General features: G+C 67.2%; 50 protein-coding genes, 2 tRNA genes, 1 pseudogene and 2 riboswitches (2 of these 55 cut by a window edge). Of the genes and pseudogenes, 16 read left to right on the top strand and 37 right to left on the bottom strand.

Going from position 1 to position 56380, the window contains the following annotated elements; genetic code table 11:
• The 3 genes from BACI348_RS07715 to BACI348_RS07705 all read right to left on the bottom strand — a co-directional run.
• Window positions 1–754, bottom strand: partial view of a DMT family transporter gene (locus tag BACI348_RS07715; RefSeq protein ID WP_159824682.1) — the 5' portion only. 155 nt of this gene lie to the left of the window's left edge; 754 of the gene's 909 nt are visible here — the first part of the coding sequence; it begins with the start codon at window positions 752–754; its stop codon lies off the left edge, out of view.
• The gene (locus BACI348_RS07710; RefSeq protein WP_159824681.1) at window positions 754–1374 is read right to left on the bottom strand and encodes a CDP-alcohol phosphatidyltransferase family protein; all 621 of its coding nucleotides are present in this window, start codon (window positions 1372–1374) and stop codon (window positions 754–756) included. The genes BACI348_RS07715 and BACI348_RS07710 overlap by 1 nt, the downstream gene beginning before the upstream one ends.
• Window positions 1375–1474: 100 nt before the next feature.
• Complete coding sequence (locus tag BACI348_RS07705) at window positions 1475–2323, bottom strand: phage holin family protein (protein WP_159824680.1); 849 nt, start codon at window positions 2321–2323, stop codon at window positions 1475–1477.
• Between the two features lie 177 nt (window positions 2324–2500).
• On the opposite strand from BACI348_RS07705, the gene BACI348_RS07700 reads away from it, so the two are divergent.
• The 3 genes from BACI348_RS07700 (at window position 2501) to BACI348_RS07690 (ending at window position 4413) form a co-directional block, all read left to right on the top strand.
• Window positions 2501–3724 (top strand): multidrug effflux MFS transporter, encoded by a 1224-nt coding sequence (locus BACI348_RS07700; protein ID WP_159824679.1) that lies wholly within the window; start codon window positions 2501–2503, stop codon window positions 3722–3724.
• Between the two features lie 19 nt (window positions 3725–3743).
• Window positions 3744–3935: a hypothetical protein gene (locus BACI348_RS07695; protein ID WP_159824678.1), complete on the top strand. Its 192-nt coding sequence runs from the start codon at window positions 3744–3746 to the stop codon at window positions 3933–3935.
• Between the two features lie 70 nt (window positions 3936–4005).
• Complete coding sequence (locus BACI348_RS07690) at window positions 4006–4413, top strand: hypothetical protein (protein WP_159824677.1); 408 nt, start codon at window positions 4006–4008, stop codon at window positions 4411–4413.
• Window positions 4414–4466: 53 nt separating this feature from the next.
• Here the strand turns inward: BACI348_RS07690 and BACI348_RS07685 are convergent.
• From BACI348_RS07685 to BACI348_RS07660, 6 genes are all read right to left on the bottom strand, one after another.
• Window positions 4467–4539: transfer RNA gene (locus BACI348_RS07685), tRNA-Asn, on the bottom strand.
• Between the two features lie 124 nt (window positions 4540–4663).
• Window positions 4664–4736: transfer RNA gene (locus BACI348_RS07680), tRNA-Asn, on the bottom strand.
• 66 nt (window positions 4737–4802) lie between these two features.
• Window positions 4803–6731 (bottom strand): DNA primase, encoded by a 1929-nt coding sequence (gene dnaG, locus BACI348_RS07675; RefSeq protein ID WP_159824676.1) that lies wholly within the window; start codon window positions 6729–6731, stop codon window positions 4803–4805.
• Between the two features lie 52 nt (window positions 6732–6783).
• A complete protein-coding gene (locus BACI348_RS07670; protein ID WP_159824675.1) occupies window positions 6784–8082 on the bottom strand; it encodes a deoxyguanosinetriphosphate triphosphohydrolase in 1299 nt (432 codons plus the stop codon).
• Complete coding sequence (gene dusB / locus BACI348_RS21195; RefSeq protein WP_503487632.1) at window positions 8066–9226, bottom strand: tRNA dihydrouridine synthase DusB; 1161 nt, start codon at window positions 9224–9226, stop codon at window positions 8066–8068. Before dusB ends, BACI348_RS07670 begins: the two co-directional genes overlap by 17 nt.
• Window positions 9227–9388: 162 nt before the next feature.
• Complete coding sequence (locus tag BACI348_RS07660) at window positions 9389–10843, bottom strand: YibE/F family protein (protein WP_236557489.1); 1455 nt, start codon at window positions 10841–10843, stop codon at window positions 9389–9391.
• A gap of 83 nt (window positions 10844–10926) precedes the next feature.
• Between BACI348_RS07660 and BACI348_RS07655 the strand changes: the two genes are divergently transcribed.
• Both BACI348_RS07655 and BACI348_RS07650 read left to right on the top strand, forming a co-directional pair.
• Window positions 10927–11685: an alpha/beta hydrolase gene (locus BACI348_RS07655; protein ID WP_159824674.1), complete on the top strand. Its 759-nt coding sequence runs from the start codon at window positions 10927–10929 to the stop codon at window positions 11683–11685.
• Between the two features lie 61 nt (window positions 11686–11746).
• A complete protein-coding gene (locus BACI348_RS07650; RefSeq protein WP_159824673.1) occupies window positions 11747–12571 on the top strand; it encodes a lysophospholipid acyltransferase family protein in 825 nt (274 codons plus the stop codon).
• A 23-nt stretch (window positions 12572–12594) separates the two neighbouring features.
• Here BACI348_RS07650 and BACI348_RS07645 read toward each other — a convergent pair whose 3' ends face one another.
• From BACI348_RS07645 to BACI348_RS07635, 3 genes are all read right to left on the bottom strand, one after another.
• Entirely contained in the window at window positions 12595–13626 is a 1032-nt protein-coding gene (locus tag BACI348_RS07645) for a GNAT family N-acetyltransferase (protein ID WP_159824672.1), read from the bottom strand.
• 2 nt (window positions 13627–13628) lie between these two features.
• Complete coding sequence (locus BACI348_RS07640) at window positions 13629–15014, bottom strand: glycine--tRNA ligase (protein WP_159824671.1); 1386 nt, start codon at window positions 15012–15014, stop codon at window positions 13629–13631.
• Between the two features lie 145 nt (window positions 15015–15159).
• Window positions 15160–16146: a DMT family transporter gene (locus BACI348_RS07635; protein ID WP_159824670.1), complete on the bottom strand. Its 987-nt coding sequence runs from the start codon at window positions 16144–16146 to the stop codon at window positions 15160–15162.
• Window positions 16147–16178: 32 nt separating this feature from the next.
• Here BACI348_RS07635 and BACI348_RS07630 point away from each other — a divergent pair, with 32 nt between their 5' ends.
• Window positions 16179–16406 (top strand): RNA-binding S4 domain-containing protein, encoded by a 228-nt coding sequence (locus BACI348_RS07630; protein WP_159824669.1) that lies wholly within the window; start codon window positions 16179–16181, stop codon window positions 16404–16406.
• Window positions 16407–16476: 70 nt separating this feature from the next.
• Here the strand turns inward: BACI348_RS07630 and BACI348_RS07625 are convergent, their stop codons facing one another.
• Window positions 16477–17127, bottom strand: a complete 651-nt coding sequence (locus BACI348_RS07625; RefSeq protein WP_159824668.1) for an alpha/beta hydrolase — start codon at window positions 17125–17127, stop codon at window positions 16477–16479.
• 149 nt (window positions 17128–17276) lie between these two features.
• Here BACI348_RS07625 and BACI348_RS07620 point away from each other — a divergent pair, with 149 nt between their 5' ends.
• From BACI348_RS07620 to BACI348_RS07610, 3 genes are all read left to right on the top strand, one after another.
• Window positions 17277–18074 carry an SGNH/GDSL hydrolase family protein gene (locus BACI348_RS07620; RefSeq protein ID WP_442858523.1) on the top strand — a complete coding sequence of 266 codons (798 nt, stop codon included), beginning with the start codon at window positions 17277–17279 and terminating at the stop codon, window positions 18072–18074.
• An 82-nt stretch (window positions 18075–18156) separates the two neighbouring features.
• Window positions 18157–19290, top strand: coding sequence for a winged helix DNA-binding domain-containing protein (locus BACI348_RS07615; protein ID WP_159829907.1), 1134 nt, complete (start codon window positions 18157–18159; stop codon window positions 19288–19290).
• 32 nt (window positions 19291–19322) lie between these two features.
• Complete coding sequence (locus tag BACI348_RS07610; protein WP_159824666.1) at window positions 19323–19838, top strand: hypothetical protein; 516 nt, start codon at window positions 19323–19325, stop codon at window positions 19836–19838.
• Window positions 19839–19844: 6 nt separating this feature from the next.
• On the opposite strand, the gene BACI348_RS07605 is transcribed toward BACI348_RS07610, so the two are convergent.
• The gene (locus tag BACI348_RS07605) at window positions 19845–21329 is read right to left on the bottom strand and encodes a CoA-acylating methylmalonate-semialdehyde dehydrogenase (protein WP_159824665.1); all 1485 of its coding nucleotides are present in this window, start codon (window positions 21327–21329) and stop codon (window positions 19845–19847) included.
• A gap of 43 nt (window positions 21330–21372) precedes the next feature.
• On the bottom strand, window positions 21373–22275 hold the full coding sequence (gene mmsB, locus BACI348_RS07600) for a 3-hydroxyisobutyrate dehydrogenase (RefSeq protein ID WP_159824664.1): 903 nt from the start codon (window positions 22273–22275) through the stop codon (window positions 21373–21375).
• A gap of 139 nt (window positions 22276–22414) precedes the next feature.
• Between mmsB and BACI348_RS07595 the strand changes: the two genes are divergently transcribed.
• Window positions 22415–23314, top strand: coding sequence for a LysR family transcriptional regulator (locus BACI348_RS07595; protein ID WP_159824663.1), 900 nt, complete (start codon window positions 22415–22417; stop codon window positions 23312–23314).
• 21 nt (window positions 23315–23335) lie between these two features.
• Here BACI348_RS07595 and BACI348_RS07590 read toward each other — a convergent pair whose 3' ends face one another.
• The 4 genes from BACI348_RS07590 to BACI348_RS07575 all read right to left on the bottom strand — a co-directional run bounded on the left by BACI348_RS07590 (window position 23336) and on the right by BACI348_RS07575 (window position 28806).
• The gene (locus BACI348_RS07590; RefSeq protein ID WP_159824662.1) at window positions 23336–24454 is read right to left on the bottom strand and encodes a zinc-dependent alcohol dehydrogenase family protein; all 1119 of its coding nucleotides are present in this window, start codon (window positions 24452–24454) and stop codon (window positions 23336–23338) included.
• 104 nt (window positions 24455–24558) lie between these two features.
• Window positions 24559–25938 carry an MFS transporter gene (locus BACI348_RS07585; protein ID WP_159824661.1) on the bottom strand — a complete coding sequence of 460 codons (1380 nt, stop codon included), beginning with the start codon at window positions 25936–25938 and terminating at the stop codon, window positions 24559–24561.
• 178 nt (window positions 25939–26116) lie between these two features.
• Entirely contained in the window at window positions 26117–27232 is a 1116-nt protein-coding gene (gene metX, locus BACI348_RS07580; RefSeq protein WP_201298399.1) for a homoserine O-acetyltransferase MetX, read from the bottom strand.
• A gap of 13 nt (window positions 27233–27245) precedes the next feature.
• A riboswitch (SAM riboswitch) is annotated at window positions 27246–27361 on the bottom strand.
• Between the two features lie 122 nt (window positions 27362–27483).
• Window positions 27484–28806 carry a bifunctional o-acetylhomoserine/o-acetylserine sulfhydrylase gene (locus BACI348_RS07575; RefSeq protein WP_159824660.1) on the bottom strand — a complete coding sequence of 441 codons (1323 nt, stop codon included), beginning with the start codon at window positions 28804–28806 and terminating at the stop codon, window positions 27484–27486.
• A gap of 44 nt (window positions 28807–28850) precedes the next feature.
• A riboswitch (SAM riboswitch) is annotated at window positions 28851–28966 on the bottom strand.
• A gap of 165 nt (window positions 28967–29131) precedes the next feature.
• Between BACI348_RS07575 and BACI348_RS07570 the strand changes: the two genes are divergently transcribed.
• Window positions 29132–29770: a VOC family protein gene (locus BACI348_RS07570; protein ID WP_159824659.1), complete on the top strand. Its 639-nt coding sequence runs from the start codon at window positions 29132–29134 to the stop codon at window positions 29768–29770.
• Between the two features lie 326 nt (window positions 29771–30096).
• Here BACI348_RS07570 and BACI348_RS07565 read toward each other — a convergent pair whose 3' ends face one another.
• Window positions 30097–30492, bottom strand: coding sequence for a hypothetical protein (locus BACI348_RS07565; protein WP_159824658.1), 396 nt, complete (start codon window positions 30490–30492; stop codon window positions 30097–30099).
• Here BACI348_RS07565 and BACI348_RS20645 point away from each other — a divergent pair.
• Window positions 30395–31211, top strand: a pseudogene (locus BACI348_RS20645) (DUF222 domain-containing protein); the annotation flags it as partial. The gene BACI348_RS07565 and the pseudogene BACI348_RS20645 overlap by 98 nt on opposite strands.
• A gap of 1 nt (window position 31212) precedes the next feature.
• The coding region (locus tag BACI348_RS20640) for an HNH endonuclease signature motif containing protein (RefSeq protein ID WP_442858494.1) at window positions 31213–32365 on the top strand (1153 nt) is incomplete at its 5' end.
• Window positions 32366–32734: 369 nt separating this feature from the next.
• Here BACI348_RS20640 and BACI348_RS07555 read toward each other — a convergent pair.
• From BACI348_RS07555 to tdh, 6 genes are all read right to left on the bottom strand, one after another.
• Window positions 32735–33514, bottom strand: coding sequence for a CPBP family intramembrane glutamic endopeptidase (locus BACI348_RS07555; protein WP_159824656.1), 780 nt, complete (start codon window positions 33512–33514; stop codon window positions 32735–32737).
• A gap of 96 nt (window positions 33515–33610) precedes the next feature.
• Window positions 33611–34399: a DeoR/GlpR family DNA-binding transcription regulator gene (locus BACI348_RS07550; protein ID WP_159824655.1), complete on the bottom strand. Its 789-nt coding sequence runs from the start codon at window positions 34397–34399 to the stop codon at window positions 33611–33613.
• 96 nt (window positions 34400–34495) lie between these two features.
• Window positions 34496–35707, bottom strand: coding sequence for an imidazolonepropionase (gene hutI / locus BACI348_RS07545; RefSeq protein ID WP_159824654.1), 1212 nt, complete (start codon window positions 35705–35707; stop codon window positions 34496–34498).
• A gap of 12 nt (window positions 35708–35719) precedes the next feature.
• A complete protein-coding gene (locus BACI348_RS07540) occupies window positions 35720–36835 on the bottom strand; it encodes an NAD(P)/FAD-dependent oxidoreductase (RefSeq protein WP_159824653.1) in 1116 nt (371 codons plus the stop codon).
• Between the two features lie 40 nt (window positions 36836–36875).
• Window positions 36876–38072, bottom strand: coding sequence for a glycine C-acetyltransferase (locus tag BACI348_RS07535; protein ID WP_159824652.1), 1197 nt, complete (start codon window positions 38070–38072; stop codon window positions 36876–36878).
• Between the two features lie 8 nt (window positions 38073–38080).
• Entirely contained in the window at window positions 38081–39127 is a 1047-nt protein-coding gene (gene tdh / locus BACI348_RS07530; protein ID WP_159824651.1) for an L-threonine 3-dehydrogenase, read from the bottom strand.
• A 132-nt stretch (window positions 39128–39259) separates the two neighbouring features.
• Between tdh and BACI348_RS07525 the strand changes: the two genes are divergently transcribed.
• Window positions 39260–40171 (top strand): LysR family transcriptional regulator, encoded by a 912-nt coding sequence (locus tag BACI348_RS07525; RefSeq protein ID WP_159824650.1) that lies wholly within the window; start codon window positions 39260–39262, stop codon window positions 40169–40171.
• 57 nt (window positions 40172–40228) lie between these two features.
• Here the strand turns inward: BACI348_RS07525 and BACI348_RS07520 are convergent, their stop codons facing one another.
• The 5 genes from BACI348_RS07520 to BACI348_RS07500 form a co-directional block, all read right to left on the bottom strand.
• Window positions 40229–40765, bottom strand: a complete 537-nt coding sequence (locus BACI348_RS07520) for a DUF5666 domain-containing protein (RefSeq protein WP_159824649.1) — start codon at window positions 40763–40765, stop codon at window positions 40229–40231.
• 209 nt (window positions 40766–40974) lie between these two features.
• Window positions 40975–42483 (bottom strand): Asp-tRNA(Asn)/Glu-tRNA(Gln) amidotransferase subunit GatB, encoded by a 1509-nt coding sequence (gatB, locus tag BACI348_RS07515; protein WP_159824648.1) that lies wholly within the window; start codon window positions 42481–42483, stop codon window positions 40975–40977.
• Window positions 42483–44039, bottom strand: a complete 1557-nt coding sequence (gatA, locus tag BACI348_RS07510) for an Asp-tRNA(Asn)/Glu-tRNA(Gln) amidotransferase subunit GatA (protein ID WP_159824647.1) — start codon at window positions 44037–44039, stop codon at window positions 42483–42485. The genes gatB and gatA overlap by 1 nt, the downstream gene beginning before the upstream one ends.
• A 2-nt stretch (window positions 44040–44041) precedes the next feature.
• Complete coding sequence (gene gatC, locus BACI348_RS07505; RefSeq protein ID WP_159824646.1) at window positions 44042–44338, bottom strand: Asp-tRNA(Asn)/Glu-tRNA(Gln) amidotransferase subunit GatC; 297 nt, start codon at window positions 44336–44338, stop codon at window positions 44042–44044.
• A 146-nt stretch (window positions 44339–44484) separates the two neighbouring features.
• Window positions 44485–45951: a CitMHS family transporter gene (locus BACI348_RS07500; protein ID WP_159824645.1), complete on the bottom strand. Its 1467-nt coding sequence runs from the start codon at window positions 45949–45951 to the stop codon at window positions 44485–44487.
• Window positions 45952–46133: 182 nt separating this feature from the next.
• On the opposite strand from BACI348_RS07500, the gene BACI348_RS07495 reads away from it, so the two are divergent.
• On the top strand, window positions 46134–47912 hold the full coding sequence (locus BACI348_RS07495) for a sensor histidine kinase (protein WP_201298398.1): 1779 nt from the start codon (window positions 46134–46136) through the stop codon (window positions 47910–47912).
• A complete protein-coding gene (locus BACI348_RS07490) occupies window positions 47905–48567 on the top strand; it encodes a response regulator (protein WP_159824644.1) in 663 nt (220 codons plus the stop codon). The genes BACI348_RS07495 and BACI348_RS07490 overlap by 8 nt, the downstream gene beginning before the upstream one ends.
• 12 nt (window positions 48568–48579) lie before the next feature.
• Here BACI348_RS07490 and BACI348_RS07485 read toward each other — a convergent pair whose 3' ends face one another.
• From BACI348_RS07485 to BACI348_RS07460, 6 genes are all read right to left on the bottom strand, one after another.
• Window positions 48580–48963, bottom strand: a complete 384-nt coding sequence (locus BACI348_RS07485; protein ID WP_159824643.1) for a RidA family protein — start codon at window positions 48961–48963, stop codon at window positions 48580–48582.
• Between the two features lie 46 nt (window positions 48964–49009).
• Window positions 49010–49513, bottom strand: a complete 504-nt coding sequence (locus BACI348_RS07480; RefSeq protein ID WP_159824642.1) for a GNAT family N-acetyltransferase — start codon at window positions 49511–49513, stop codon at window positions 49010–49012.
• Between the two features lie 151 nt (window positions 49514–49664).
• Entirely contained in the window at window positions 49665–50504 is an 840-nt protein-coding gene (locus tag BACI348_RS07475) for an inositol monophosphatase family protein (RefSeq protein ID WP_201298397.1), read from the bottom strand.
• Window positions 50501–52735, bottom strand: coding sequence for an NAD-dependent DNA ligase LigA (ligA, locus tag BACI348_RS07470; RefSeq protein ID WP_159824641.1), 2235 nt, complete (start codon window positions 52733–52735; stop codon window positions 50501–50503). Before ligA ends, BACI348_RS07475 begins: the two co-directional genes overlap by 4 nt.
• 73 nt (window positions 52736–52808) lie before the next feature.
• Complete coding sequence (locus tag BACI348_RS07465) at window positions 52809–53423, bottom strand: hypothetical protein (protein ID WP_159824640.1); 615 nt, start codon at window positions 53421–53423, stop codon at window positions 52809–52811.
• Between the two features lie 120 nt (window positions 53424–53543).
• On the bottom strand, window positions 53544–56380 hold the 3' portion of the coding sequence (locus BACI348_RS07460) for a type VII secretion EssC family protein (protein ID WP_159824639.1). It continues 1606 nt past the right edge of the window; 2837 of the gene's 4443 nt are visible here — the last part of the coding sequence; its start codon lies off the right edge, out of view; its stop codon occupies window positions 53544–53546.

The raw sequence follows: 56380 nt of genomic DNA, 5'->3' as shown, positions 1-56380 counted from the left end.
CGCCCAGGATGACGATCCCGATGGCGATGCCCACGATGGGATCAATCACCGTCAGTCCGGCGATCACCAGGTCCGGCGGGCCGGTGGAGTAGGCGCTTTGGACAAACCAGGAACCCAGGCCGCCGGCAGCGATGATGGCCACTACCGAGTACCACTGGACGTTCAGCAGGAACAGTCCGTTGGGGTCCAGGAGGTGCTTTCCGATGATGCGGGTCAGCACGGCCACGAAGCCAAAGAGGACGCCGGCGCCCAGGATGTAGACAAATGCGTTCATCCGGTGCTTGAACATCACCGCAAGGGTGCCGAAGAGTCCGACGGCGAGGGCCAGCAGCAGCACGATGGTGAGCTCATCGTCGAGGCTCACATGGTGGTTCTCCTGGGTGACGTTGACCGCCAGAAGCACAAAAAGGGCCGAGCCCGTGACACAGGCCGCGATGGCCACAACTGTTGCCCGGTTGATGGTGAGGTCCTGGTCCCGGGCGTTGACGATGGTGGTGATCACCAGCGCGATGGCTCCGATGGGCTGGACAACGGTAAGGGGCGCCGACACGAGGGCCACCGCGTTCATGGCCATGCCGGCGCCCAGCAGCAGGAGGCCGAAAACCCACCGCGGATTCCGCAGCAGGCGGAGGAGCCCGTTCGAACTCAAAGCCAGGCCGCCGGTGTCGGCCTTCACGGCACTTCCCTGGCGCTGCGCACCTAACGCCAGGCAGAACGCACCCAGCACCGCAAGGACCACGGCGAGCCAGACCATCAGGTGGTCCCGCCGTCGTGATTCAGCCCTCTGCCTTTGCGCAGGATGGCCCAGAAGTAGTTGTACGCGGCGATCCAGTGGCCGATCAGGCCAAGGCCCAGCACAATCCACGCGGCGACGAAAAGCTGGTCCGAAAATGCCGTGTCCAATCGGGACAGGACCAGCAGCGGGGTACCCAGGAGCAGCAGGCCGGTGCGGACCTTGCCGATCACGCTGACCGGAAGGTCCGGATGGCCACGGAAGAAGGACAGTGTCAGGGCCAGCAGGATGGCGTCCGGGATGACCAGCGCGGCCAGATACAGCCAATGCACGACGCCGGCGATCACCAGGGTGACGGCAACGGCAATCAGCGCGAGGCGGTCGGCAATGGGATCCAGGACCCGGCCAAGTTTCGAGGCCTGATCGAAGCGGCGGGCAACGTAACCGTCAATCCAGTCGGTACCGGCCATGACCGCGAGGACCACCACGGCCGCGCCGTACTGCTTTTGTCCGAGGACAAGCCAGATGAACAGCGGTACGCCCATGAACCGCACCACGGTGAGCAGGTTGGGAATGGTGAAGACGCGGTCGTGGTCCATCTGCGGGCGGCCGGGACGGGAGCCGGCACCAATGAACTTCATCCCGTCCCCTTTCCTTCCTGCCCTCCGGGGCGAACAAACGATTAGTGTGCCTCTGCATTCCCGCCGATGCGTGCCGGCGGGAGCCCTGTATTGGAAGGTGCTAGTAGGTACGAAGGAGCTTGCGGACCAGGATTACGAACACCGTTGCGGCCGCAGCGAGGGCAGCCAGCGGCTTCCACCGGTTGCCCAGGCCGGATTCCGGGAGTCCGGCCAGCCGATGAGCCGCTGCGTCTTTGCTTCGGCGGGCAAGAACCTGGCCCTCGCGGAGCTTGCCCTGCCCGGCAGCCAGCAGGATCCGGGACTGTGCCTTGACGTCGAGCTCCGCGCCGAGATCGTCGCGGACCTCCATGAGGTGGTGGCGGCGCTGGCTGAGGCGGCGGACCAGTTCCGGCTCGGACGCCTGCGGGAATTCCTTGTTGTGCTCCGCAGCTTTGGCTTCCTTTTCGGCCTTGGCCTTGGCGGCCGCCTCCGCCTTGGCGGCCTTGGCAGCCTTCGCTTCGGGGCTCTCCGGGTCAAGGATGGCGGGGTTGAAGGCGGAGCCCTCCTTGGCGACACCGATGTCGTGCTTGATGCCGCGGATGGTCTCCTCCGGCAGCAGGGGCATGGCCTTTTTGAACCGGGCGACGCCGATCAGGCCGCCAATGAGCGCAATGATCAGGAACGCTGCCGAGACGATCAGGGCGGCCAGCCAGGCGGGCATGATGGTGGCCAGGCCCATGATGGCGGCAACGATCAGTCCCACCACGAGGAAGAGGACGAAGATCAGCGCAACAACAAGGAACGCAGCGGCAACTCCGACCTGCACACCCTTGCGCTTAAGCTCGATCTTCGCGAAGGCGATCTCGTCGTTCAGCTGGCGGGGTGCCAACCGGAAAAGGAGTTTAAGCGTCCCGGGCAGCGCAGAGATGCGCAATCCCTGGCTGGTCCGCCCGCTGTGACGTCCGCTCATCGGTCCCGCCTTACTGTTCATGGTGGATTCGGCTTCCATGTGCTGCGGGAGAGTGCAGCTGCACCGTCCCCGCCCCCAAAACTATCATTCAGGTTCAGGGCGAACTTCGGGGCTTGCCGGACAGCATGGCCTACAACGCTGCAAAAATCACTTGCCCCGGGCCTAGGATTGATCTCCGTGAGCATTTCCAGCAATCCGGGCGACCTGTTGAGCCGCCGCCGCAAACTCCTGTACATCCTCCTTCTCGGCGCCCTCACTGCCCTGGGTCCGTTCACGATCGACCTCTATCTCCCTGCGTTTCCCGCGCTCGAGGCGAGCCTTGGGGTTACCGAAGCGCAGGTCCAGCTGACCTTGGCAGGGACCACGGTGGGCTTTGCCTTCGGCCAACTGGTGGTGGGCCCGTTCAGCGACAAGGTGGGCCGCCGGATGCCACTGATCCTGGCCACGGCACTGCACATCGCAGCGTCGCTGGGCGCGGCCCTGTCCACTGACATCACCACCCTGGGCATCTTCCGGGTCCTGATGGGCGTGGGGGCAGCCGGCGGAGGCGTAGTGGCCATGGCCATGGTGCGGGACCTGTTCTCCGGATACGCCATGGTCAAGATGTTTTCGCGGATGTCACTGGTCAACGGGCTGGCACCCATCCTTGCCCCGGTGATCGGCTCACAGCTGCTCCTGGTGATGGCATGGCCGGGGATCTTCGTATTCCTTGCCTCCTACGGAACCCTGGTGATCGTCGCCGCCCTGTTCCTGGTGCGGGAGACGCTGCCGGCGGAGAAACGCGGCCAGAGCGGACTGACCGTGCGCCAGCGTTACCTGGTCCTGTTCAGGGACCGGATTTTTGTGGGCCTCCTGCTGGTGGCCGGCCTGAACTTCGGTGGGCTCTTCACCTATCTTTCGGCCTCACCCTTCCTGTTCCAGGACGTGTTCGGCTTCTCCGCCCAGGAGTACGGGCTGCTCTTCGGGGTCAATTCCCTGGGCATCGTGGCCGGCGTCCAGACGAGCTCACGGCTCATCCGCCGCGTGCCGCCGCAGTGGATCCTGACCGCCGCCACTGCCTGGATGTTCCTGATGGCCATGCTGATCGTTTTGTTCGACCAGTTGGGACTGGGCCTCTGGGGCGTTATGGTCCCCTTGTGGTTCTACATCATGGGTACGGGCTTTATGTTCCCCTGCGTCCAGGTGCTGGCCCTCGCCGGCCATGCAGCACAGGCCGGCACGGCTGCCTCGCTGCTGGGTGCCGCGACCTTCCTGACCGCCGGCCTCATTTCCCCGGTGGTGGGGTGGCTGGGCATCACCAGCGCCACCCCGATGGGCGCGGTCCAGGCTGCCTGCATCCTGCTGGCCATCGCGGCCCTGTGGCTCGTGGTCCGGCCCCGCACTGTGCCATCCATCCATTGACAGCCGGAACGCTGACGACGTGAAGCAACCTGCCCGGCGCCGGCCGCACCGGAACCCACGGGGGCTCTTCCTCGGGGCGGTGCTTGGCGCCGTCGTCGGCTATTTTGCCGGGCGGGCCCTGGGCAATCCGGCCATGGGCATTGTGCTGGGCATGCTGGCCGGCGCCGCACTGCTGTACCGGGTCAATCCGGGGCCGTGGAACCGTACCTAAGCTTTCGGAACGCCGCGTCCGTGGCCGCGCCGCCTGCCCCGTGCGCCCCTCCCGCGATAAAATGGTGTTTGTGCCCAGCTGGCAGGATCAACCGCAGCTCCCGGCCACGTGGCAACGGTGCGATACCCGGATACTGCCGCTGTGGTGGGAGCGGTTGTGTGCCCAGAGCGGTGAGCAGTCGGCCGCGCTCTACGCAGCAGGGCTGTTCACCGAGGACCGCCGCCGGCCTATCGCCCAGTGGTACAACCCCGCTTTCAAGGCAGCGCTCCTGGTAGCCCCTGAGACGTCACCGGAATGGCCGGTACAGCGGTTCGGCATCTTCTACGCCCCGCCGGAAGCAGGATTCGTCCGCGTCCATTCCGCACCCCACGAATGGAGCCCGCGCCAGCCGCGGAAGTCACCCACGGAAAAAGAGGCGTTCCTGGCCGCCATCGCCGAGGCCGAGCGCTTCCTGCAGGTGGAAATGGATTTCGTCTGAAAAGAAAAATCCCCGCTCCTCCCAGGGGGAAGGAACGGGGATTTTTTGTTGCGCTCCTCCTGCTGGACTTGAACCAGCAACCCTTCGATTAACAGTCGAATGCTCTGCCAATTGAGCTAAGGAGGAATGAAGCAGGTATGACATTAGCAAAGGATCCGCACCAATGTGAAATCGGCGGATTTACGGGCCGGATGACCGGTAAGGGGCATAAAAAATCCCCGCTCCGGAGGACCGGAACGGGGATTGTGCGCTCCTCCTGCTGGACTTGAACCAGCAACCCTTCGATTAACAGTCGAATGCTCTGCCAATTGAGCTAAGGAGGAATGAAGCGGGTATTAGCCTAGCAAACACCTTGGCTGGAAACGAAATCGAGGCACCGGGGCTGCCCCCTACGCCTCCGCCCGCAGCGCGCGGCGTTCCATTTCGAGCATCATGAGCTCCCGGTTGAGCCGCTGGTAGGCTTCCGGGTCCGCCGCAGGATCCAGCCGCTGCAGTTGGCCCATCTTGTCCGCCTTGACCCGGGTGATCTGCAGCTCGAACAGCCGCGACAGGATATCCCGGCAATACCTCTGCACGGCCTCCTCCGTGCTGGCGGGCAGGGGCACCACGGCCAGCTCGGAGACCAGGGGGCGCAACGGTTCCGGAACTTCGTCCATCACGTGCTCCACCCAGCGCACCGGGTCCACGGTGAGGCCAGGGCCAGTGGCCCGCATGGCGTCGTGGACCGCCTGGAAGGCGGGCGTGGCGAAGCGGGCAGCGGCGAACCTGTCCCACACGCCACCGGCCAGCAGCGCGGGCTCCTGCAGGGCCACCTCCAGCGCCTGCCGCTCCATGGAGGCCACGGGGTCCCGCGGGTCCGGCCTGTGGAAGGAAGGCACAGCGCCCGACGTCGGCCCGGCAGCTACGCCGGGTCCGCCCGGTGGGGCGGTGCGTGCGGGAGCCCCTGGGCCTGCGGGGGCGGGCACGCCCTGGTCGCCGCGTTTTGCAACGTTCTTCACTTCGGCGGTGACCAGGCGCAGCACCTCGTTGGGGTCCGGCATCCCCAGCCAGCCAGTGAGGGCCTGGCAGTAGCCGGTACGGGTGGACGCGTCGCGGATGGCGGCAACCACGGGCACGGACGCTTTCAGGCCCTGTACGCGGCCTTCCACGGTGTCCAGGTTGAACTGCTTCAGCGTGGTCCGGATGGCGAACTCAAACAGGGGCCGACGCGACTGCACCAGGGCGTGCACCGCTTCGTCGCCCTTGCTTTGGCGCAGGTCGCAGGGGTCCGCTCCGCTGGGCTCCACGGCCACGTAGGTCTGGGCGGTAAACCGCTGGTCCTCCTCGAAGGCGCGCAGCGCGGCCTTCTGGCCCGCGGCGTCGCCGTCGAACGTGAAGATGACCTCTCCCCCGGTGCCGTCGTCCGACAGCAGCCTGCGGGCAATCTTGATGTGCTCGGTGCCGAACGCCGTTCCACAGGTGGCCACCGCCGTCGGAATTCCTGCCAGGTGGCAGGCCATGACGTCGGTGTAGCCCTCCACCACCACCAGCTGCCGGTCCTTGGCGATGTGGCGCTTGGCGAGGTCGATCCCGTAGAGCACCTGCGATTTCTTGTACAGGGTGGTCTCGGGGGTGTTCAGGTACTTGGGGCCCTGATCGTCCTCATAGAGCTTCCGGGCACCAAAGCCGATGGTGTCTCCCGCAATGTCCCGGATGGGCCAGATCAGGCGTCCGCGGAAACGGTCGTAGATGCCCCGGTTGCCCTCCGAGAACATTCCGGTGAGCTTCAGCTCGGCGTCCGTGAAACCGCGGCCGCGGAGGTGCTTGAGCAGGGAGTCCCAGCCCTGCGGGGCATAGCCCACGCCGAACTGCTCCGCGGCGGCACGGTCGAAGCCGCGGCCGTGCAGGAAGGTGCGCGCTTCAACGGCGCCCGGGGTGAGCAGCTGCGCGCGGAAGAATTCGTCGGCGATTTTGTGGGCGTCCAGCAGCCGCTGGCGGCGCCCCACTTCCTCGCGGTTGGGGCCGGTGCCGCCGTCCTCGTAGCGGAGTTCGTAGCCGATCCTGGCAGCGAGTTTTTCCACCGCCTCCTGGAAGGAGCTGTGGTCCTGCTTCTGCACGAAGGCAATGACATCCCCGTCTTCGCCGCAGCCGAAGCAGTGGTAGCGGCCTACCTGCGGGCGGACGGTGAAGGACGGCGAGCGCTCGTCGTGGAACGGGCACAGACCCTTGAAGGTCCCCAGCCCGGCGCCCTTGAGCGTGACGTAGCCGTCAACCACTTCCTTGATGTCCGTGCGCTGGCGTACTTCGTCGATATCTTCACGTTTGATCAGCCCAGCCACAGAGCAATCCTAGCCCCGGGGTGCGACGGCGGCAGGCACCCTATGGCGTTCCTCACCACAGCGACGGGAGGCTCCCCACCAGCCGTTCGTACATCGACAGCGCCGACCCGTCGGTGAGCGACGCCACCTGGTCGATGACCACGCGAAGGCGCGCGCCGTCGTCGGGCGCGTCCCGCCAGTCAGCGGCGAACATCGGCTCGAGGTGCCGGTCACCCGTGGCGCTCAGGGCGGTGACCAGGGCGTGGAGCACCTCCCGCTGGCGCTCGTAGATGGGCTGGCGGTGCTCGGTGGTCATCACGAACGTGGTGGCCAGGCCCTTCATCACGGCGATCTCCATCACCGTCTCATCCGGCACCATCAGCTGGGCGTTGTAGCGGGTCAGGTTCTCCGGACCGTAGACCGCCCGGGTGGTTTCCAGGGCGCTCTGGCAGAACCGGCCGATCAGCTGGCTGGTCATGTTCTTCAGGGCGGCCATGGATTTGCGGCTGCCATCGGCTTCCCGCACCCACACGTCGGTGGCTTCCAGCCGGGCGAGGGCGGCGTCGATCGCGGCGGGATCGTTGTGCGGCAGGTACCACTGCTTGGCGTAGCCCACCACGCGGGCACGGTGGTCCGGGTTGTCCATCCAGCGCAGCTGGAAGTGGCCGGCCACGATGGCGTCCTCCACATCATGCACCGAATAGGAGATGTCATCGGCCAGGTCCATCACCTGGGCTTCCAGGCAGGAGCGCCGCTCGGGGGCGCCTTCCCGGATCCAGTTGAAGATGGGGAGATCGTCCTCATAGGCGCCGAACTTGCTGGTGCGCTGGCCGTGGATGACGGGCGCTTCGAGCGCGGACCAGGGGTATTTCGCGGCGGCGTCAAGGCTGGCCCTGGTGAGGTTCAGCCCGGCAGGCTGGCCGTCGGGGGCCAGGACCTTTGGCTCAAGCCGGGTCAGCAGGCGCAGCGTCTGGGCGTTGCCCTCGAACCCGCCGATGGCATGTGCCACCTCATTCAGCGCCGATTCCCCGTTGTGCCCGAATGGCGGGTGGCCGAGGTCGTGGCTGAGGCAGGCGGTGTCCACAACATCGGGATCGCAGCCCAGGGCCCGGCCCAGCTCGCGGCCCACCTGGGCCACCTCGAGGCTGTGCGTGAGCCGGGTCCGGACGAAGTCGTCCGTGTCCGGCGCCACCACCTGGGTTTTGGCGCCGAGCCGGCGCAGCGCTGAGGAATGCAGCACCCGGGCGCGGTCCCGCTCGAAGTCCGAACGGTAGACGTTCTTGGTGGGCTCCTCCACCCAGCGGGCGGAATCGTTGCTGTCGTAGCCCGGAAGCACCGGCGCGGCGGTCCGCGTTTCAGCCACCGGAAACATCCAGTTCAGCAGCGGAGATATCAGCGGACTGCGCCTCGTTCAGTGCCCGGGACTCAAGCCAGTCCTTCGGCAGGGCCGGTCTCTTCGGCGAGCCGGCGCGGCCGCGCGGACCTTCCGCGTCAACACCCGGGTACGGGGATTCGAGGTCCAGCTCGGCGAGCGTGTCGCGGAGGACCTGGAGGCTGGTCACCAGCGCCAGGCGGGTGCGCAGATCCCCACCCACCACGTAGCCCTTGAAGTACCAGGCAATGTGCTTGCGGATCTCCCGCAGCGCCTTGCCCTCGTCGCCGAAAGTCTCCACCATGAGTTCCGCGTGCCGGTACACACCCTCGGCCACCTGGCGCAGGTTGGGCCGGTAGCGGGTGTCGCTGCCTTCGAAGGCGGCCTGCAGGTCGCCGAACAGCCAGGGCCGGCCCTGGCAGCCGCGGCCCACCACCACGCCGTCCACGCCGGTTTCACGGACCATGCGGACGGCGTCCTCGGCGGACCAGATGTCGCCGTTGCCGAGCACCGGGATATCGGGCAGGGCCTCGCGGAGGCGGGCGATCGCCGACCAGTCGGCCTGTCCCGAGTAGAACTGGGCCGCCGTGCGGCCGTGGAGGGCGACGGCGGCCACCCCGGAATCGCGGGCAATGCGGCCGGCGTCGAGGTACGTGAGGTGGTCGTCGTCGATGCCTTTGCGCATCTTGATGGTCAGCGGGATGTTGCCTTTGGATGCTTCCTTGACCGCGGTCTGCACGATGGAGGTGAAGAGGTCGATCTTCCAGGGCAGTGCCGAGCCGCCGCCGCGCCGGGTTACCTTAGGCACCGGGCAGCCGAAGTTGAGGTCGATGTGGTCCGCCCGGTTTTCCTCCACGAGCATCCGCACCGCGGCGCCCACCGTCCCGGGGTCCACGCCGTACAGCTGGACGGAGCGGACCTTTTCATCGTCGTCGTGCGAAATAATCCGCAGGGATTCCGGGGTCCGTTCCACCAGGGCGCGGGAGGTGACCATCTCCGCCACATACATGCCGCCGCCGTATTCGCGGCACAAACGGCGGAAGGCCGAGTTGGTGATGCCGGCCATCGGAGCCAGGATCACCGGGGTGTCCACGGTCTGTCTCTTATACACATTGACGCTGCCGACGAACTCTAGGGTGTAGATCTCGGTGGTCGCCGTATCATTAAAAAAAAAAAAGGTTCCAGCTTGGGGGCGGGAGGAGTTGCTGCAACAGTCACCTGTCCATTGTTGCAAAGACGGGCAAATCGTGTTTCTGCCGGCCGTGGCCGGAGCCCCGCCGCTGCTTCATACCGGGGGCCGGGGCCTTTAGTCCCGCTCCGCCGCGCGGCGCCCGCGCCGGGTCTGGTACGCCGCGGCCGCGAGCGTACCGGTGTCGGTGACGTCGTCCGGGCTGACGGCGGGCTGCGGTGCCTCGCGCAGGGCTGCACCTTCCACGGCAGGTGCCCGTCCGCCGTCGTCCGCCTGCCGGCTGCCGGCCCCCTGCAACTCCCCCGCCGGCGAACCGGTGGCCTTCACCACCAGCACTGCAATCAGCGTGGTGACCGGGATCGCCAGGACCAGGCCGATGGAGCCGACGAGGGTGCGGATGACCTCTTCGGAGAGTTCGGCGCTGGTGAGTGTGTCCGCAAGCGGGCGGTCGTAGAGCATCACGATGATGAGGATGGGCAGGGCGGCGCCGGCGTAGGCGAAGGCGATGGTGTACACGGTGGAGGCGATGTGGTCCCGGCCGATCCGCATGGCGGACGTGAACAGCTTCCGGGCGCTGCTCTGCGGTGCGAGTTCGTACAGCTCCCACACTGCTGAGGACTGGGTGATGGTCACGTCGTTGAGGACACCCAGGCCGGAGATGATGAGCCCGCAGAGGATCACCCCCGAAATGGAGATGTTCGCCGAGGTGTTCATCAGGGTGGCGGCATCGTGGTTGCCGACACCCGCGAGGTTGGCCGCCCCGGTGGCCCACGCGGCCAGGAGGGCCGTGATTGCAAGCCCGAAGATGGTGCCCAACAGTGCGGTGGAGGTCCGCGCAGAGAAGCCGTGGGCGAAGTACAGGACCCCGATCATGATGACCGTGGAACCCACCAGGGCCAGCAACAGTGGCGGTTTCCCTTCCACCAGCCCGGGCAGCATGAAACTGGCCAGCACGAAGTAGGCGCCCACCAGTCCGATCAGCGCCCGCAGGCCCCGCCAGCGCGCGACGGCGATCACCACCGCGGCGTACAGCAGCGCCAGCAGGACGATGGGGAGGGTCCGGACGAAGTCCACAAAGATATAGGCGGGCGAACCCTGTGACGCCGACGCGCCCTGCGCGTTGGACAGGTTCAGGTAGCGGATCTGGTCGCCTGGTTTGACGCCGTGGGACTTCGCGACGTCCGGGTTGATGACCACCTTCACGGGGCTCCCGCCCTTGTCCGGCTCGGTGAAGGCAAACGTACAGTCGGAGCCCTGGCCCGGCTGGGTCTGTGTGGTTTGGCCCTGCTGCGTTTGGTTCTGCTGGCTGACGCCCTGCATGCAGTTCTCGATGGCCACGCTGTGGATGGTGCCTGTGTCGAAGGTGACGCCGGGGGCGGCCGAATACGGGTTGGCCAGGGAAACGCCTTCCTTGGATCCCGAGGGCCAGAGCATGGCCATCCCGGCCAGCGTCAGCAGGGTCAGCGGGATCAGCACTGCGGCCAGGATCCGGTTTGCCCGCCGGCGGGCAGCAATCGCCTGCGGTGTCGGCTCCGAATGATCTGTGGAAGCGTGGGAGTGACCGGATCCCATCAGCAGTTGAACCTCATACGTTGAACTCTACGTCCGGCGCCGTAGGGTTGATAAATGGATCGGCAGAACTGGGAGGAACCGGCATGGCCAACCGCAGTACTGAGAAAAATGGCAGCTGGGCGGCGGGTGGATCAGCCGCGGAAACGGCCAACCAGGCCGTACTGAGCGTGCTGCCGGCGTCGGGTCCCACACTGGGCATCGCCCTGGTGCTGCACGGCGGGAAGTCGCACAGCCGCGAGCCGGTGGAAGCCCGGCACCTGAGCCCCGCACGGATGGTCCCCTTTGCCCGGCATATCCACCATGCCGGCCGGAAGCACGGCCTCGCCGTCTGGTCCCTGCGTAACAGCGTGCGCGGTTGGAACGGCGAGGAGATGACGCCGCTGCAGGACGCACGCTGGGCGTTGCAGCAAATCAGCAGCCAGCACCCGGACGTTCCGGTCTTCCTGGTGGGCCATTCGATGGGCGGCCTGACTGCCGTCTGCGCCGCGGACCACCCGCAGGTGGAAGCGGTGGTGGCCTTGGCGCCGTGGCTCAGTCCGGGGACGCCGGTCACGGGAGTGGCCGGGAGGAAGGTGCTGGTTGTGCACGGCACGTTCGACCGCTGGACCAGCCCGTCGGCGTCGCTCGCGTTTGCCCGGCGCGCCGCATCCGGCGCCGCCTCGATGCAGTATGTGGCCTTGAAGGGCGCCGGGCACTTTATGCTCCGCAAGATCCGCCTGTGGCACACGCTCTCCACCGGGTTTGTCCTGAAGGCCTTCAATGAAGCAGCCGGAGCGGACGTTGCCCTGCCCCGTGGCTTCGAGGAACTGCTCCCGGAATCGTCCGTGCAGGTGACCCTGTAGGCACCCATGCAGGCCCCGGCCGGGCCGGCGTCATGGACGAGCCGAGAACGAGAGGAACCACATGCCCTGGCGCCCGCGGCCGAGTGACCGGTTCTACCGGCTGCTGGTCCGCCTTGGTCTGTTCCTCCGGTGGGCTTTCCAGATCCGGATCCTCGCCACCGGCCTGGAGCACCTGCCGGCGCCCGGGCCGCGCCACGGCGTGGCCCGGGAGGCAAGGGCGGGCAGCGGTGCGGTTTTCGCCATCACGCACTTCGGCTACGTGGATTTCGCGCCCATCGAACTCATCCTCTGGAAGCATGCGCGCGCCCAGCTGCGGTTTCTGATCCACCAGGGCGCGGCCGACCACTGGCTCGCCGGTCCCGCCATCAGTGCTGCCAACAGCGTGGTGGTGGGATACACCGGACGCGCCGGTGCCCTCGACGCGGCGGTGGCCCGGCTAAGGAGCGGCGAATACTTGGCGGTGTTCCCCGAAGGCGGCGTGAGCAGGAGCTTCAAGGTCCGGGAGTGCAAAACAGGCGCCGTCAGGATGGCCGCGGAAGCCGGCGTCCCGATTATCCCGGTCTCGGTGTGGGGCGCCCACAGGTTGCTGACCAGGGGGCACCGTTCTTCGCCGCGGGTTGCCTGGCGTGCGCCGGTCCGCGTCCATGTGGGCGGGCCGCTGCAGGTCCGGCCGGATGTTGACGCCGGCGCGGCCACGGCCCAACTCCGCACGCGGCTCCAGGCCGGGATCGACGCCTGCATCGCGGACTTTCCGCTGCCCGCCGCTCCTGGTGCGTGGTGGATGCCGGCGGACCTCGGCGGCGGCGCCCCGACCGAAGCCCACCGGCATCTGCTGGACGCGGAAGATGTGCTGACGCGCCGCCGTCGTGATCCGCGCCCAAAATAGCCGGCGTGGGTGGGCCGGGCGGCTTAGTCCGAGACCACCAGGGTCTCCGGGCCGGCCAGGCGGGCCTTGCCGCTTTCCAGCAGAGGCTCGACGGCGGCCCGCAGGGCCGTCATCGAATCGTCCAGTTCCAGCATGACCGGGTGCTGGTACGCGATCAGGGAGAGCATGTCGCGGACAGCCTCGGCGGCGTCCTCCCGGGCAAGCGCCGGCTCGTGGCCGACGAACACGTCCGTGGGCGTGTCCACTCCGGCGCTCTCCATCCCCGGCGCGGCATCAGGATCCGACGGCGCGGCGTAGCTGACGGCGAAAGCACGGATCCGGCCTTTCTTGCTCGGCGCCACGCCGGCACCGAAGGCGGACTCCGGCTGGGCCCGCAGCACGATGGCGCCGTGGGCTCCGGTGAGGTCGTCCAGGAACAGTTTCTGCACCTGGCCCACGGACAGAACGCCCGGGGAATCCCAGTCGTGGATGGTGGTGTAGTAGCGGCCCACCACGTCCGTCAGTTCCACGGAGCCAGTGGCCAGGTCCATCACTACGTCGGAGCCGGCGTTTTCATCGTTGGCCGGCCCACCGGCGCTGTCCTTGGCCGGGAACACGGGCAGCCGCAGGGCGCCCGGTTCCACCACCACCAGCCGCGAACGCTGGATCGGCGACAGGCCGAAGTGTTCAGCGAAGGCTTCGCCGGGGGTGCCCGGCTCCACCTTGGCGCGGAGCTTCGAAACGCCCGACGGCGACTTGTCGGCTTCGCGGCGCAGCATGGTCAGCAGCGTGGCGCCGATGCCCGAGCGGCGGTGGTCCCGTGCCACTTCGATGTAGGCCCAGAGCCGCTCCGGGTGCAGGGAGGCCTCGTACACCACGCCCGCCGCAACCGGAATGCCGACGCCGTCGATGACGTCCTCGGCCACGATGCAGCGCCGCCACGGCGAGCCGGACCCGTCCGAGGACAGGGCCAGGGCGCCGCGGAACTGCCGGGCCTGCTGGGTTTCGGGGCCGCCCCAGATTTCCAGGAGGGCAAGGTCGTCGCCCTCGCGCCATTCGCGGTATTCGATGGCCATGCTCAGGCGCCGATCAGGCGTGCGGCCAGGTAGCCTTCCACCTTGTCCAGGGAGACGCGTTCCTGGCTCATGGTGTCACGCTCGCGGATGGTCACGGCCTGGTCCTCCAGGGTGTCGAAGTCCACGGTGATGCAGAACGGGGTGCCGATCTCGTCCTGGCGGCGGTAGCGGCGGCCGATCGCGCCGGCGTCGTCGAAGTCGATGTTCCAGTTCTTCCGCAGCTGGGCGGCGAGGTCCTTTGCCTTCGGGGACAGGTCCTCGTTGCGGCTCAGCGGCAGGACGGCGGCCTTGACCGGGGCCAGGCGCGGATCCAGCTTCAGGACGGTCCGGACATCCACCCCGCCCTTGGCGTTGGGGGCCTCGTCCTCGGTGTAGGCGTCCACCAGGAACGCCATGAATGAGCGGGTGAGGCCGGCGGCGGGCTCGATGACGTAGGGGGTGTAGCGCTCGTTGGTGGCCTGGTTGAAGTAGCTCAGGTCCGTTCCGGAGGCCTTGGCGTGGGTGGAGAGATCGAAGTCGGTGCGGTTGGCGATGCCTTCCAGCTCGCCCCATTCTGAGCCCTGGAAACCGAAGCGGTACTCGATGTCCGTGGTGCCCTTGGAGTAGTGACTGAGCTTTTCCTGCGGGTGCTCGAAGAAGCGCAGGTTTTCCTCGCGGATGCCCAGGCCCGTGTACCAGGCCATGCGCTCGTTCATCCAGTACTTGTGCCACTCTTCATCCGTGCCGGGCTCGACGAAGAACTCCATTTCCATCTGCTCGAACTCGCGCGTGCGGAAGATGAAGTTGCCCGGGGTGATTTCGTTGCGGAAGGACTTGCCGATCTGGCCGATGCCGAACGGCGGCTTCTTCCGGGAGGTGGTGAGAACGTTGTTGAAGTTCACGAAGATGCCCTGGGCCGTCTCCGGGCGCAGGTAGTGCAGGCCTTCTTCGCTGGCCACCGGGCCCAGGTAGGTCTTGAGCAGGCCGGAGAACTCCTGCGGCTCGGTCCACTGGCCGCGGGTGCCGCAGTTGGCGCAGACGATGTCCTTCAGGCCGTTCTCCGGCGGGCGGCCCTTCTTCTCCTCGTATTCTTCCTCGAGGTGGTCCGCGCGGTAGCGCTTGTGGCAGGAGAGGCATTCCACGAGCGGGTCGGAGAAGACCTCTACGTGGCCGGAGGCTTCCCAGACCTGGCGGGGCAGGATGACGGAGGAGTCCAGGCCCACCACGTCCTCGCGGCCGCGGACCATGGACTGCCACCACTGGCGCTTGATGTTTTCCTTCAGCTCGGCGCCAAGGGGCCCGTAGTCCCAGGCAGAGCGCGAACCTCCGTAGATCTCACCGGCCTGGAACACAAAGCCCCTCCGCTTGGAGAGGGAAATGACCTGGTCGAGAACGGATTTTGCTGCCATGGGGGAACTCCAATTTCTACAGGGCCGCTGGGTGCGGTCCGCGGTTTTCAGGCCCCGGTTGCGCCGATGGTGGGCACCACTGGCTGCCGGGAGGGGCGGATGAAGGGAAACAGCGTGAAAGCTGCGTGTCCTAGCCTACCGGTGACTACCTGCGGAATGCTCCCCGCGGCCAGGGCAAGGTGGCCAGGACGATCGCGGCGAGGGTGAGGATGGTGCCGAGCACGGTGGCGGGTGCCACCACTGTGCCGGGCGCAGGAAGGACCACGTCCAGTGCCAGCGAGCCGAGCAGCTGGCCGGCAATCATTCCAAGTCCCGTGACCAGCACGCCCAGGCTGCGGACCAGCAGCGCGCCCAAACCGATGAACACGCAGCCCATCGGACCGCCGACGTAGTACCACCACTCCCCCGGCAGCGGGTTGCCCGGCCCGGCCACGGCCAGCTTGATGCCGTAAGCGGTCCAGAGCACCAGGGAGCCGGCAACGAAGTTGACCAGGGTGGCGGCGATGGGTGTGCCGTAGTGGACGGTGGCGGTTCCGTTCATCGCCTGCTGGAAGCTCATCAGGAAGCCGGCCAGCACGGGCAGCAGGAGCGGCAGCAGCAGTTCAGAGGGACCTGCAGCGCCGGTACTTCCACCCGCGGCGCCGCTGAACCTGGGCGAAACGGCCCAGGCGACGGCGGCGATGGTCAGGACGCAGCCGACGACCCGGATCCCCGTAACGGATTTCCGGCCCGCCGGCCCGATGCCCAGCCGGTCCACCAGCAAGCCGCTGAGGGTCTGCCCGGTGACGGTGGCCACGGTGAAGAGCGCCACGCCCAGGATGCCCACCGTGAAGGACTGCGCGAAGACGAACAGCGCGCCGATGCCTCCGGCGAGGACGTAGACCCGTGGAAAGGCCCGTTTCCGGACGGCGGGGAGGATGCCGGCCAGGCCGGCGCGGCCGCGCGGGAGGAGCAGTGAGATGAGGATCATCACCAGCAGGCCTGTGCTGAAACTCACCACGGAGGCGGCGATGCCGTCATTCAGCGAGGCGCCCAGTGCACCGTTGATGCGGCCCTGCACGGGGATGGCAAGGCCCGCACCCACTGCCAGCGGCAGGCCTGCGAGCAGCGGCAGGCGGGAGGGGGAGGTCATTGGATCCACATTACGTCAGGCATTATTGCTTCATGAGCAACGTTGAAGAGGTCCCCATCCGCGACACCATGATCCGCCTCGGCCAGCTCCTCAAGCTCGCCAACCTTGTGGAGGACGGCGTGGAGGCGGCGGAGCTGATCAAGAACGGGCTCGTCAAAGTCAACGGGGAGATCGACGACCGCCGCGGCCGCCAGCTGCACAACGGGGACACCGTCACGGTCAACAACCAGACCGTCAAAGTAGTGGCGCCGCAGGCCTGACGCGCGGGACCGGCCTCCGCGGCACCCGCCGTGGGCTGGCCCCGAAAAGCCGGCCCCCGGCGTCGTACTCCTACTTCTTGAGCACCTCATGGGTGAGGAACTCGGAGACGTGCCCGATTTCCTGCTGGTTGATTCCGTGCCACATGCCCGTGTACAGCACCTTGGTGAGCTTGACGTGCTGCCGCACCCAGCCCATGGTGTATTCGATCTTGTCCGGGGTGATCACAGGGTCCTGCTGGTCACGCCCCCAGAACATGGGGACGGTTCCGTCGAGTTCGGAGTCCTTGAAGCCGGGATCGTCGCCGGCGTCCACCACAAAGCCCGAAAGTCCGACGACGGCTGCGAAGTCCTTGGGCCGCTGCCGGAGGAGCGTGGTGGCCATGGCCATCCCCATCGAAAAGCCGAGCAGGGTGACCGAGGGGTGCCCGGCCTTGATGGTGTCGATCCAGTCGAGCACGAAGGACGACGCGGCTTTGACCCGGTCCAGGGAGTAGTCGATGGAGGCGGTCAGCGGGAACCAGGTGAAGCCGGGACCCATGGCGATCGGAGCGCGGACGGAGGCTACCGCGAAATCGTCCGGCAGCAGGTCCGCCAGGCTGAGCAGATCCTGTTCGTTGGCCCCGTAGCCGTGCAGCAGCACCAGAAGGGGTTTGCCGTCGCGCTGGTCCTCAGGGTGGGACCACAGAACAACAGGGGCAGGAAATACTTCGGCTTCAGTCATGGTTTCCATTCTTACAGTTACCCCGAGGTAACAACCTACGTTCGCGTAGCCCGCGGAACGGAAGGCAGGATAGGACCGTGACTGACGCAAGCGCTTTCCAGACGTCTACTGTCCACCCCGGATCCCACCCCTGGACCCGGTACGTGGCCATGGGTGATTCCTTCACCGAGGGCATCGGCGACCCCGAGCCCTCCAGCCCCGGCGGTTACCGCGGCTGGGCCGACAGGGTGGCCGAGGAACTCAGCCGCACCAAGCCCGATTTCGCTTATGCCAACCTGGCCGTCCGCGGCCGTCTCCTGCAGCAGATCGTGGACCAGCAGCTTGCCGCGTGCCTGGCGCTGAAGCCGGACCTGGTGACCTTGTCCGCCGGCGGTAACGACCTCCTGCGCCCTGGCGGCGACCCTGATGCCCTGGCCGAGAGGCTGGACTCGGTGGTCCGGATCCTGGCCGTGGGCGGGGCCACCGTGGTGCTCTTCAATGGCCCGGACACGGGGTCTTCGGTGCTGGGCAGGATCCGCAGCAAGGTGGCCATCTATAACGAGAACCTGCGGACAGTCGCGGCCCGGCACGACGCGATCATCGCCGACATGTGGTCCCTGCGGCAGCTCAACGACCCGCAGATGTGGGATGCGGACCGGCTGCATTTCTCGCCGCTGGGCCACCACACCATCGCGGCGATGGTCCTGGATTCGTTGAACGTGGAGCACACGCTGAAGCCGCTGCAGCCCAAGCCGCTGCCCGCCCGGAGCTGGCGCGAGGCCCGCTCCGGCGACCTGGTGTGGGCGCGCGAATACTTTGTTCCCTGGGTGCTGCGCCGGCTGCGGCACCAGTCCTCCGGTGACGGAATCCTGCCAAAGCGTCCGACGCCGGGACCCGTGTTCGGTCCGGGAGTTCCGCTGGGATCCGGTGAGGGTCCGCTCGGGACCACCGAGGCTGCTCGGCGCTAGCGTTGGGGACTCCGGGGAGCCTTGCCTGCCCCCTTGACGCGGGCAGCTTGATTCCGGCTTTGGGGTGTCTTCTGTAATGGGCATGGCACCCGATGAGGTGCTGCGGCTCCGCATGCGGGCCCAGCGGCTCCGCGGGCCAGGTGCCGCCTCACCGGAGGATGCCCTGCGGAGGCTGCTCGCCGTGCAGGCACAGGAGTTTCCCTACGCCCAATGGAGCCTGGCCCAGCGCGCGGCGGCCACTTCCGGGGCCGTTACTGCCGCTGACATCGAGAAGGCCGTAGGAGACGGACGGATCCTGCGGACCCATATCCTCCGGCCCACCTGGCATTTCGTCCACCGCGACGATCTCCGCTGGCTTCGGGCGCTCTCCGGGCCGCGGCTCGAACAAATCAACGCCGTCACCTACCGCCAGACCGGCATTGACGCAGCTGCCGCCGCGCGGAGCGCCGGGATCCTGGGCAGCGCGGTGGCGGACGGCAACCACCTTTCCAGGGAAGTCCTCGCATCGAAGCTTCACGACGCCGGGCTCCCGGCGAAGGGCCTGAAGCTTGCCTACCTGATCATGCATGCAGAAATCACCGGCGTGCTGGTCAGCGGCACGCCGGTGCGGAGCCCGGGCGGAGCCTTGAAGCAGACCTACGCGCTGTTTGATGAGCGCGTCCCCGCCGGGCCGGAGTGGACCCGGCCGGAAGCGTTGGCCGAACTTGCCTGCCGCTACTTCACCAGCCGAGGCCCGGCCACCGCCAAGGACTGCGCCGACTGGTCCGGGCTGACCTTGACGGAGGTCCGGAAGGGGCTGCAGCTCACTGTGGAGGCACACCCCGACACACTGGCCGAAACGGTGATCGACGGCGTCGTGCACTATTACGGCGCCGGCGGGGACGCCCACGGCGGCAGCGGCACGGCTGGGCCACGGATCGACCTGATCCAGTGCTACGACGAGTACGTGATGGGCTACTCCGCCACACGGCATTACATGGGAGGCGGCGCCCCGGCCTTCCCGTTCCAGGGTGAGCCGATGCATGTGGTGCTGCTGGACGGGCGGATGGCCGGTTCGTGGCGGCACACCTTTCGTCCCGGCAGGTGCGAAGTTGATATCCGCCCCGCCTGGGCTGAACCTCCCGGCTCGCCGCTGGCTGCGGCGGTGCAGGACGCTGTGGACCGGTACGCCGCTTTCACGGGCCTTCCCACCGTCCGGGTGCAGCCCGGGGCTTAAGCTGGAGGGACACCAATGAGAGGCACGGCACCGTGAGCAACTTGTTTTTCTGGATCATCGTTTTGTCGTTCCTGATCCCGATGGCCATGCGGATGTACCGGAAGTCCGTGGCCCGCCGGAACCACGAGCAAAGCTTCTCCGGGCGCTACCCGGACCAGTTTCCCGGCGGCGGGATGTACCCGTCCAACGGCCCGCAGAGCAAGCAGCCGCGGGACGGCCTCACCCAGCAGGACTACTTCGGTGGCGGATTCCGCCACCTTGACCGCCCCCAGCCGCTCCCTGCCGGCGACCCGCTGCCGCCCGTCCAGCCTGTTCCGCCCATGGACCAGCAGTTTCCGCCGTTTGGGCAGGCGCCGTCCGGGCAGCCCGGGTACGGCCAGCCTGAAGAAGCCCCGCAGCAGCCGGCTGCCCCCGCAACTCCCCCGCCGCCGTCGGCCCCGCAAGGCTACCGGGCGCGCAAGCTCGCGGAACTCGACGCGCAGTACAGCAACGGCGAGCTGTCCATGGAGGAGTACATGGCCCGCCGCAGCGAGATCATGAACGGCTAGCCTGCGTCAGTCCACCTGCGGGAAGCCCAGGTCGATGACTGACGTTGCTGGGTCCGGCCACCGCGTGGTGACCACCTTGCCCCTGGTGTAGAACCGGATGCTGTCCGGCCCGTACATGTGCGTGTCCCCGAACAGCGAGTTCTTCCAGCCGCCGAAGGAGAAAGTGCCCACCGGCACCGGAATGGGCACATTGACTCCCACCATGCCTGCCTCGACGTCGAACTCGAACTGCCGCGCGGCGCCGCCGTCACGGGTGAAGATGGCAACCCCGTTGCCGAACTCGTTGTCGTTGACCAGGCGGACAGCGTCACCGTAAGTGTCCACGCGGACCACGGACAGGACGGGGCCGAAGATTTCGTCGTCGTACACCTTCATGCCCGGCTTCACATTGTCCACGAGGCTGACGCCAATAAAGAACCCGTTGGAATCGAACTGCTGCGAACGCCCATCCACCACAACGGTGGCTCCCTCGTTGTCGGCGCCGGCCACATAGGAAGCCACTTTGTCGCGGTGTTCGGCGGTGATCAGCGGGCCCATCTGCGACGCCGGGTCCGTGCCCGGGCCGATCTTCAAGGTCGCCATCCGGCTCTTGATGGCCGCAACGAGGTCGTCGGCGATGTTCCCGACGGCGACGAGCACGCTGACCGCCATGCAGCGCTCGCCTGCTGAACCGTAGGCTGCCGAGATGGCGGCATCCGCTGCCATGTCCAGGTCCGCATCCGGCAGGACCACCATGTGGTTCTTGGCACCGCCCAGGGCCTGGACCCGCTTGCCGTGGTCTGCTGCGCGCTTGTAGATCGACTGCGCGATCGGCGTCGAGCCGACGAAGCTGACGGCTTTGACGTCCCGGTGTTCGAGCAGGACGTCCACCGCCTCCTTATCGCCGTGGACCACGTTCAGTACGCCGGCAGGCAGGCCCGCCTCCGCGAAGACTTCCGCGATGAACACGGCTGACGACGGATCCTTTTCGCTCGGCTTCAGGAGCACGGTATTGCCGCAGGCCAGCGCACTGCCGACCATCCACAGCGGCACCATGGCCGGAAAGTTGAACGGGGTAATGCAGGCAACGACGCCCACAGGCTGCCGGACCGAGTGGACGTCCACTCCGCTGGAGACCTGCTCCGAGCGCTCGCCCTTGAGCATGTGGGACAGGCCGGTGGCGAACTCGATGTTCTCAAGGCCGCGGGAGATCTCCCCCTCGGCGTCGGAAAGTACCTTGCCGTGTTCGCTGGTGAGGATGGCGGCCAGCTCTGACTTGCGCTGGGTGAGGATTTCCCGGACCCGGAAGAAGATGTTGGTCCGCTTGGCCAGGCTCGTTGCCCGCCAGGCCGGCAGCGCTGCCTTGGCCGCGGCAATGGCTTCCTCTACCCGGGCCGCGGAGGCCAGCGCCACCTGCTTTTCCTGCTCGCCGGTAGCAGGGTTGAAGACGGGGCCGAAACGCTCGGCATCGGCAACGCGGTTGCCGTTGATGTAATGCGGAATGGTCTGCATGGTTGTCTCTCTTCCAGTTGACTGGCTTCTAGTTGGCCGGGTTTTAGTTGGCCGGGTCGAGGGAACCGTCGACCAGCTTGATGATCATGGAGCAGTCCTTGCCGGACTCGCCCGCGTCAATGAGGCGCTGGTACAGCTGCTGGACGTGCTTGCCGATTTCGAGCGGCGTGCCGGTGTCCTCCGCAGCGCTGATGGCCAGGCCGATGTCCTTGTTCGCCAGCTCAGCGGTAAACGTGGGGGCGAAATCGTTGTTGGAGGCGGCAGTGGGCACCACGCCGGGGACGGGGTACCAGGTGCGCAGGGCCCAGCTGTCCCCGGAGGACACGGAGGCGATGTCCCAGAACACCTTCTTGTCCAGGCCGAGCCGGTCCGCCAGCACCGCTCCCTCGGCCGTGGAGGCCAGGTTGATCAGGAGCATCAGGTTGTTGCAGATCTTGGCCGCCTGGCCGGTGGTGGCTCCGCCCGTGGGGATGATGTTGGCGGCCATCGGCCGGATGTATTCGCTCGCGTCGGCCACGGCGCCTGGTTCACCGCCCACCATGAACGTCAGCGTCCCGGCTTGGGCACCGCTCATCCCGCCCGACACAGGGGCGTCGACGAAGCGGAAGCCGGCGGCAGCAGCGGTGTCGTGCAGTTCCTTCGCCGCGGCGATATCGATGGTGGAGGAATCCACCAGCAGCGTGCGCGTATCGGCATGCGCAAGCACTCCGTCGGCACCCAGGTAGACGGCCTTGGCGTGCTCGCCCTTCGGAAGCATAGTGAACACAACGTCCGCTCCCGCCACCGCCTCGGCAATGCTTCCCACCGGCTTCACCCCTCCGGCCTCCGCTGCGGCGAGCGCGGCGGGGTTGAGGTCGAATCCCCGTACGTCGTGCCCCGCCTTTGCGAGGTTCCCGGACATGGAACCGCCCATGTTTCCCAAACCGATCCAACCGACAACTGCCATGGCATTAGCTCCTTTGCTGTGTACCCGGCCGGACGCGGCCGCGAGGTCTGTGTCTACCATCACACCCTGCTAAGGTGCATTCAAGGGGAAAAATCACAGACAGTATGTGCACAGATGCACACACGACTGAAAGGCACGCGTGGCACGGCTTCCCAGTCCCGACGACCTGCTGATCCTGTTGACCGTGGCCCGGCTGGGGCGTTTCAACGCCGTCGCCGAAACGATGGGCACCACTCACACCACCATCTCGCGCCGCATCCTCGCCCTTGACAAGCAACTGGGTGGCCGCACCCTGGAGCGCAGTCCGCACGGCTGGGAGTTGACGGAACTGGGGGTATCGGCTGTCGCCGCGGCTGAGGCGATCGAGGAAACGCTGGGGTCCCTTGCCGCCGTGACGGGCCAGGACCGGGACTCCCTCTCCGGCATGGTCCGCATCAGCACCACGGACGGCTTCGGCGCCGAATTCGTGACGCCGGCGCTGGTCCGGCTCCAGCAGCGGCACCCGCTGCTGAACGTGGAGATGCTCAGCGCCACGCGCAAAGTCAGCCAGAACCGCTCCGGCGTGGACCTGGAGGTAGTGGTGGGCCGCACCGACGTGAGCAACGCGCAGGCCATCTTCCTGACCAACTACTTCCTCCGGCTCTACGCCAGCCCCGCCTACGCGGCCACGCGCGGCCTGCCGGAAACGCCCGACGGCGTGGGGCAGCACCCCTTCGTCTCTTACGTCGAGTCGGCGCTCCAGGTTGCCGAACTTGGCCACCGGTCCTCGCAGTTGCCCATGCCGAAGTCCAGCTTCCAGGCGACCAGCATCTTCGCCCAAGTGGAGGCAGTGCGCCGCGGCGCCGGTATCGGGCTGCTTCCGAACTTCATGGTGGCGGGAAATTCCGGGTTCGTCCCGGTACTCCCGGACGCCTTCGAACGCCAGGTGCCCATCTGGGCGGTGGCCCGGCCGGAATCGGTGCGGTCAGCCCGGGTGCAGGCCGTGATTTCCGCCCTCAAGGAGGAAGTGGCGGAACGCCAGGACCAGCTGTCGGCCTAGGCCCGCGCACCGGGCGCCGGTTCACGCCTGGAAGAGCCGCCTCACCACCTGCCCCGCGGCAAGCGCGTCGAGTCCTTCGTTGATCTCGTCCAGCGGCCGGGTGTCCGTGTGCAGCAGCTCAACGGGAAGCCTGCCCTCGCGCCAGTACTCCAGGTACAAGGGGATGTCCCGGTCCGGCACGGCATCGCCCATGTAGGAACCGAGCAGCCGCTTGCCCGCCCCGGCGAATTGGAGTGCCGGCACCGTGAGTTCCGCGGCAGGGTGCGGCAGCCCTACCGAGACCACGGCGCCGCCGCGCGTCACGTGCTCGAGGCACGAAGCGATGACCCGCGCTGATCCCACGGCCTCGACGGCGGTGTCCACGCCGTCACCCGCGCCCTGGGCAATCAGCCGCGGGGCGTCGTCGGGGGTTCCAACCGCGGTTGCGCCGCACTTAAGGGCGAGCCCGTGTTTGCCCTCGTTGGGATCGATGGCGATCACGGCGGAGGCGCCGGCGAGCGCCGCGGCCATAACGGCCGAAAGCCCCACAGCGCCGAGGCCGAAAACGGCCACCGACTGGCCTGGCTGGACAGCTGCGGTGTTCAGGACAGCACCCATCCCGGTGAGCACGGCGCAACCGAACATTGCCGCCACAGTGTCAGGGACGTCGTCGCCGATGACCACTACTGACTCCCGGGCCACCACGGCGTAATCGGCGAACGCTGACACCCCCAGATGGTGGTTGATCCGCTCCCCTGCGGGCGTCCGCAGCAGGGCATCGCCATGCAGGAGGTCGCCGGACCCGTTGACCTCGGCCGCGCGGTGGCAGAGCGCCGGACGGCCCGCCCGGCACGCCCGGCAGGCACCGCAGCTGGGGACGAAGACGAGGACCACATGATCGCCGGGGAAAACGTCCGTGACGCCCTCACCCACCGTGGCAACGCGTCCCACCGCCTCATGCCCCAACGCCATGGGAAGGGGCCTCACACGTGAGCCGTCCACCACGGAAAGGTCTGAGTGGCACAGACTCGAGTACGTGATGGTGATGCCCACCTCACCGGCACGGGGTTGAGGGGGGTCAAGCTCCTGGACCTGCAGCGGACGCGCTTCGGTGTAGCTGGTTCCGGATGGGACGGTGGCGTAAAGGACAGCTGCTTTCATGGTGAATCCTCACTTCATCTGGGGTGCTGACGCTCAAATGCCCGGGCCTGCATGTGCGGCAGGTCCGGGCAGTTGGGGTGGGGTCTTTTCTTAGGGCGCCGTGCCTATTTCTTGGCGGCAAGCAGGTCCGCCGTACCCTGGGCGTCGGCGGCGTCGACGTCGTGGAGTGAGATCCCGCGGGTCTCCTTGAGGAAGAACACCGAGATCGCGGTCACGATGCAGGCGGCCAGCAGGTACAGCGCCACCGGAGTGGAAGACTTGAAGGACCCGAGGAGCGATGTGGCGATGATGGGTGCCAGCGAACCGGCAACGATGGAGGTCACCTGGTAGCCCAGCGAAACACCTGAGTAGCGCATCCGGGTGGGGAACATCTCAGCCATGATGGACGGCTGCCCCGCGTACATCAGGGCGTGGAACAACAGGCCGATGGTGATGGCGGCCAGGATGACGAAGTCGTTGCCGGTATCCATCATGGGGAAGGCGAAGAAGCCCCAGGTGCCGCCGAGGATGGCGCCTGCCATGTAGACCGGCCGGCGGCCGAATGCGTCCGACATCCTGCCGACGAGCGGGACGGCGCAGAAGTGGATGAAGTGCGCCACCAGCAGAAGGAGGAGGATGCGGGAGGTGTCAGTCTGGACCACGACCTTCAGGTAGGTAATGGAGAACGTCACCACGAGGTAATACAGGATGTTCTCGGCAAAGCGGAGGCCCATGGCGGTGAACACGCCGCGCGGGTACCGGCGGAAGACTTCAGCCACACCGTAGCCCTTCTTCTCGACCGTGACTTCCTTGCGGGCCTCGATGAAGATCGGGGCATCCTGGACCTTGGTGCGGATGTAGTAGCCGACGATCACGATCACGGCGGAGAGCCAGAAAGCCACGCGCCAGCCCCAGCCGAGGAATGCTTCCTGGGAAAGCGTGGCTGAGAGGGTGAACAGCACGCCCGTGGCCAGGAGGTTCCCCATTGGCACCGCGGACTGCGGCCAGCTGGACCAGAACCCGCGGGACTTGTTGGGGCTGTGCTCGGCAACCAGCAGTACGGCACCGCCCCACTCGCCGCCGACGGCGAAGCCCTGCAGGAAGCGCAGGAATACCAGGAGGGCCGGGGCCCAGTAGCCAATCTGGGCAAAGGTGGGCAGGCATCCCATGAGGAAGGTGGAGACGCCCACCAGGACGATGCTCAGCTGCAGCAACTGCTTGCGGCCGAATTTGTCACCGAAGTGGCCAAAGACAATGCCGCCGATGGGGCGGGCCACAAAGCCGACGGCGTAGGTGACAAAGGCCGCGATGATGCCGTCAAGCTCCGTCCCTGAATTGGGGAAGAACATTTTGCCGAACACCAGCGTGGCGGCAGAGGCATAGAGGAAGAATTCGTACCACTCGACCACCGTTCCGGCCATGGAGGCGGTGACCACTTTCTTCAGGCCGGAGGCCTTGACGTCGGTTTCCCCGACCCGCCGTGCGGCGGAGCTTTCCGTACTCATTGTGAACTCCTTCGGCGTCTCCATCGACACCACTGGACAGGCTGTGGCGGATACGTGTGATCTTCGCCACGCATTGCCGGGTCCCAACGAGTATGGTCTGGCTGCACGCCGAGCTCAACGACGAATCATGCAGAGGCCATCTGCATTAATGCACATCCGTTGCCGCTGGATCGTGGCGTTATGCCGAAAGGTGCTCCCGCAACTGGCTGCCCAGCTGGCCGATTTCGGTGAGGAATCCGTCGTGCCCGATAGGCGCCTCGATGGTGTGTACGCTGACGTCGCCGGGCAGGGCCCGGGCAAGTTCCAGCGATTGGGACGGGAAGTAGAGCCGGTCCGAGTTCACGGCTGCCACAAAGAAGCGGGCACCGGAACGGGACAGCGCCTGCTCGAGCGGCCCGCGCCCGCGGCAGATGTCGTGGCTCATCAGGGCTTCGGTGATGGCGATGTAGCTGTTGGCGTCGAACCGCTGGACCAGCTTGGTGCCCTGGTGGTCCAGGTAGCTTTCCACCTGATAGCGTCCGCGCGCTGCGAGCTGCTCGCCCTGGAGCGGTGATTCGGGGGCCTGCGGGGCACGTCCGAAGCGTCCGTCCAGCTCCCCCGGTGACCGGTAGGTGATATGAGCGATGCGGCGGGCGAGGGCCAGGCCGCTTTCCGGCGGCAGCCCGCCGTAGTAGTCCCCGCCGTTGAAGTTGACGTCCTGGCGGATGGCGAGCGTCTGGGCCTGCGCGAAGGCGATCTGTTCTGCCGTGCTGGCAGCCCCTACGGAAATCACGGCGCAGCGCTGCACCCGTTCCGGAAACGTCACCGCCCATTCCAGCGCACGGGCGCCGCCCATGGATCCGCCCAGGACAGCGAACCAGCTGCTGATGCCCAGCTGGTCCGCCAAACGGGCCTCCGCCGCGGTGCTGTCGCGCAGGGTCACCAGCGGAAAACGCGAGCCCCAGGGCTTGCCGTCAGGCGCGGGCGACGACGGCCCGGTGGACCCGTAACAGCCGCCCACAATGTTGATGGACACCACAAAAAACCGGTCGGTGTCCACGGGTGCACCGGGGCCGGCAAGCTGTTCCCACCAGCCGGGTTCATCAGTATCGCCGCGGGTCACATGGGTGCTGCCGGTGAGTGCGTGCTCGATCAGGACCGCATTGCTGCCGTCCTCGTTGAGGGTGCCCCAGGTTTCGTAGGCCAGCGTGACTTCCGGCAGGTAGCCACCGGCTTCCAGTTGCAGTCCCCCGATGGAGGCGTAACGGACAATCCCGTGTTCGGGAACGGTGGTACGGGTGACGGTAATTGTCATGGCAAGACCTCATTCTGCGCGCTTGCCCGCCGTCGTCTGACCGGCAGGCCAGGTCTTCACCCGGGGCACCCCACCGCGGAAGGAGGGTTGCCGGCCAGCAAGCCGGGGCTGTCACTGGCGCTCATGACCTGCATCGAGTGTACGAAACAGCCCCTGCCTGCCGCCAAAAGTGTGACTGGTTGTGACTTTCCCGGCCTGCCGCCGCTGGTGTTCCCGGGCTGGGGGGTGCCTGCGCCCGTGGCGCTCGCAGGTCAGGCTCTTGCCTCCTTGGCGGCCCGGAAGCCGGCTTCGAGGTCGGCCAGGATGTCATCGATGTGTTCGATGCCCACAGAAAGCCGCACCAGTCCGGGGGTCACTCCGGCCACTGCCTGTTGCTCCGGGGACAGTTGGCTGTGGGTGGTCGACGCAGGGTGGATCACCAGGGAACGGACGTCACCGATGTTGGCCACATGGGAGTGCAGCTCCAGGGCGTCCACAAAGCGCTGGCCTGCCTCGGCCCCGCCCGCCAGGTTGAACGATACGATCGCTCCCGTTCCCTTCGGGCCATACTTGCGGCCCCGCTCGTACCACGGACTGGAGGGCAGCCCCGCATAGGCGACGGATTCGACGTCGTCCCTTCTTTCCAGCCAGCGCGCCACTTCCGTGGCGTTGGCTACGTGCCGTTCCACCCGCAGGCTCAACGTTTCCAGGCCCTGGGCAATCAGGAAGGCGTTGAAGGGGGACACTGCCGAGCCCAGGTCGCGCAGGAGCTGGACGCGGGCCTTGAGGATGTAGGACAGGTTGGCGCCCAGGGCCCCGTCGGCGCCGAGGTCACGGGCGAAGACCAGCCCGTTGTAGGTGGGGTCCGGAGTGTTGAAGCCGGGGAACTTCTCCGGTTCCTTGCCGAAGTCGAACTTTCCGGAGTCCACGATCACGCCGGCGATCGCGGCTCCATGCCCGCCCAGGTACTTGGTGGCCGAGTGCACCACAATGTCAGCACCCCACTCCAGCGGGCGGATGAGGTACGGGGTGGACAGGGTGTTGTCCACGATCAGGGGCACGCCCGCCTCGTGGGCAACCTGGGATATGCCTTCCAGGTCCAGGACGTCCTGGCGCGGGTTGGACACCACCTCGCCGAAGAACAGCTTGGTGTTGGGCTGGACCGCGTCACGCCACTGGTCCAGGTTGTCCGGGTCCGCCACGAACGTGACCGAGATGCCGAACTTCTTCAAGGTGTGGGCGAAAAGGTTGTACGTGCCGCCGTAGAGGCTGGGGCTGGCCACGATGTGGTCCCCTGCCTCTGCAATGTTGAGGATGGCAAAGGTCTCTGCGGCTTGCCCGGAGCTGAGCAGAAGGGCACCGAGGCCGCCCTCCAGGCTGGCGATCCGCTGCTCCACCGCTTCCTGCGTGGGGTTGCCGATCCTGGTGTAGATGGGTGCAAGTTCGGCCAGGGCGAAGCGGTTGGCAGCACTTTCCGCACTCGGGAATACAAAGGACGTGGACTGGTAAATGGGGAGGGCACGGGCGCCCGTGGCGCTGTCCGGCTCCTGGCCCACGTGGATCTGGCGGGTTTCGAAGGACCATCCGTTAGACAATTCAAGGCTCCTTTGACGTGGGCCCGCCAGGCTCAGGGCACTGCGGGCCGCGCTTGCCATCCGGCCGTTGCCGGACAGCCAGGTCCTCACCCGGGGCACCCCACCGCGGTTGGAGGGTTGCCGGCCAGCGAGCCGGGGCTTGGCGCTGGCACTCATGACCTGAGCTCAGTGTAGGAACACGCACAGGACGCCGAACAGGATTATGACGAACATAGTCCTGGAGATTTCTGCAGGCCCTGACCGCCTTGGTGGGGGTTGACGAGCGGAAATCCCAGTAAGGATACCCTTAGCTGAGAGCCCGATCACAAAGTGCCAAGATGATGGCATGCGCATGGATCACGTCTCTTACGCCTGTGAACACGATGGCCTGGCGGCCACCACCGAACGTATTTCCTCTGCCCTCGGCGTTGAGGCAGTGAAGGGCGGGGTACACCCGCGGTTCGGTACCCGAAACATGATCATCCCGCTCGCGGGCCACAAATACCTCGAAGTTGTGGAGGTCCTGGACCACCCCGCTTCGGACAAGGCGCCCTTCGGGCAGGCCGTGCGTGCGCGGTCCGCTGCGGGAGGCGGCTGGATGGGCTGGTGTGTCGAAGTGGACGACCTCGCCCCCTTCGAAGAGCGGCTTGGACGTTCCGCAGTGAACGGCAACCGCAAGTTCCCCGACGGCCGCGAGCTGGTCTGGAAGCAGATCGGTATCCTCGGCCTGATCGCCGATCCCCAGGTCCCTTACATGCTCAAGTGGGAGGGCGACCCTTCCCTGCACCCGTCCAACGCCTATGAGAGCAACGTCAAGATGAGCTGCCTCACCATCGCCGGTTCGGCTGCACGGGTCACCGAGTGGCTGGGCGAGCCGGTAGAGAAGCCCCTTGAGGACGTGGCCGTTGAATGGGTAGCGCCGCACGGAACACCCGGCATTCTGTCCGTCACTTTCGAAACGGCCAGCGGAGCCGTAACCATCTGACCCTCCTACCGGTCCTGAACGCCTCGCCCGGGCTTCGCGGTGGTCCGCCCGGCTTCTGAGTGTGCGCCCGGGCTTCTGCCGGGCCCGCCCTGCGTCTGCCGGGCAAACTGCCCTCCTAAACTTCGGCCTCCATCAGCTGGTGACAACGGCGTCACCCGCTGATGGGGGCCGAATCCATGTCTTCCCACGGTCTGGTTGCTCCGCGGCTGAGCCGTGGTTGGAGGCTGCAGGCGGTGGAAGCGGTTGGCGGCGCCACTGTGTCACTCGCCGCGCCTTGTGGAGCAGGGTCCGCGCCTGGGAGTGCAGGGTCCGCGCCTGGGATTGTCTTACCCTCCGGGGATGATGTGGGTATGGGAGCGGATCCGGCGGTGGAAGCGGTTGGCGGTACCGCTGTGCCACTTGCCGCGCCCGCTGGAACTGGGGCCGCACCTGGGAGTGTCGTACCCTCCGGCGATGATGTGGGTATGGGAGCGGATCCGGTGGTGGAGGCGGAGGGAGCGGTTGATGCTGCTGTGGCTTCGTTTTTGGCTGCCCTTGGTGGGAGGGCGCCGGCCGTTTCGGCAGCCGTTTCCGGTGGCGCTGATCCCGGTGGCATTGGTCCCGGTGCCGGTGCGGGTGGGTTTGATGTTGGCGGGTGTGGTGATGATCCGGTGCAGTGCCCTTGGTGGGAGGGCGCCGGCCGTTTCGGCAGCCGTTTCCGGTGGCGCTGATCCCGGTGGCATTGGTCCCGGTGCCGGTGCGGGTGGGTTTGATGTTGGCGGGTGTGGTGATGATCCGGTGCAGCGGGTGGTTGATGGGGCGTTGGAGGTCCTGGCCTCGGTGGGGCGGTCGGAGGCGAAGCTGGCGGCGGTGAAGGCGACGGCCGCGGCGGTCCTGGCCGGGGCCACGAAGGCCCTGAATCCTCCGCCTGCCTCCCCGTATGAGGCGTCAGCGCAGGAGCGGAGCCTGGTGGCCGAGGTCGGGTGTGTACTGGCCATTGGTGACCGGGCCGCGGGCCGGTTGCTGGCCGATGCCCACGCCCTGACCACGTCGCTGCCCCGGTCGTTGGCAGCGTTGCGGGCCGGGACGATGTCCTGGGCGCACGCGAAGACCATGGTGGACCAGACCGTGGGCCTTGACCGGGCCGCGGCCGGGGCGTTGGAGGCGCATTTCCTGGACCCGGACGCGCCCGGCGCCGCCCGGGGCTGCCCTGTCGGGCAGATCCCGGCGTACCGGTTCAAGGCCAAAGCCCGGCACTGGCGCGAACGCCACCACCCGGAGAGCCTGGAGAAACGCCACACCCGGGGTGTCGCGGACCGGCGGGTGGAGTTCTGGCCCGACAGTGACGGGATGGCCTGGGTCGCGGCGTTGCTGCCCGCGGACCAGGCCTCGGCGATCTGCAACCGGCTCACCGCCATCGCCCGCGGGAAGCAAGGCCCCCACGAGCCCCGCACCCTGACCCNGTTCAAGGCCAAAGCCCGGCACTGGCGCGAACGCCACCACCCGGAGAGCCTGGAGAAACGCCACACCCGGGGTGTCGCGGACCGGCGGGTGGAGTTCTGGCCCGACAGTGACGGGATGGCCTGGGTCGCGGCGTTGCTGCCCGCGGACCAGGCCTCGGCGATCTGCAACCGGCTCACCGCCATCGCCCGCGGGAAGCAAGGCCCCCACGAGCCCCGCACCCTGACCCAACTCAAAGCCGACACCTACACCGAAGCACTCCTCACCAGCGGCACCACCAACAGCATCCACCACCGCGGGACAACCAGCACAGGGGCTAAGGGCGGCCATGACGGAACCGCTGCAGGAACAGGAACGGGAACTTGTGGCGGTGATGGGCTCGGTGCGGGAACTGGTGCCGGGCTGTCCTCGAGGATCCGGGCGCAGGTGCTGGTCACCGTGCCGGTGTTCTCCCTGCTGGGATTGACCGATGAGCCGGCGGTCCTGGACGGGTACGGGCCGATCCCACCGTCGATGGCCCGCAAACTCGTCGCGGAGGGTGCGGGTTCGTTCTACCGGGTCCTGGTCGACCCGCGGGACGGGGCGCCGCTGGAGATCGGGCGCACGAACTACCGGGTCGGCGCGGCGATGCGGAACTGGCTCAGGCTGCGGGACGGTAAATGCCCGTTCCCCGGCTGCAACAACCCGTCCCTGGACAACGAAGCCGATCACCTCCTGGCCTGGGCCAACGGCGGCACCACCGGGGTATCGAACCTCGGACAACCCTGCCCCAAACACCACCGGTTCCGCCACAGCAGCGGCTGGAAACCCACCCCGGCCAGCAAAACCGAACCACCAGGCTGGACCTCACCCACCGGCAGGCACTACACAAGCGAACACCAGGACTGGGAACCACCCCACTGGCCAGACGCCGCCGTGCCAACCGACATCCGCGAACTCGACGACCTCCTCGAACAATGGTCAACGCCCGGAACACCAGCCGAACAATGGGCCCGGCCAGAAGACCCGCCCGCTGATGGAACGCCGCCAAAGACCCTTACCCGCATGAGCTGCATTCCGAAGAGGACGTCCAGGACCACACCGACGACCGCTCGTTCCAGCCCGGATACCGCCCACCCCAAGACCCCATACCAGAAGACACATGGCGGGCAATGACCTCCGGAGCCAACACCCGCGGCACATGACAAAACCCCTTCGACAAGCGCGGCCCGCACATTGAGCGTGCCGCCAGGACAGGGCTGCCGTTGCGGGAACCTGCTCGCGGACAAGGCCCTGCCCCGTCGCTGAAGTCAGGCAAACAAGGGGTGAATCATGGCTCCAGACGTATGCTAAGTCGGCCGACTGCGTGGGGTTGGCTGATTCAGCCCGCTGCGTCAAACCGGCCGCCTCACGACCGCTGTATCAAACCGGCGCCTCACGACCGCTGTATCAAACCGGCGCCTCACGACCGCTGCATCAAACCGGCGCCTCACGATGGCTGATTCAGCCCGACTGCGTCAAACCCACCGCCTCACGATGGCTGCCTCAGCCCAGCCCCACTGCCCTGCCGAAGAGGCTAAAGCCCACGAATGCCACGATGTCCAGCAGTGCGTGGGCGATCACCAGCGGCATCACCCGCCGCGTCCGCGTATACAGCCACGCGAAGACCACCCCCATCACCACGTTGCCGATGAACGGCCCGAAGCCCTGATAGAGGTGGTAGCTGCCGCGCAACAGCGCGCTCACCAGAATGGACACCGGCATGCCCCAGCCGAACTTGCCGAACCGGTCCAACAAATAGCCCACCACAATGACTTCTTCCACCACGGCATGCCGGATCGCGGACAGGATTAGCACGGGAACCGTCCACCAGTAGGCGTCCAGCGCACTCGGAATGATCGCCGTGGTGATGCCCAGCGCCCTGCCCGCCGCGTAGAGGCCGAGCGACGGGATGCCAATCAGCGCCGCCAGCCCCAGCCCTTGGAGCAGGTCCCGGCCCGGGCGTGCGAAGTTGAAGCCCAGCTTGCGGAACGCGGAACCGGGGTTGCCGCCGTCGCCCGCCGCCGCGTGCCGCTGGTCGGTGAGGAAGTAGATCACCAGCAGCACCGGCACCAGCGCGAAGATGATGTCGAGCAGCTGATAGGTGAGGTCGAAATACTCCCGGGTGCTCTGCGAGCGGTTAAGGGTGGACGTACCTTCCGCCAGCGGCGCCCGGGTCATCTTGTCCAGGAGCTGCACCACCGAATACACGGCGGACTGCCCCAGGGACAGGCCTAGGACGATCCAGACTTCAATGCGCAGACGACGGCGGGAGGCAACCAGCATGTACCCATCTTGCCTGCAGTTTCTGGATCCGGGCTGATTGCGCGCGCGTGCGCCCAGACCCTCCCCCGGTCCCAGGACGCGTTCCAGCCTCGGCCGTCAGCTGCCGGCGACGATCACTTCGGTGCCGTTGGCCTCGAACGCCGCTTTGTCCCGTGCCGAGATGCCCGAATCGGTGATCAGCCGGGTGAAGTTGTACCCGTCCATGGTGGCGAAGGCACGCACGCCTACCTTGGAGGAGTCGGCCAGCACGTAGGACACCCGCGCCCTGCTGGCCAGCAGGGCGTTGACCGATGCCTCGCCCTCCCCCGTGTTGGTCGGCCCCACCTCGGGATCGATGCCATTGACGCCTATGAAGGCGATGTCCAGCACCACCTTTTGCATGATGATGTCCGTGTAGGGGCCCACGAGTTCGTACGACCGCGGGTTCAGGATGCCGCCTGTGACCATGACCTTGATGTTGGGCCGCACGGCCAACTGCCCCGCAATGTTGATGGCATTGGTCACTACCGTCAACGTGGGCTGGTTGGACGGGGCGTTAAGGTCCTCGCGGGTGGCGAGGATCTGCGCCAGTACGGTGCTGGTGGTGCCTCCGCAGAGACCGATCACGGCGCCGGGCGCAATCAGGTTGGAAGCGGCCTGGGCGATCTGCTGCTTGGCCTCGGCGTGGTCGTCCCGGTTGTACCGGCCAGGCAGGTCATAGGCCAGCGCTCCGGTGGTCGCTCCGCCGCGGGTCCGGGTCAGCAGCCGCCTCTTGGCCAGGCTGTCCAGGTCGCGCCGTGCGGTGGCCGGCGAAACGTTGAGGGTGCTGACGATCTCTTCGACCTCCACCTGGCCGGTTTTGGCGAGGAGGTCAAGGATTGCCGTCAGGCGGTCGGTGCGGGTCATGCAAAAGCCTCCAAGTACTCCCGCCACCCACTTCGGTGACGTTTTTTGATCATAACAGAACCCAAATGATCATCTAACGTCACTTCGACGGACGATTTATCGCGCCCGCACCCCGGCCCGCCATACAGCGTACGTCAGCGGCATGCCTGGCCGGTACGCGAGGTGCGTCGCAGACGGAGCGTTGAGCAGATGCAGGTCGGCCCGATGTCCGACGGCGATGGAACCCACCGCCCGTTCGCCGTCGGCGTCGTTCCCTTTGTCTTTATGCAGGGCGAGGGCGCCGCCGTACGTAGCCGCACGGACCGCCTCATGGACGCTCAATCGCATCTGCAGCACCGCCGTCGTCACACAAAAAGCCATGGAGCTTGTGTAGGACGTGCCCGGGTTGCAGTTCGAGGCCAGCGCCACCTGGACGCCGGCATCGATGACTTCACGTGCCGGGGCCAGCGGCTGGCGGGTTGAGAGGTCACAGGCAGGCAGGCAGGTGGCGACAGTCCCCCGGCGGCCGGTTCCGGTGGCGGCATCCCAGCCTGCCCAGGTCCCGGCGAGCGCGTCAACGTCCTTGTCCGCGAGGTAGTTCACGTGGTCAACACTGGCGGCGTCGAACTCCACCGCAAGCTGGACACCCGGCCCCTCGCCGAGCTGGTTGCCGTGAACGCGGAGTCCCAGTCCCGCGTCGCGGCAGGCGAGCAGGACGCGGCGGGACTGTTCGGCGTCGAACGCCCCCTCCTCGCAGAAGACGTCGGCCCACTGCGCATAAGGGCGGACCGCGGCGAGCATTGGGCCGCACACGAGGTCCGTGTAGCCGTCCGGGTCCTGTCCGGCAGGAACCAGGTGCGCGCCAAGGTACGTCACCTGGTCCGCCACAGTGGAGGCAATGCGGGCACTGCGGGCTTCGTGCTCAACGTCGAGCCCGTAGCCGGTTTTGGTCTCGAGGTACGTGGTGCCCTGTGACACGGCTTCGGCCACACGGCCCAGGGCCAGCCGGGTGAGGTCGAAGTCGGGTGTTGCCCGGGTGGCGTTCATGGTCACAGCGATCCCGCCGGCGGAGTATGACTCCCCTGCCATCCGGGCCTCAAACTCTGCTGTCCGGTCACCGGCGAACAGCAAATGCGTGTGCGAGTCCACCCACCCGGGGAGCAGGGCCCGCCCACCGGCATCGACGGCGTCATCCGCAGCGGGAGCGTCGGCTGCGGCGCCGATCCACGAGATCCGTTCGCCCTCAATCACCACGGCGGCATCTTTGAGGACCCGGTGGTCCAGGTCCTGGGTCATCAGCTCGGCAATATTGGTGATCAGGGTGCTCATAGAGTCCATTCTTCAGCGCCGGACCGACCAGCGGGTGGCCGCGAGCGCCTGCGCTGTCCGGTATCCCGGACCCGCATCGTCAGGGCCGCCCGCGGCTCCCGGGCCTGCCATGATTTGGGCCGCCGCGAATTCCGCCATGGCCGATGAGGTCTGGAAGCCATACCCGCCCTGGCCGGCCAGCCAGTAGAACCCCGGCGCTTCGGCGTCGAATCCGGCCACCGGGACACCGTCGGCTGCCTCCGTCCGCAGCCCGGTCCAGGCCCTCCGCACGGACGTGATCCCCAGCGTCGTCACCTGGTTGAGCCTGGCCACGAGGCGCTCCACGTCCCCGGGCCTGGGTTTGGCGTCTTCGGGTCCGCTGGGCACGGTTTCGGACGGGGAGAGGAGCACGTCGTCGCCGTCGCGCCGGAAATAGAAGGTGTTGTCCGCTGCCGCCACCATGGGGCTGTGTTCAGGCAGGGGGCGTTCGACGGCGGCAATCGCTGCGGTGCGCCGGTACGGCTGCAGCCCGAGCTTCTCCACCCCGCTGATGACGGCGAGCTCGTCCGCCCAGGCCCCGGCGGCGTTAACCATGACGCCCGCTTCGAAGGCTTCCATGCCGGCCCCTACCTGCCAGCCGGAACCGACGCGCTGGGCGGAGTGGACCCGGGCTCCGGTGATGATGTCCACCCCGGCGGCGACTGCGCGTCGTTGGTGGTCGGCCAGCAGCAGGGGTGCGTTGCAGCCGAAGGAGCCGGTGTCCAGGCCGGCTGCCGTGAACGTGTCCGGCACCAGTGCCGGGCAAAGCTCAAGCGCTTCGGCAGGGGTGATGAACCGCATGTGCCCGCTGGCTTCGGCGGTCACCGCGTCGCCGGTGCCGATCAGCATGAAGCTGCGCGGCGTGAGCACCGGCTCAGGCAATTCAGCATCGCGGGCGGCAATCAGTTCCAGCGTCCGGACCGTCAGTTCCTGGACCACAGGCGGACCATAGCTGGGGATGAGCTGGCGGGCGGAGCGGGAGGACGTGTGGTACGCCAGCTCCTGCTCCGCCTCCACCAGGGCCACACTGCACCTGCCCGCCAGCGCCGAGGCCAGGGACAGCCCGGCAATGCCGCCGCCAACTATCAGGACATCGTAATGTGCTGCCATGGCACCATCCTTGCAGAATCCGGGCACACGGTGGTTTCCCTCAGGCCGCTGCCTCGGCACGGCTGGCGACGAACGCACCCACGCAGGTTTCGACGTCGTCCGCTGAATGCGCCGCCGAGAGCTGGACCCGGATCCTCGCTGCCCCGCGCGGCACCACGGGGAAACTGAAGGCAGTGACAAAGACGCCGTGCTGCAGCATCCGGTCAGCTACCTTGGCGGCCAGGACGGCGTCGCCGAACATCACCGGCACAATGGCGTGCTCTCCAGGCAGGAGGTCAAAGCCCTCCTCGGTCATGCGGCGGCGGAACAGTGCCGCGTTCTCGAACAGCCTGGTCCGCAGGTCCCCCGAGGTCTCCACCAGGTCCAGGGCCTTGATGGTGGCGGCCACGATGGCCGGAGCCAGTGAGTTGGAGAAAAGGTAGGGCCGCGCCTTCTGCCGGAGCATGGCCACTACTTCGCCGCGGCCTGAGACGTACCCACCGGATGCTCCGCCCAGCGCCTTGCCGAACGTTCCCGTGTAGATGTCCACGCGGTGCGAGACTCCTGAGTGTTCCGGCGTGCCGGCACCGGTGGCGCCCATGAAGCCGACGGCGTGCGAATCGTCCACCATTACCAGCGCGTCATGCTTCTCGGCGAGGTCACAGATGGCCTCGAGCGGGGCCAGGTACCCATCCATGGAGAAGACGCCGTCCGTGACGATGATCTTCCGCCGGGCGTCCTTCGCTTCCACCAGTTTGGCCTCCAGGTCCGCCATGTCCTGGTTGGCGTACCGGTACCGCCGGCCCTTGCAGAGGCGGATGCCGTCGATGATGGACGCGTGGTTCAGGGCATCGGAGATGATGGCATCCTCCGGGCCGAAGAGGGACTCGAAGACGCCGCCGTTGGCATCGAAACAGCTGGAGAACAGGATGGTGTCCTCCGTTCCGAGGAACCGGGAGACGCGGGCTTCGAGTTCCAGGTGCAGGTCCTGGGTGCCGCAGATGAACCGCACGCTGGCCATGCCGAAGCCGCGCTCATCCATGGCGGCCTTGGCTGCATTGATAATTTCCGGATGGTCGGCCAGGCCCAGGTAGTTGTTGGCGCAGAAGTTCAGCACGTCCGCGCCCGCCTGGCCCAGCGCGCCGGCCCTGATGTGGCTGGACTGCGGCGAGCTGATGCTGCGTTCGGTCTTGAAGAGGCCCGCGCTGCGGATGTCCTCCAGCTCGGCGCCCAGCTGGTCCTTGATTGAGGTGTACATGGCGTTCCTTAGAGTCGGGTCCAGTCGAGGACAACTTTTCCACCGGCGCCGCTGCGGGCCAGGTCGAAGCCCTTCTCCCAGTCGCTGGCGGGGAGCGTATCAGTGACGACGGCGGAGATGCCGGCATGCAGCACGGGGTTGGACGAGAGCATCGCGCTCATGGCGTACCAGGTTTCGTACATTTCGCGGCCGTAGATGCCCTTGAGCGTGAGCATGTGGGTCACCACCTTGCCCCAGTCGATGGGGATGTCCTGGCTGGGCAGCCCCAGCATCGCGATCCGGCCCCCGTGGTTCATGTTGTCAATCATCTCGGGCAGCGCCGTGGGGTGGCCGGACATCTCCATGCCGATGTCGAAGCCTTCCCGCATCCCCAGTTCGCGCTGGGCGTCGCGGACCCGGGTGCTGGCGACGTTGATGGCGAGATCGGCGCCCAACTGGCGGGCCAGGTCCAGCCGGTGCTGGGAAACATCTGTGATGGCGATCTTGCGGGCACCGGCGTGCCGGGCCACGGCGATGGCCATCAGCCCGATGGGGCCCGCGCCGGTAATCAGGACGTCCTCCCCCACCAGCGGGAAGCTCAGGGCGGTGTGTGTGGCATTGCCGAAGGGGTCGAAGATCGCCCCGAGTTCGGGCGTGACCGACGGATCGTGGTGGATCCAGGCGTTGGTTTCCGGAATAACCACATACTCGGCAAACGCTCCGTCCCGCTGAACGCCCACGCTGACGGTGTGGATACACATCTGGCGGCGGCCGGCCCGGCAGTTCCGGCAGATTCCGCAGACCACGTGCCCTTCGCCGGACACCCGGTCACCTACTTTGACGTCGCGGACGTCTTCACCCACCTCCACCACTTCACCGTAAAACTCGTGGCCGGGGATGAGGGGAGCTTCGATGATCCCCTGCGCCCACGAGTCCCAGGACTGGATGTGGAGGTCGGTGCCGCAAATACCCGTGGTCATCACGCGGATCTTGACGTCGGCGGGGCCCGCCACCGGTTCGGGACGGTCCACCAACTCAAAGCCGGCCTGTGGGCCGGGCTTGTACAAAGCCTTCATCGGCCTCCTTACTCTTGTTTTTGGTGCCAGCTGCAGTTGCTGCCCTCCTCATTAGAGCGAGGAAGAAGCTTTAGCACAACCGCTAATTTCTCAATCGACGATGTAGCGTTCCTAACGCATAAACTGGGTTCCGTGGAGATACACCAGCTTGAAATCCTGCGCGAACTCGGGGCCCTGGGCAGCGTCAAAGCCGTCGCCGAGACACTCATGGTCACGCCGTCCGCCGTCTCGCAGCAGTTGGCCCTGCTGCAGCGCACTGTGGACGTGCCGCTCACGCGCAAGGAGGGCAGGAACCTGGTGCTCACCGAGGCCGGCCAGGTACTGGCCGACGCCGGGGCCGCCGTCGTCAGTGCCATGGCTGACGCCCGCGGCGCCATCGGCAGCTACCACGGCACCGCGGCCGGCAGGGTCACACTGTCCGGCTTCCACAGCGTGGGGCAGGCGGTGTTTGCGCCGCTGGCCAGGATCCTCGACGCGCCCGGCCAGCCGCGGATCGAATTGTCGGACGAGGACGTGGCGCAGCAGGACTTCCCCGCCCTGACCGCCCGGTACGACCTCGTCCTGGCCCACCGGATGGACCACAGCCCGCGGTGGCCCACCGAACGTGTCACGGTGGTGCCCCTCGCCCATGAACCGCTGGATGTTGCGTTGCCCGCCGGCCACCCTTTGGCGGGGAAGCCTGCCGTAACAGCGGACGACGTCGGCGGGGAGGCGTGGGTGACCAGCCACACTGGCTACTCCCCCGCCGATGTCCTGTCCGCCGTCGCGGCCGTCTCCAGCCGCGAGCTGAACATTGTGCACCGGATCAACGACTACTCCACCGTCGCCGCGCTGGTGGCCGCCGGCGGAGTGGTGGGACTGCTGCCGAGATACACCGCGGGCCCGGTGCTCAACCCGGACATTGTGCTGCGGCCGCTGGAAGGAATCAGCACCCGGCGCCGGATCGACCTGCTGGCCCGGCCAGAAAACCTGAAGCGCCGGTCCGTCATGATCGTCTCCGAAGCGCTGCAGGAGATCATGGCCGGCCTTGTGGAACGGGGCTGACCCAACCGGGTAGCGCGAAGCGTCGTTGTGAACCTCCACAACGACACTTGCCGCTGCCTACTTGTTGTGGCCCTTGCCGTGGCCGTGCCCGCGGCCCATCCCCAGGCCGGGTCCGTCGCCGGCGCCTTCAACAATCCGCTCTGCGGTCGCCTGGTCGCCGTTCTTCACCCCGGAGATCCGGACGGCATCGCCGGTCGCGATGTCCGCAATGGACGGCCTGACCTTCGTCTCTGCATTGACGGTGTACGCCTGGGAGTAGCCGTCCTCGCTCTTGACCGTGATGGAGCTGTCGCTGACCGCCTCCACCGTGCCGTGCTGCTCGAGGATGGTCTGGAACGTGCCGTCCGCTTTCTTGACCACGCTCTCGCTGTGAAGGTGCTGCGGGCGCTGGGATTTGTCCGGCTTGGCCTTGTCCTTGTTCTTGTCCCTGCCATTGTCCTGCCCGGGCGCAGACTGCGACTGCGAAGCGGAGGGCGACGGCGAGCCTGAGTCACTCGCTGCCCACGCAACCGCTACCCCCGTCCCTGTCAGGGCAAGGGCGACCACACCGGCGAGCATCGCTTTGCGGTATTTGAACGGTTCCCGGACATTCATGGAACATACCTCCCACAGCAACGGCAGGGCCGGCTACTCCATGGAGCCGGCGCCCTGGAGCTTCAGTGTAGGACCGGCGCAGGCCGCTGCACACGAGTAATCAGCAGCGGAGGGGAACTGAGTACTCCTTAAAGCAAACCGGGTAGCGCCAAGTGTCGTTCCTGTCGTTCAAAACGGCACTTCGCGCTACCCGTTTGGGGTGGGAGGGACTAGGCGGTGACGCCCAGCTTCTCGAGGATCAGCTCGCGGACGCGGCCGGCGTCGGCCTGGCCGCGGGTGGCCTTCATGACTCCACCAACAATGGCGCCGATGGCCTGGACCTTGCCGCCACGGATCTTGTCCGCGACGTCGGGCTGCGCAGCCAGTGCGGCGTCGATGGCTTCGAGCAGGGGCCCGTCATCGGAGACTACGGCCAGGCCCCGCTTCTCCACGATCTCCGCCGGGCTGCCTTCGCCGGCCAGGACGCCGTCCAGCACCTCGGAGGCCATCTTGTTGTTGATCTTGCCTTCCTCCACCATGCGCGCGAGCTCCACAATGGTGGCGGGCTGGACACCGAGCTGGCCGGGGTCCACGTCGGCGTTCTTGGCCCGGCCCACGATCTCGCCCATCCACCACTTGCGGGCCACCGAAGCGGAGGCGCCGGCGGCGATGGTCTCCTCGATCTCGTCCATGACGCCGGCGTTCACCACGTCGCGGAATTCCAGGTCCGAGTAGCCCCAGTCCGCCTGGAGGCGCTTGCGGCGGGCGGCCGGCGGCTCAGGCAGGGTGGCACGGAGTTCCTCCACCCATTCGCGGGAGGGAACCACGGGAACCAGGTCCGGCTCCGGGAAGTAACGGTAATCGTCGGCATCGGACTTGGCGCGGCCGGATGTGGTGGTGCGGGTGTCCTCGTGCCAGTGGCGGGTTTCCTGGATCACGGGCTCGCCGGAGTCCAGGACGGCGGCGTGCCGCTGGATCTCGTAACGCACGGCGTGTTCGACGGCGCGCAGAGAGTTCACGTTCTTGGTCTCGGACCGGATGCCGAACCGTTCACGGCCGTGCGGCCGGAGCGAGACGTTGGCGTCGCAGCGCACGTTCCCGCGCTCCATCTTCGCATCGGACACACCGAGGTTCTTCACGATCTCGCGCACCGCGGCAACGTACGCCTTGGCCAGTTCCGGCGCGCGGGAGCCAGCGCCTTCGATGGGCTTGGTGACGATCTCCACCAGCGGCACGCCGGCGCGGTTGTAGTCCACCAGCGAGAAGTCGGCACCCTGGATGCGTCCGGTGGCGCCGCCCATGTGGGTCAGCTTGCCGGCGTCCTCCTCCATGTGGGCGCGCTCGATCTCCACCCGGAAGACGGTGCCGTCGGACAGTTCGATGTCCAGGTAGCCGTCGTACGCGATGGGTTCGTCGTACTGGGACGTCTGGAAGTTCTTGGGGGTGTCCGGGTAGAAGTAGTTCTTCCGGGCGAAGCGGCAGGACTCGGCGATCTTGCAGTTCAGCGCCAGGCCGATCTTGATCGAAGACTCGATCGCGGCCTTGTTCACCACCGGCAGGACGCCCGGCATGCCGAGGTCCACCTCGTTGACGTTGGTGTTGGGCTCGTCGCCGAAGACGTTCGGGGCCGAGGAGAACATCTTGGTCTTGGTGTTCAGCTCCACGTGGACCTCGAACCCCAGGACGGGATCGTACTTCTCCATGGCCTCTTCGAAGCTCAGGATTGCGTCAGGGTTCATTATTTAGCCTCCTTGGCTTCAACGAGCTCACCCAGCGCCGGCGCCTGGGCCAGCAGCGGGCCGCCCCATTTCGCTTCAAGCAGCGACTCCAGCACAGCACCCACCCGGTACAGGCGGGCGTCCTCGCGGGCCGGGGCCAGCAGCTGGATACCCACCGGCAGGCCATCTTCGTCCGCCAGGCCACCCGGCAGGGACAGGCCCGGAACGCCGGCAAGGTTGGCGGGGATGGTGGCGACGTCGTTCAGGTACATGGCCAGCGGATCGTCCAGCTTCTCGCCCAGGCGGAAAGCCGTGGTGGGGGCCGTCGGCGAAATCAGGACGTCCGCCACCGTGAAGGCGGCGTCGAAGTCGCGCTGGACCAGTGTGCGGACCTTCTGGGCCGAGCCGTAGTAGGCGTCATAGTAGCCGGCGGACAACGCGTAGGTGCCCAGGATGATCCGGCGCTTGACCTCGTCGCCGAAGCCGGCGGCGCGGGTGGCACCCATGACGCGTTCGATGGTCATGGGCCCCTCTTCGGGGAGGACGCGCAGGCCATACCGGACGCCGTCGAACTTTGCCAGGTTGGAGGACGCCTCGGAGGGCATGATCAGGTAGTAGGCACCCAGGGCGTACTGGAAGTTGGGACAGGACACCTCAACGATCTCCGCGCCGGCTTCCTTGAGGAGCTCCAGGGCGTCATTGAAGCGGTTTTCGACGCCGGCCTGGTAACCCTCGCCGTGCAGTTCCTTGATGATGCCGATCCGCAGGCCCTCAACGTTGCCGGTCTTCGCCGCGGCCACGAGGTCCGCCAACGGGTCCGGGAGGGAGGTGGAGTCGCGGCTGTCATGTCCGCCGATGACCTGGTGCAGGAGGGCGGAGTCCAGGACGGTCCGCGAAACGGGGCCGATCTGGTCGAGCGAGGACGCCATGGCGATGGCGCCGTAGCGGGACACACTGCCGTAGGTGGGCTTCACGCCCACGGTGCCGGTGACCGCGCCGGGCTGACGGATGGATCCGCCGGTGTCCGTGCCGAGGGCCAACGGAGCCTCAAAGGCGGCGACGGCGGCAGCGGACCCGCCGCCTGAGCCGCCGGGGATCCGGTCCAGGTCCCAGGGGTTGCGGGTGGGCCCGTACGCGGAGTGCTCGGTGGAAGAGCCCATGGCGAACTCGTCCAGGTTGGTCTTGCCCAGGATGGGCATCTTCGCGGCGCGCAGCCGCTCCACTACGGTGGCGTCGTAGGGGCTGTACCATCCCTCGAGGATCTTCGAGCCGGCGGTGGTGGGCTGGCCCACCGTGACAATGAGGTCCTTCACGGCGATGGGCACACCGGCCAGGACATGCAGCGCTTCGGCTTCCGCTCCGCCGGCGGCGCGGAGGGCGTCAACCTCTGCGGCCACGGCGAGCGCTTCCTCGGCGTTGACGTGGAGGAACGCGTTGACACCGCGTTCGCCGCCGTCAACGGCGGCAATCCGGTCCAGGTACGCCTGGGTTACCTCGACGGAGGTCACCTCGCCGGCGGCCAGTTTTTCGGCCAGCGCGGCGGCGGTGAGGCGGATCAGTTCGTTGGTGTCAGTCATGGTTATGCCTCATCCAGGATTGCCGGAACCTTGAAACGGAAGTCAAGCGAGTCCGGTGCACCGGAAAGGGCCTGCTCCGCCGTGAAGGTGTGGCCCACAACGTCTTCCCGGAACACATTGGTCAGCGGAATGGGGTGGGACGTGGCCGGCACGTCGCCGCCGGCGGCTTCACCGACCGATTTGACCGAATCAACGATGACGGCGAGTTCTCCGGCCATCCTGTCCAGCTCTTGCGCACTCATCTCAATGTGAGCGAGCCGCGCGAGGTGCGCGACGTCGTCACGGTTGATCGCAGCCATGGATCTCCCCTGCAAAGTTTGAATTGATTTCCGATCCATTCTAGTGGGGAAACGATGATGCCCGTCTGACGACCCCCAGCGGGCGTCAGACGGGCACCTTCTCACCGGGCACCGCCCACCAGGGGCAACACCGCGGCAGCTACAGACTAACCGATTCCGATGGCTCCGGTCAGCATGCCGATTCCCAGCATGACCAGGGACACTGCCGCGGCGCGCCACAGGACTTTCCTGTGGTGGTCGCCGAGGTCCACCTTGGCCAGGGACACCAGGAGCAGGATGGCCGGAACCAGCGGGCTCTGCATGTGGAACGGCTGGCCGGTGATGGAGGCGCGGGCCATCTCGGCGCCGCTGATGCCGTAGTGGGCAGCGGTCTCGCTCAGCACGGGCAGCACACCGAAGTAGAAGGCGTCATTGCTCATAAAGAACGTCATCGGGATGCTCAGGAGGCCGGTAATGACGGCCATCAGCGGGCCCATGCTGGACGGGATGATCTGCACCAGCCAGGAGGACATGGCCTCCACCATGCCCGTTCCCTTCAGGACGCCGGTGAGGACCGCTGCGGCCATGACCATGCTGACCACGGCAACGATCGACGGCGCGTGGGCAACGACCTGCGCCGCCTGGTCCTTCACATGGGGGAAGTTCACCAGGAGGGCGATGGCAGATCCGACCATAAACACATACGGCAGGGGCACGAGGTCTGCGATGAGCATGCCCATCACTGCCACCGTGAGGGCCAGGTTGAACCACTGCAGCCGGGGGCGCAGCGTGGTGCGGTTGGGATCCAGGGCGGTGCCTGCCATCGCGGCGTCGTTCTCTTCCGCTGACACTTCCGTGCGTTCCAGGACAGCTACGGAAGAGCTTCCGACAGCGGCGGCTGCTCCGCCTGGGTTCCCGTTGCGGCCTGCACCGGTGCGGAAGGCGCCGCTGCCGCCTGCCGGGGTGCCGCCGTCGAACGCTTCGGCGGTGTCAGGCACACCCCAGATTTCGGGCTGGGTGGCACGGAGCCGGTTGCGCTCCTGCAGTCCGAGCACCCAGGCGAAGATGAGGACCACGGCGAGGCCGGCGACAAGGGACGGGATCATGGGGACGAAGACCTCGTTGACGTCGATCTTCAGGGCGCTGGCGGCGCGGGCCGTGGGACCGCCCCAGGGCACGATGTTCATGGTGCCGTTGGCCAGGCCGGCCACACAGGTGAGGACAACGGGGCTCATCTTCAGCCGGAGGTAGATGGGCAGCATGGCCGCGGTAGTGAGGATGAAGGTGGTGGAGCCGTCACCGTCCAGCGATACGGCAGCTGCCAGCAGGGCGGTGCCCAGCACCACCTTGGCGGGATCATTGCCCAGCTTGCGCAGGATGAACCGGACCAGCGGATCGAACAGCCCGACGTCGATCATCAGGCCGAAGTAGATGATGGCGAACATCAGCAGGGCGGCGGTGGAGGTCATGGACTTCATCGAATCCATCACCATGTCTCCAATGCCCAGGCCGGCGCCGGCGAACAGGCCAAAAACTGTGGGGACGATGATCAGCGCCAGCACTGGCGTCAACTTCTTCGTCATGATCAGCACCATGAATACCGCGATCATGGCGAATCCAAGTAATACCAGCACGGCTGGGCTCCTTCTTTGTGAACAGCGGCACAGCGGTGTGACGCGTGCTACAGACTGTAGGGTGGCCGGCGTCACGGCAGTGCCTTTGGCTCAATTGATTGGCATACTGCTTATTGCGAGCATTTTGCTCATTGTGCTCACGGCCTTCAGCCGCCCCGCCACCCACCGGATCGAGGAGGATCATGCAGCGTACCAGTCCGCGCGCGCCGCTGCGGTTTTCCACCCAGACGCTGCTCCTGCAGCTGGCGGTGGTGCTTTTGGTGGTTCTGCTCAGCGCCGCTGTCCACGCCTGGCTGACCTACGACCGGGTGGCCCGCGAGGCAGAGAGCCAAGCATTGACCCTGGCCCGGACTGTGGCGTCGGACCCCTCGGTGCAGGCCGACGTGCTGGCCATCAGCGAACAGCCCGGCACTCCCCCGCCCGCCGAACTCGCTGCCGGGCCGCTGATGACGGCCGCCGAAGCGGTCCGCGCCCGGACAGGTGCCCTGTTCGTGGTGATCACCGACGAAACCGGCCTCCGGCTGGCGCATCCGGATCCGCAGCGGCTGGGCGAAAGGGTGAGCACCGATCCGTCCGAGGCGCTGTCCGGCGAGGAAGTGACCACCCGGAACACCGGAACACTCGGACCTTCCGCCGGGGCCAAGGTACCCGTCTACGCCCCCGGCAGCAGCACGGTGGTGGGCGAGGTCAGTGTGGGGTATTCGATGGAGACCGTGGGCCAGAGCGTGGAACGGGACATCGGCCCGGTCGCCTTGACCGCCGCCGGTGCGCTGCTCGCCGGCATCCTGGGATCCTTCCTGCTGCGCCGCCGCCTGCACAGGCTCACCCTGGGCCTGGAACCGGAGGAGATCAGCACCCTGGTCCATGACCAGGTGGCGGTCCTCCAGGGCGTGGACGACGGCGTGATCGGCGTTTCCGCCGACGGCCGGATCACCGTCTTCAACGCCGCCGCCCAGCGCCTGCTGGGGCTGGACGACCTCGCCGGAACACGCTGGGAGGACGCCCCCGTGCCGGACCTGCTGAAGTCCCTGACCAGGGCCGGCTCCGGCGACGCTTCCGCCGTCGAACTGGTGGCCGGCGGCCGGGTACTGGTGGCCAACGGGCGCAAGGCATTGCACCGGCGGGAGGACCTGGGCTGGGTGGTAATGCTCCGCGACCGCACGGAGCTGCAGCAGCTTACCCGGCAGCTGGATGCTGTGGGCACCATGTCCACGGCGCTGAGGGCCCAGCGGCACGAGTTCGCCAACCAGCTGCATACCATCGCCGGGTTCATGAGCATCGGGCAGCACCAGCAGGCGCGTGAATACCTGGCCCGGCTGGCCGCCACCGGGCCGCTGAAGTTTCCCGTGGACCAGGCCGAGCTGCTCCAGGACCCGTACCTGCAGGCTTTTGTTGGTGCCAAGGGGGTGGAGGCCGACGAGCGCGGGGTCGCCCTGCGGATCGGCCCGGAGACCCTGGTCCGCGGGCAGGTCACCGACGCCCAGGACGTCACCACCGTGCTGGGGAACCTCATCGACAACGCCATCAACGCCGCCGTGGCTGGCTCTTCGACGGACCGCTGGGTTGAGCTGGAGGTGCTGGATGAGCCGGACGACGACGGCGGCACGCTCCACGTGGTTGTCGCCGACTCGGGCGACGGGCTGGCGGCGGGAACGGACCCCGAGGCAGTCTTCGCCGAGGGCTTCACCACGGCGTCCGGCGCGCTGTCCAGGAACCACCGTGCCGGCGGCGGCCAGGGATTCGGGCTGGCACTGGCCCGCCAGCTGGCCCGCCGCCGCGGCGGGGAGGTCCGCCTGCTGGAAGCCGGGCAGCCCGGCGGACCCGGTGCTGTTTTTATGGCCACCCTCCCCGGCACCACAGCCGGGACCAAGGACTCCCGGCTCAAGGATTCAGCGGCCACGGATGCCGCCTTCAGGAATTCCGCTTCCCAGGACGCAGCTGGAAAGGACCACCATGGCTGATGACTTTCGGGTGCTGATCGTCGATGACGACTTCCACGTGGCCAAACTGCACGCCGCCTACGTGGACTCGGTGCCAGGGTTCCTGGCCCTGGCACCGGTGGGAACGGCGTCGCTGGCGCTACAGGCCATCCACAGCCTCCGGCCGGACCTGGTGCTGCTGGACGTGTACCTGCCGGACGCGTCCGGGCTGGACCTGCTCCAGCAACTGGACGTGGACACCGTAATCCTCAGCGCCGCCTCCGACCCCGCCTCCATTCGCGTGGCGTTCCGGCGGGGTGCGCTGGGCTACCTGCTGAAGCCGTTTACCTCTGAGTCCCTGTCCCAGCAGCTGCGGTCCTACGCGCGGTTCCGGCGTCTGCTGGCCCAGCCCGGCGCGCTGGACCAGGATGGGGTGGAGCGTGCCAAGCGGTCTCTGATCCCCGGTGACGTCGCGCCGTCGTCAAAGCCCAGGTCAGCGACGGAGGCGGCGGTACTGGAATCCCTGGTACCGGGCGAGCAGTACTCGGCCGCGGAGGTGGCCGGCCGGGTGGGTGTCTCCCGTGCAACAGCGCAGCGTTACCTGTCCTCGCTCGCCGACGACGGCGCCGTGGACATCCAGCTGCGCTACGGATCCACCGGCAGGCCGGAGCACCGCTACGGCCTGCCGGCGGGGTAACCTGCTGGCGGGTTAGCTGCCGCTCTTCTGGGCGACGAGCTCGATTTCGACCAGCATGTCCGGGTCGAGGAACGGCAGGACGTGGACCAGGGACAGGGTGGGCCGGATGTCGCCAAAGACTTCACCGTGGGCGCGGCCGGCGTCCTCCCACTTGCTGATGTCCGTCAGGTACAGCTTGGACTGGACCACGTCCTCGAAGCTGAAGCCGGCGTCCGCGAGGACCTTGCCGAGCTTCTGCAGGATGAACTGGGTCTGGGTGTAGAAATCGTTCCCCACGATGCCGTCCTCGCCGCTGGCCGCGGTGGCGGAAATGTACAGGGTGCTGTCCACCTGGACCGCGCGGGAGTAGCCGAGGGTCTGTTCCCAGACGGAGCCGGTGCCGAAGGTTTTGCGCATGGTGGGCCTTTCAAAGCTGGAATGAGTCGGCACCACTTTAGGGCGGCTACAGGTCCAGCCGGTAAACCAGCAGTTTTATGTCAGTTCCGGGGATGAACCAGTCACGCTCGGGGACGCGGCGGAAGCCTGTTTTCCGGTAGAGTCCGTGAGCGCTCTCCCAGGTTGCTCCGGTGGTGAGGGCTACCCCGTTGATGCCTGGCAGGGACCGGGCATACGCGATGATGGCCTCCACCATCGCCTTGCCGGCACCGCTGCGCTGCACAGCCGGGTCCACCACCAGCATGCGGAATTCCAGTTCGTCGGCCAGTGCAATGTCCGCATACGGCTTGCCGGCCAAGGCAAGAGTGACCGAACCCACCACGTCCCCGGCCCGCTCCGCCACCCAGATCGTGGCCTTGCCTGCCCGCTCGGCCACATCCTGGACCTTGCGCATGTAGGGGTGATCGGCGTCGTCGAAATACCCGGCGGCCAGGTAGGAATCCCTGGTGATGCGGGCAATGGCGCCGAAATCGGACTCGACGGCGGGACGGACGGTTATCTGCGGATGCACCCATCAATGGTAGTGCTACTGATGAGTACCAGCCCGCGCAACAACGCTTTCCGTGATTGAACTATCAGCCAGGCGCATTGTGGTCAGGCGAGTGGAAACAATAGCCAGGGGAAGGTCCGTCAGGGAGGCTGTGGGTCAGGGAAGCTGTGGGTCAGAGCGGGAATTTGCCGGACAGCTCCAGGCTGGCAGCGCAGGTCCAGGCGTCCAGCCGTTCCTCGTCTGAGGGGCCGCCGTCCAGCGGGCTGGTCAGCCGCGGCCGCCGGACCCAGCAGCCGGCCTCTTCCGCAATGAGCGCGCCGGCGGAAAAATCGTGCTCGTTGAGCCCGCGTTCGCCGAAGGCGTCATGGGTGCCGTCCGCCACCATGCACAGGTCCAGCGCCGCAGACCCGAGCCGGCGGACATCCGCGAACCCTTCCAGCAGTTCGGCCAACTGGCCGGCCTGCTCGGAACGGACGCCCGGATCGTAGCTGAAGCCGGTGGCAAGGATCTGGCCCTTGCGGCCCGGTACCGGCCCCTCCAGCCGGGTCAGGGTCCCGGCTTCCTCGAGCCAGGCACCCTGGCCGCGGGCCGCGTAGTAGATGCGGCCCAGCGCGGGGGCGTTGACGACGCCGGCCAGCCAGGCGCCGTCGGCATCCGCCACTGCCACGGAGGTGCCGTAGTAGACGATGTTGCGGATGAAGTTGGTGGTGCCGTCCAGCGGGTCGATGGACCAGCGGTATCCCGTGGGATCTGCCGGCCGGGTAGTGCCGTGTTCCTCGCCGGTGATGCTGTCCCCGGGCCGCGCGGCGGCGATGACATCGCGGACGGCGTTCTCGGCGGCAATATCGAAGGCGGTGACCCAGTCGCCGGCTTCGCCTTTGGTGCTGGCCCGGAGCGCGTCCGCGTTCCGCCCGGCCAGGACACGGGCGCCGGCCGCTGCTGCCTGCTTGGCCACTTCCAGCAGGGCGGCGGGAAGTTCCCGCCGGCCGGCGGCCGCGCTTCCGGCGCTCACGAGGCTGCCTCCAGGGCTGCCGGGCCGCCGGCCAGGAGCTCACGGAATCCGTCCTCGTCCAGCACCGGCACGCCCAGCTGTTCGGCCTTGTCCAGCTTGGTTCCGGCGTTCTCGCCGGCCACTACGTAGCTGGTGTTCTTCGAGACCGACCCGGCAGCCTTGCCGCCCCGGAGCAGGATGGCCTCCTTGGCCTCGTCCCGGCTGAAGTTGGGCAGCGAGCCCGTCACCACCACGGTCAGCCCCTCAAGCGTCCGCGGCATCGACTCATCCCGCTCATCTTCCATCCGCACCCCCGCCGCGGCCCAGCGGTCCACGATTTCCACATGCCAGTCCTCGGCGAACCACTCCTTGAGCGCGGCCGCAATGGTGGGGCCCACGCCGTCCACGTGCGCCAGCTCTTCCTCGGAGGCGTTCCGGATGCCCTCCATGGTGCCAAAGGCGGTGGCCAGGGCACGCGATGCCCTCGGGCCCACGTGCCGGATGGACAGCGCCACGAGCACCCGCCACAACGGCTGGGTCTTGGCCTTCTCCAGCTCCCGGAACAGTTTTTCGGTAGTGGCCGTAGGCTTGGACGGGGACTTGGCCGTGCCCTTGCTGTAGAAGTAGGGCACCAGTTCAAACTCCCCGGTGGGCACACCCTTGGTGCGCTTTTCCCGCCTGATCCGGACATCGGCGAGAATTTCCGGAGTGAGGTCGAACAGGGCAGCTTCGGTGGTCAGCGGCGGAACCTCGGGTTCTGCCGGCTGGGTGAGGGCGATGGCTGCTTCCCAGCCCAGGGCCTCGATATCGAACGCGCCGCGCCCGGCCAGGTGGAACACCCGCTCCCGCAGCTGTGACGGGCAGGACTTGGAGTTGGGGCAGCGGATATCCACGTCGCCCTCTTTGGCCGGAGCCAGGGGGGTGCCGCAGGAGGGGCATTCGGTGGGCATCACGAAATCGCGGACCGGTGGGTCCTGCTGGTCGCGCAGGGCCAGGACCGGGCCCACGATTTCCGGGATGACATCGCCGGCCTTGCGCAGCACCACGATGTCGCCGATCTTCACGCCCTTGGCTTTCACCACGTCCTGGTTGTGCAGGGTGGCCATTTCCACCGTGGACCCGGCCACCTTGACGGGCTCCATCATGCCGAAGGGCGTGACGCGTCCGGTGCGGCCCACGTTGACCTGGATGTCCAGGAGCTTGGTGTGGACTTCCTCGGGCGGGTACTTGTAGGCGACGGCCCAGCGCGGCACGCGGGTGGTGTAGCCGAGGGCCCGCTGGATGGCGAAGTCATCCACCTTGATGACGATGCCGTCGATTTCGTGCAGCAGTTTGTGGCGCTTGTCGCCGTACCGCTTGATGAAGTCCAGGACCTCGTCCAGGCTGCCCAGCACTTCGGAGTAAGGGCTGACCGGCAGGCCCCAGGCCTTGAGCACATCGTAGGTTTCGGACTGGCTGCGCGCCTGGAGCCCTTCACGGGCGCCAATGCCGTGGACAAACATCTTCAGCGGCCGTTTGGCTGTTTCTGCCGGGTCCTTCTGCCGCAGCGAGCCCGCCGCCGCGTTGCGCGGGTTGGCCAGGGGCGCCTTGCCGGCTTCGATCAGGGCTTCGTTGAACGCCGCGAAAGCCTGGGACGGGATGAACACCTCGCCCCGGATTTCCATCTCTTCGGGGAACCCTTCCCCGCTCAGTTCCTGAGGGATTTCCTTGATGGTCAGGACGTTGTGGGTGATGTCCTCGCCCGTGGTGCCGTCACCGCGGGTTGCCGCCCGCACCAGCTTGCCCTCCCGGTACAGCAGGTTGACCGCGAGGCCGTCGATCTTCAGTTCCGTCAGCCACGCGGGCTGGTGCGATCCGTCGCCGAGCTTCTCGATACCGGCGGTGGCTTTGGTGAGCCAGGCTTCGAGTTCCTCAAGGGAAAAGACATCCTCGAGGCTGTACATCCGCTGCAGGTGTTCCACGGCGGCGAAGGCCGCAGAGACTTCCCCTCCCACTTCCTGGGTGGGCGAGTCGTTGGACACCAGTTCCGGATGCAGAGCCTCGATTTCCTCCAGCCGCTGGAAGAGTTCGTCGAATTCGGCATCGGACACCAGGGGCTCGTCTTCCTGGTAGTAGGCGAACCGGTGCTTCCGGACGAGGTCCACCAGGTTCTCGTACTCCTCGCGGACCGGTTCGCTGGGCGTTGTCTCCGGCTCGACGGGTTCGGTGGTGCGGGTGGCGGTCTGATCTGCGGGGCCTGGTCCTGTACTCACAGACCTATCTTGCCATCAAGGCACCACAGCCGGCCGTGACGTCGCGCGCCCGGAGCCGTCGCGTCCGTGGAACTCAGTGGGCTCCGACGCGGTACCGGTTCCGGCCCCACCAAATGAAGGACGCGCAGGCGGTGCCCAGCAACAGCACGCCGGCGATGACGGGCAGGATGGCCGGACCGTCCGGGCCGGGGTCGCCGGCAACCGTGACGGCTGCGACCGGGGTGGGCTTGGCGGACTTGGTGACGGGCGTGTTCCAGTCCTGTCCGCTGGAGGCGCCGGTGGGCGGCGGGGAGGCGGCGGATCCCGTGGCGGCGGCGAGGGACGGACTGGCGGACTCTTCCGGGTCAGCGGACGGGGCGGCCGGTGACGGTGCGGTTTCGGCCGGAGGCGCAACGGACGGTGCGGGCTGTTCCGGAGGCGCCGGAACAGGATCGGCGGGCGGGGCCGGGGGGCTCTGAGGTTCCTTGGGTTTCTGAGTGTGCGTGGGCTCCGCAGGTTTCGGGTCGCCTGCAGGCGCCGGCCCGCAAAACAGCAGGAAGCACTGCTCGGGCGCGGTTGTGGAAGCGGGTGTGGGTTGGGTGGAATCCGCGGCTGCGGGGCCGCCCGGAACGAGGCCAAGGGTGGTGGCCAGGACCACTGCTGATGCCGACGTCAATGCAACGCGGAAAACCGGTGAAGACGGGGTCATTGCTACCTTTCGATGCGCGCAGTCCCCCACCGCGGCTGTCTGGTGTCCTTCGGTAGTCTTCTACACCGTGCAGCAGGGCCGCAAATCCAAGGGACCTGCGGCTCTGCCGCCATGGGCGTGTCAGTCCCTGTTTTCGGGCGGCAGTGCCACCTGGATCTTGCGCGCTTTTCCACGCCCCACCACGTACCCTCGGCCGGGGATGAATTCCGGGCTGATCCGGCCCAGGGACGTGTTCAGCAGGCTGTCGCCTTCGATGTCGCCGGGGTTCAGAAGCAGGCCGCGGCGGCCGGATTTGAAGGGCTGGGCCAGGGACCAGGCAGAGGACCAGGTGGAGGTTTCGGATTCGCCGATGACCCACTGGTCCGCCTTGATGGATACCGTGACCAGCTGGCCCACGCCGGACTCCGCCATGGTGTCGGTGAACTCGGTGAGGCCTTCGATGAAGATGGCAAGCGCGCCAGGGTTTCCGGAGGAGTGCTCCACCAGGTCTTCCACCACCTCGGCTACGTCGTCCGGGCCCACCACGGAGCGGTTCCAGATGGGCAGCGAGGCGACGGCGGACCGCCGGGCCCCGATGTAGATGAGTTCGGTGGCGGGGTTGGACCGGCGGAGGGCGTAGGCCAGGGTCACCAGCGCCACGGTCCGTCCGGCACCGGGCGGGCCGGCGAGGAGGAGCGGGCCCCGCGCCATGATTTCGGCCGGCTGGAGCGTTTCGTCGTCGACGCCGACCACGGGCAGGTCGGGGCCGCCGGCGGGCAGGACATCCAGGTCCACCTGCTCCGGCAGCCTTTCGACGCCCGGGGCAGCCTCCAGGCCCTGGCGCAGCATTGCTTCGCTGAGCTTGTGCACCTCGCGGGCCTGCAGGGCCAGGTTGGAGTTTCCGCCCAGCACGGCGAGCTGGACTTCAAGCCCGTCCAGCAGCCCGCGGCCCGGCGGGGAGGTGGCACCGAGCACGTCGCGCGGAACATCCAGCGAAATGTAGTCGTCCTCGGAGGAGAGCCGGAGCACCAGGCGCCGCTGGATGGAGGCGAGCAGTGAGGCCGGCACCGAATTGGGCCGGTCCCCGGTGACCACCAGGTGGATGCCGAGGGTGCGGCCGTCCGTGGCCAGCTGCAGGAAAATGTCCCAAAGCCCGGACAGGCGGCTGTGTTCGTACGCGTCTCGGAACGCCGACATGCCGTCCACGAGGACAAAGATCCGCTTCTCGTGGGGCCGGTTCGCGAGCTTGCGGTACTCCACGATCGTGGAGGCACGCACCTCGGCGAACGCGGCGGACCGCTGCTCGGCGATGTCCCGCAGCAGGCGCAGCAGGCGCCCCACCCGTTCGACGTCGTCGCCATTGATGATTTCGCCCACGTGCGGGAGTTCCTCCAGCATCCGCAGCCCCGAGGACCCGGAGTCGATCCCGTAGACGTGGACCGGTCCGCCGCGGGGAGTGACGGCGGCAGCGATCGCAATGCCGCGCAAAGCCGCCGATTTTCCTGAACCGCCGGTGCCGTAGATGGCCATGTTGCCGTCTTTGTCCGGCTGGTAGAACACGGTGGGCTGGGATTGCCGGACGGGGTCGTCAGCAACTCCGAGGAGCAGCTGCTCGTCGGTGCGGGGATTGGGGAGCCTGGAGAAATCGTAGGTTTTGGCCAGTTCGTCCAGCCATGGCTTGCGCGGGGGCTGGATCGCGAGCGAGCGGGCCGCCCGGACGATGGTGGCCGTCATCCTCTCGATGTCGTTGGGGCCGGCCGGCGCCTCCAGCACGGGCTTTTCCGGCGCCGGAGCTTCCCAGCTGGGGCCGGAACCGAACGCCATTTCCACAATGTCGATCTGCGGCCGCTGGGGTTTGTCCGTGGTCCAGCCGCCGGCGTAGCCGGTCTGGAAGCCTTGGATCCGGCCAGGCCCGGTTTTGGCCGCACCGCGGCCCGGGATGGAGGGGTCGAAGTAAGCCGCGTCCGGGACGCCCAGGATGTCGCTGGCGTCGTCTTCGTCGGCCATGCGCAGCGCCACCCGGAGGTTGGTGTTGGCCCGCAGGCTGTCCTTGATCACGCCGGCCGGGCGCTGGGTGGCGAGGATGAGGTGCAGGCCCAGGGAGCGTCCGCGGGCAGCGACGTCCACCACGCCGTCCACGAACTCGGGAACCTCGTTGGCGAGCGCCGCGAATTCGTCCACGATGATGATCAGGTAGGGCGGCGCCTCGGGATCGGCCTCGCGCTGGAGTGCCAGCAGGTCCTTGGCCTTCTTCCGGTTCAGCAGCTGCTCCCGGTGGTGCAGTTCGGCGCGGAGCGAGGTCAGGGCGCGCCGGACCAGGTGCGGCGAAAGGTCCGTCACCAGCCCTACCGTGTGCGGCAGGTTGATGCAGTCTGCGAACGCGGCTCCGCCCTTGTAGTCCACGAACAGGAAGCTGACCCGGTCCGGGCTGTACGCCGCGGCCATGCCCATCACCCAGGACTGCAGGAATTCGGACTTGCCGGCACCGGTGGTCCCGCCCACCAGGGCGTGCGGGCCTTCGTTCTTCAGGTCCAGGTACAGCGGTTCGATGCCCTTGGAGCCCACCAGGGCGCGGAGGGTGCCGTTGTCCTTCCGGTTGGCCACGGCGCTGCTGTGCACGGAGTTGTTTTCCGTCCAGCGTTCAGCGACGGCCTGCGGGTTGTCCAGGAAGTCCTTGCCGATCAGGGTGGCATAGGACACGGCGCGTGGAAGGTCGGAATCGTCGGTGACGGGTTTGCCCACGTCCACCACCGGCGTGAGCATCCTTGCCAGCTGGGCAGCGAGTTCGTCGTCTACGCTTTCGCAGCTGACTGGGTAGGTGTGCCGGCCCAGCCGGACCTGCCCTGTGGTGGTGCCGTGCTCCCCGTCCACCACCATAAAATCACGGCAGGCAGCGGGAAGGGCCTGGACGTCCGTGGCTACCCAAAGCACGTGGACGCCGGAGTCCGGGCCGCGTTCGGCGAGCCGGGTGAGACGGC

This window comes from Arthrobacter sp. 9AX (assembly GCF_902506095.1).
Lineage (GTDB): Bacteria > Actinomycetota > Actinomycetes > Actinomycetales > Micrococcaceae > Arthrobacter.
This window is presented reverse-complemented; position numbering and strand designations above follow the sequence as displayed.

What these genes read in the sequence shown, in the direction of transcription:
- BACI348_RS07710 (WP_159824681.1), bottom strand. Translation starts at nt 1,374, where the DNA reads ATGAAGTTCATTGGTGCCGGCTCCCGTCCCGGCCGCCCGCAGATGGAC.
- BACI348_RS07705 (WP_159824680.1), bottom strand. Translation starts at nt 2,323, where the DNA reads ATGAGCGGACGTCACAGCGGGCGGACCAGCCAGGGATTGCGCATCTCT.
- BACI348_RS07670 (WP_159824675.1), bottom strand. Translation starts at nt 8,082, where the DNA reads ATGTTTCCGGTGGCTGAAACGCGGACCGCCGCGCCGGTGCTTCCGGGC.
- BACI348_RS07660 (WP_236557489.1), bottom strand. Translation starts at nt 10,843, where the DNA reads ATGGGATCCGGTCACTCCCACGCTTCCACAGATCATTCGGAGCCGACA.
- BACI348_RS07655 (WP_159824674.1), top strand. Translation starts at nt 10,927, where the DNA reads ATGGCCAACCGCAGTACTGAGAAAAATGGCAGCTGGGCGGCGGGTGGA.
- BACI348_RS07650 (WP_159824673.1), top strand. Translation starts at nt 11,747, where the DNA reads ATGCCCTGGCGCCCGCGGCCGAGTGACCGGTTCTACCGGCTGCTGGTC.
- BACI348_RS07645 (WP_159824672.1), bottom strand. Translation starts at nt 13,626, where the DNA reads ATGGCCATCGAATACCGCGAATGGCGCGAGGGCGACGACCTTGCCCTC.
- BACI348_RS07640 (WP_159824671.1), bottom strand. Translation starts at nt 15,014, where the DNA reads ATGGCAGCAAAATCCGTTCTCGACCAGGTCATTTCCCTCTCCAAGCGG.
- BACI348_RS07635 (WP_159824670.1), bottom strand. Translation starts at nt 16,146, where the DNA reads ATGACCTCCCCCTCCCGCCTGCCGCTGCTCGCAGGCCTGCCGCTGGCA.
- BACI348_RS07630 (WP_159824669.1), top strand. Translation starts at nt 16,179, where the DNA reads ATGAGCAACGTTGAAGAGGTCCCCATCCGCGACACCATGATCCGCCTC.
- BACI348_RS07625 (WP_159824668.1), bottom strand. Translation starts at nt 17,127, where the DNA reads ATGACTGAAGCCGAAGTATTTCCTGCCCCTGTTGTTCTGTGGTCCCAC.
- BACI348_RS07620 (WP_442858523.1), top strand. Translation starts at nt 17,277, where the DNA reads ATGGGTGATTCCTTCACCGAGGGCATCGGCGACCCCGAGCCCTCCAGC.
- BACI348_RS07615 (WP_159829907.1), top strand. Translation starts at nt 18,157, where the DNA reads ATGGCACCCGATGAGGTGCTGCGGCTCCGCATGCGGGCCCAGCGGCTC.
- BACI348_RS07605 (WP_159824665.1), bottom strand. Translation starts at nt 21,329, where the DNA reads ATGCAGACCATTCCGCATTACATCAACGGCAACCGCGTTGCCGATGCC.
- mmsB (WP_159824664.1), bottom strand. Translation starts at nt 22,275, where the DNA reads ATGGCAGTTGTCGGTTGGATCGGTTTGGGAAACATGGGCGGTTCCATG.
- BACI348_RS07590 (WP_159824662.1), bottom strand. Translation starts at nt 24,454, where the DNA reads ATGAAAGCAGCTGTCCTTTACGCCACCGTCCCATCCGGAACCAGCTAC.
- BACI348_RS07585 (WP_159824661.1), bottom strand. Translation starts at nt 25,938, where the DNA reads ATGAGTACGGAAAGCTCCGCCGCACGGCGGGTCGGGGAAACCGACGTC.
- metX (WP_201298399.1), bottom strand. Translation starts at nt 27,232, where the DNA reads ATGACAATTACCGTCACCCGTACCACCGTTCCCGAACACGGGATTGTC.
- BACI348_RS07570 (WP_159824659.1), top strand. Translation starts at nt 29,132, where the DNA reads ATGCGCATGGATCACGTCTCTTACGCCTGTGAACACGATGGCCTGGCG.
- BACI348_RS07565 (WP_159824658.1), bottom strand. Translation starts at nt 30,492, where the DNA reads ATGCCACCGGGATCAGCGCCACCGGAAACGGCTGCCGAAACGGCCGGC.
- BACI348_RS07555 (WP_159824656.1), bottom strand. Translation starts at nt 33,514, where the DNA reads ATGCTGGTTGCCTCCCGCCGTCGTCTGCGCATTGAAGTCTGGATCGTC.
- BACI348_RS07550 (WP_159824655.1), bottom strand. Translation starts at nt 34,399, where the DNA reads ATGACCCGCACCGACCGCCTGACGGCAATCCTTGACCTCCTCGCCAAA.
- hutI (WP_159824654.1), bottom strand. Translation starts at nt 35,707, where the DNA reads ATGAGCACCCTGATCACCAATATTGCCGAGCTGATGACCCAGGACCTG.
- BACI348_RS07540 (WP_159824653.1), bottom strand. Translation starts at nt 36,835, where the DNA reads ATGGCAGCACATTACGATGTCCTGATAGTTGGCGGCGGCATTGCCGGG.
- BACI348_RS07535 (WP_159824652.1), bottom strand. Translation starts at nt 38,072, where the DNA reads ATGTACACCTCAATCAAGGACCAGCTGGGCGCCGAGCTGGAGGACATC.
- tdh (WP_159824651.1), bottom strand. Translation starts at nt 39,127, where the DNA reads ATGAAGGCTTTGTACAAGCCCGGCCCACAGGCCGGCTTTGAGTTGGTG.
- BACI348_RS07520 (WP_159824649.1), bottom strand. Translation starts at nt 40,765, where the DNA reads ATGAATGTCCGGGAACCGTTCAAATACCGCAAAGCGATGCTCGCCGGT.
- gatB (WP_159824648.1), bottom strand. Translation starts at nt 42,483, where the DNA reads ATGAACCCTGACGCAATCCTGAGCTTCGAAGAGGCCATGGAGAAGTAC.
- gatA (WP_159824647.1), bottom strand. Translation starts at nt 44,039, where the DNA reads ATGACTGACACCAACGAACTGATCCGCCTCACCGCCGCCGCGCTGGCC.
- gatC (WP_159824646.1), bottom strand. Translation starts at nt 44,338, where the DNA reads ATGGCTGCGATCAACCGTGACGACGTCGCGCACCTCGCGCGGCTCGCT.
- BACI348_RS07495 (WP_201298398.1), top strand. Translation starts at nt 46,134, where the DNA reads ATGCAGCGTACCAGTCCGCGCGCGCCGCTGCGGTTTTCCACCCAGACG.
- BACI348_RS07490 (WP_159824644.1), top strand. Translation starts at nt 47,905, where the DNA reads ATGGCTGATGACTTTCGGGTGCTGATCGTCGATGACGACTTCCACGTG.
- BACI348_RS07485 (WP_159824643.1), bottom strand. Translation starts at nt 48,963, where the DNA reads ATGCGCAAAACCTTCGGCACCGGCTCCGTCTGGGAACAGACCCTCGGC.
- BACI348_RS07465 (WP_159824640.1), bottom strand. Translation starts at nt 53,423, where the DNA reads ATGACCCCGTCTTCACCGGTTTTCCGCGTTGCATTGACGTCGGCATCA.